A 57,671-nucleotide genomic window follows, 5' to 3' on the forward strand; every position below is an offset into this window, starting at 1 on the left:
TTTATAGACTAAAATAAAATGTTTGGAGTTTGTATTTTCTTTTGCAGGAAATTAATGTCAATTATTGTCCTTTTTTAATGATTTGGTTGATGATGTAGTCACTTTTTATGTGGATGTGTTATATTGATTTTTTAATTAAAAATGGAGATATTGTATGGATGAGAAAGATGATTTGATGCAAAAAGTAAATAATATCATGGTTAATAGTTCAGTGAGACCTGAGGATAAATTGGCTGTAATGATGATGTTCTGCTTTAAGTTATTATCAGTAACTCAAACTGAGATGATTAAAATGCGTGTTTCGAATGGTAGAGAGTTAATATTAAAATTTGAAGAAAGCAAAGTTAATCATTGATTGAGGTTATATATGGAATTCGATAGTAACAGCCATGAAAATGCTATACAAGAAGCTCAAAGAATTTTAAAAGAAGCTCAAACTGATTTTGCTTTAAGATTAGAAAAGGCGGTTGAAGGTGTAAGGGAAGTTGCACAGGAAACAATGCACACCATAGGAAAAGGAGGGCAGAGGGCTTTATGGAGAACTTCATATTTTTTTGACGGTTATGATGATGTAAACCAAAGAATAAATAGAGAAGATGCGAGGATTTTTCTCGCGGCGCGGTCGGTAGCCAAAGGAGGTTTATTTGAGAATAATGTTATAAAAAAGTTTGTTGATATTTACATAGATAAATTATTGGAGCCTCATGAGCATGATCAGGCTTTTCTAAATGAACTGCATGAAAAATTAGTTCGTTCGTCTGCCAATATGATGTATTTAGTAGCTAAATTTAAGACATCAGGGTTGGCAAAAAATGCTGTTGTTTCTGCTATAACAGAAGCTATTTATGTAGCAGTAATTAAAAAAGCATTTATTAGGGAAGGCTTTAAGAAGCTTGGAATGTCGATCACTTTAGCGTTTCAATTTTATGGTTATTTTGATAAGTCAGCTGTATCTGCGAATAAGTTAAAAAGAGAATGTCCTGTTTTATATTGGTCTTTTTATGCTAATGAGATAGAGATGTTGTATTTTATTTTTGAACCTTTATTTAAAGAAGGCATGACTGCAATACAAAAAGGAAAAGGGAGTAATATAGATGATGTTTATTTGGCTATAATGGAAATCGTTGGTTATAACTGAACTGTAGGTCATGTTAGTTAGGAGCTAAGATATGTTTAGTAAAGGATGGTTAAGAAGAGAAATAATGTCATGGCTAAAGGAGGTTTATTCTTATATAATATGGTCTTTTATTCCAACTTTATGTGTTTTTAGTTGGTCTCTTTTTGTGTTTATTGTTTTCCCAAATCATTGGGGCTTGTTAACTGTGGTAGGTATCATTGTTGTTTTATTATTTACTGCTTATTTTGCATTTAAATCTAACTAAGCATATTTTATATGCTTAGTTAATGTTTTTAATAAATTCGTTCATTCCATATGCTATAAGCTGATGTTCCGGCTGTTATATGATTCCATGTGATAGATTTATATTTTAGCTGTACTTTTTCATATGGCATTTTTTCATTATTGTTTATTGAATTTGGGTAAACACAAGATATATCAACAATTGTAGCTTCTATAATTTTTACTTCATAGAACAATTCCAATTGCCCTGCTTGACTTGTTCGGAGGAATATAAATTCGCCATTCAATAATTCGTTACAATCTATAGACATAGCCAATAATGGAGATGATTTATCTATTGGTTTTATGAATTGTATTGGGTGATGACTAACATTTTGATCTCTAGTTATCGAGTGGTCTAGACTCAATATCTGTATTTGGTCTTCGTGCCATTTTTGATACCGATTCCCTATAGAATCAAGTGTTGAACACCCTGCGGAGATTAAACCTTGCTTCTTGCCGTTTAAAGTTAAATAGATCATGTATGACATAAAGATTACCATCCTAGTTTTTTATTCAAATGATGTTAACTCAATAGATAGGGGTAGAATCAACAGTTACACTATGAACCGCCATTTGATGGAAAGCTAGTACTGGCGCAGGTTGACGCAAAACACTTGTTTTCCGGTGCCCACTCGCCAGAGCCTCATCTCGCACCGCCAAAAATACACGGTAAACCATGTCGGATACTTTTCTAACCGGAAACCTCATATTGGGAGTTTTCCGGTGGCAACATGGCGGCTGGTGACTCAACTGTTGGGTCTACCCTTAATATGAGGTTCGGTATTAATTCTTGTAAGCATAATTTAACATATTAAAAATAATATCTATAGTCGAATCCGCCCTTGATATCTTTCTCAGTTGGTATAGAGAAGCTGATCGCTATTTCTGACATTATTGGTTTCCAGAATTAACCTGCTTAACAACCATAAACAGTTGGCTTTCATATAAAATTGCCAATTTCCCCTCAAATTGATATTTATCCACCAGCATTTTTAATCTTTCAATAAATAACTCACCGTGGACAGCTAAAGCACGTTGCACTTGAGTCGATGAACGACTCATCCCGATAAATGCTTCGCCGGGAATAGGCATACTCCAGCAGGTATTGAGTGTAATATGGAGGACATTTTCATGCAGGAATGCAGTATTCAATTCCTGCACATAATCAAAATCCCGATAGTGACGGCTATAGTTAGGGCTTAATTCTTCCAGCAGATTTTCATACTCATTCAGAAATTCACTATGCCGGTAATCTCGGTTATTTTGCAGGATCGCTATGATGCCATTATCTGCCAGACTGTTTCTGACCAGATTTAATACCGTTGCTCGATCCATCCATTGAAAAGATTGTGCTGCTATGATCAGGTCAGGATTACCCACATTGGTTAGATGCTGTTCAGCACGGCCATGTAACCAACTGACCCATGGCAGTTTCTGTTTACCGGTGTCAATCATATCCTGCGAAATATCAATGGCAGTGCAGTGGTGTTGCTGACCAAGCAGATTTGCCAGCCCTTCGAGAGCAATGCCGGTTCCTGCACCAATATCGACAACAGACAGTGCCCTGTCTTTAGGCAGCCAGTGGCAAATTTCACGGAAAAGTGCCTGCGGGTAACGAGGGCGGTAGCGATCATAACTTTTAGCCAAACCATCAAATTTTTCTTTATGCTGTGTCATATTATCCTCTGCTCCTTCCCTTTGAGTGATGGGTTTTCGGGCAATTGATTAAGAATGTAATTGAGTCGTCCACCTGCGCGGACAACAACCAACATTTGTTCAGATGGTGGATAAAAATCCGCTAATGACGTTTCAGCGATAAAACGGCCTTCGTGAATTAAGCATTCAACAGCTAATCCTTCACGAAAACCTTTAATGTCGGCTTCAATCGCTAACAAGCCAAGATTCCATGCGTTGCGGAAAAAAATCCGCCCGAAAGCAGGAGCGATAACCATAGATATACCTACGGCTAACAAAGTGCTCACCGCCTGTTCCCTTGAACTGCCAATACCAAAAATATCATCACAGACAATGATATCTCCAGGTTGAAGTGTAGAGACAAACTCAGGAAACCGGTTTTCAAACAGATGAGTTTCGTTATCTGAATTTTATGACCATAAGATCACGATATTTATCCTATTAACATAAAAAAATGTGACATGCATCACAAAAATAGCCCATTAATCACTCCCCCTCGTATGGAATGAATAAACATCACCGGATGTTTTCGCCTAATTCGGGGGAAATTTGAAACGCCGAAAGCGTCAGGATATTAATCCGGTGTGTTAGAGCTGATGATATATAGCTTTGAGTGTTTCTATTTGAATTTGGTGACCGTTTTAACGATCACCTTTAATTGAATGGCAATGAGATAAAATGGTGTCGAGGTTAATTGGCAATTAACTGACTAATTACTCTTCCTTGACCGTGTTATCAGCAGATGGTGTATTTTTACCTTCAAGCTTTGCTTCAAGTTCACTTAAACGCTGTTCCATTGCTGTTAATTTCTCACGAGTACGGAGCAAAACTTGAGTTTGAATATCAAATTCTTCGCGGTTAACTAAATCAAGTTTGCCAAGCTGGGATTGCAAAATCATCCGTAATTTTTTCTCTATATCGTCACCAAACTCTTTAACTCCCTTTGGTAAGGAATCCTGGATCTGGCGGGCGATTTGTTCAATTTTTTTGGGATCGAGCATGATGCATCCTTCTTTATGACATAAATAATTCCCGATAGTGTAATACCAGATGGTAAAACCACAAACCATTGTGAGCCAGGTTTCACATCTGATTTTGTTGATTGCCCCCGGTAAATATTAGCGTTATAGTTTGCTGGCTTATCTCAGGGCGGGGTGAAAGTCCCCACCGGCGGTAAACATCAGGTCATCTTACGGGTGACTGGGTGAAGCCCGCGAGCGCTCCGTTTGTAGTTATCTTTATGATAAATCGGAGGTCAGCAGATCCAGTGTAATTCTGGAGCCGACGGTTATAGTCCGGATGGGAGAGAATAACGGCATCTGTCGGGCTTTTTGCCCGCCTGTTGTTCCGGCTATGGCATACGAACATTGTATTAATAACATTAATGTTGCGACCCAGTGTCATAGTGAGAACTCCTCAAGACTGCCCTGATTCTGGTAATCCATAAATTTTAATGAGGTTTTTTACCATGAATCAGACGCTACTTTCTGAATACGGCACATCATCAGAACGTGTTGAACGCGCGATTGACGCTTTACGTGATGGCGGCGGTGTGATGGTGCTGGATAATGAAGATCGTGAAAATGAAGGTGATATTATCTTTGCGGCCGAAACGATGACCGTAGAGCAAATGGCACTGACTATCCGTCATGGCAGCGGTATTGTCTGCTTGTGTCTGACCGAGGACAGCCGGCAGCAATTGCAATTGCCCATGATGGTGGAAAATAATTCCAGCTCGTTCCAGACGGCTTTTACTGTAACCATTGAGGCGGCTCAGGGGGTGACAACCGGCGTTTCTGCGGCTGATCGTATCACTACCATTCGTGCAGCAATTGCGGATCATGCGAAGCCCAGTGATTTGAACCGTCCGGGCCATGTTTTCCCACTGCGCGCTCAACCTGGCGGTGTTTTAGTCCGTCAAGGACATACTGAAGCAACGATTGATTTGGTCAGTTTGGCGGGTTTTAAGCCAGCAGGTGTATTGTGTGAATTGACCAATGATGACGGTTCAATGGCGCGTACTCCTGAAGTAGTGCAATTTGCGAAATTGCATCATATGCCGGTGGTAACCATTGAAGATTTGGTGGCTTATCGCCAGGCAGTAGATCTGAAAGCCAGTTGAAACGTAATTATCTGATAATTGGCTGAAATATCGGTTATAACGTACATGCATTTACCAAAACCACAGTTCGCACAAGCTGTGGTTTTCAGTTTTTTTGAATAACTCAATCACCTTTGGCACACTGTTTTACCGGTCTGAAAGGCGTAATCTCTCTACAAGTATTAAAATTATCTATATTTGGTATGGGAGATCATTATGAATATTTCCAGAATGCCAGCATTGTTTATTGGTCATGGTAGCCCAATGAATGTACTGGAAGAAAATCGTTATACCAACGCCTGGCGTGAGCTTGGCGAAAGACTGCCTGTCCCCAGAGCGATTTTGGTGATTTCTGCTCATTGGTACACCAATGGCACAGCGGTAACTGCCATGACTCAGCCGAAAACTATCCATGATTTTCGCGGTTTTCCACAGGAATTGCATGAAACTCAGTATCCGGCTAAGGGATTACCTGAGCTTGCCGCTTTAGTGCAGGAAATACTGGAACCTGTGGAGGTTTATGCCGATCACCATCAATGGGGATTAGATCACGGCACTTGGGGCATTCTGATTAAGATGTATCCTCAGGCCAATATTCCTGTGGTGCAGTTGAGTATTGATGATGCCAAACCCGCGACGTATCACTATGAATTGGGGAAAAAGCTGGCTGCTTTACGAAATGAAGGGGTGTTGATCCTGGGAAGCGGTAATGTGGTACACAATCTTCGTGCCATGAAGCGGCAAGAACTTAATGCTAAACCGTATCCTTGGGCAGAAACATTTAACCATTATGTACGTGATAACCTTACCAGTAATGAACAGCCTTATCCTTTGGTTCATGCATTGGACAGAGAAGATGGTCAGTTATCCAACCCATCTCCTGAACACTTTTTGCCATTGCTGTATGTCATGGGAACGTGGGATAGAAAAGAGGTGGTTTCTATTCCTGTAGATGGCATTGTATCCGGTTCACTGAGTATGTTGTCTGTGCAGGTTGGTTAAATAGTCAATTTTTGTGCTGTATTGTTAGCATGTGATTTACTGTATTGACAGGCAAAATGATAGATGCGCTCCAAATCATTTGGTGGCATAGTTATTGACCATTATAGCATCAATAACGGTCAGATTCTTTACTTTTTAAGGTTTAATAGCTGACCGATGAGACAGGGATTGTGTGAAAATGCATTGATGTTTCGTCACCAAAAATTTCATTGGTTTAATTATCTTTGTGTTATATAAAAAGGAATCGGTTTCGTGAGCAGCCTAATAGAATGAGGTGGTGGATTCACATGATAAGTGCAACGTTTTTTCATCGGATATTTAAGGGAGGAATTTTTGGCGTTTTTACTATCTTCCTCATTCCTCCCTTGTTTGGATATTAATCCAAAATAATGTGCGGATAGAAGCGGGATAGATCCTGGGTTATCAGTTCACGGTCTTCACGCAAACCAATACCACAAGGTTGATCATTGATCAGCCAGCTACCCATCAGCGTATAACTGTCACCGAATTTTGGCAGTGTATGGAATTGCTGAATGATCATGCCTTCTTTACCGTAAGGACCATCAGCACGGGCAATTTCCTGGCCATTCTCAATAATGCGAATATTTGCCCCTTCCCGTGAGAACAGCGGCTTAATAACATAGCTGTCCATTGCTGGATGGTTATCATCAGCAAAATAAGCGGGTAACAGGTTTGGGTGATTCGGAAACATTTTCCACAACATTGGCAGTAATGCTTTGTTAGAGATAATGCTTTTCCAGGCAGGTTCTAACCAGCGAACACCCGCATCTTCCAGTTTGGTGGCGAAAATCTCACGGAACATCATCTCCCAAGGGTAGAGTTTGAACAGATTGCTGATCACCTGGTCTTGCAGATCAGTAAACTGGCCTTTCTCACCCAGACCGATCTCTTCGATAAACAAGAATTCAGTCGGAACACCGGCTTCCTGCGCGCAATCCTGTAAGTACTGAATAGTACCGCGATCTTCTTGCGTATCTTGACAGCAGGTCATGTGCAGTAAGCCAAAACCCTGTTCATCACGCAACTGAGCAAAGCGTTCAATCAACTGCTCTTGCATGCTGTTGAATTGATCGGCATGGGCTGGCAGTAACCCAGCATTCATCTGATCTTCCAACCAGATCCATTGGAAAAAAGCAGATTCATACAGTGAAGTTGGCGTATCGGCATTATTTTCCAACAATTTTGCTGGGCTTTTACCATCGTAAGCCAAATCCAAACGGGAATAGAGTGACGGCTGGCTGGTAATCCAGGAACTGCGGACAAAATCCCAGCAATGTTTTGGGATCTGGAATTTAGTCAACAGCTCTTCACTATCGATGACTTTCTCTACTACCTGCAAACACATCTGATGCAGCTCGGCAGTGGTATTCTCGATTTCTTCAATTTGAGCAAGAGAAAACTGGTAATAAGCATCTTCACACCAGTATGGTTCACCATGCATGGTGTGAAAATTAAAGCCATATTCTGTCGCTTTCTCGCGCCAGTCCGGGCGCTCAGTAATCGCAATGCGTTTCATCCGTGATTAGCCCCCCATTGAACGTGAAGTAGAACTAGAAGAAGAACTACGTTGCATGGTTGACTGTTTTGCAACAGAGTTACCGAAGCCGCCACGGGTGATGGTTGTTGTCGTTGCCGGCTTTGGCGCCATAGCGGTTTTAGGCACTGTCATGGAACGGCCACCGGCAGTCGCAGGGCCATAGCTTTTGCCTGTCGCATCAACAAATTTACCGTTTGCCGGGCTGGTGGCTGATTTGGAGCTAAACAGCGGTTGTGAGGGTGCTGCACCGCCGCCCATCAGACGCCCCATCATAAAACCTGCCATCAGAGGCATCCAGATGCTGCCACTTTGCTGCGGTTGGGCTTGTGCATTGCTATTCGCTGTTGTGCTGGAGCCATCCGTGGTAGATGTGCTGCCAAGGCCCGCCTGTGCCGGAGCCTGAGTACATTGTGCTTCACCAAACTCAGCGATACAGTCTTCTTTGGTCGCATATTTAGGCGCTGTTTTTTCCGCTTCTTTCAACGCGTTGTTGTAAGTAAGGGTGCATTGTTCACTTTGTGATGGGTTTGTCTGAGAACAATCATCTGCATTCATGTAAAGAGAGACGGTTTCATCACTCTGTTCACAGGCAGATAACATAAAAACTGCACTGACAGCGATTGCCACAGGGGCAAGGCGATAGTGACGCCAAGCCTTACGGAATGCGTCGTGATTAATATTTTTGGTCCGTTTTATTGTCATAGTCGTATACCCAGATTTTAGGTGTCTGTGATTCTTTAATGAAATAGCTCTAAGGATAGGGGAAAGATGAACAAAATTAAAGCATAAACCTTCGAATTGATAACCTAATTTTTTGTCTGACAAAGCGGCTGCTGGATATTGATTATCTGGTATTCCGTTAAATCTGGTTTTAATGTTGTGAAATATTAAAAATCAGTGCTGTAATTGATATTTTGTGGTATTAATCCTGCCCGTATAAATTCCGGTAAATTAAGGATAATTAAACGAGTAACGTTATGGTGTAAGTGAATTTACTAATTACAGCATCTGCTGTTTTAGCGACAAAAAATAATCTCAGCAATATAATCTTAAATTAGTAACTAATCATTATTATATTATTGATGTTGTATTTTCTATTTTAATTAAGGAATTAAGTAGTATGGATAAAAGCCAATATTCGGAAAAATGGCAGGCGCGTTTTGCATTCTATGAACAATACGGTTCTCCTCAAGCACCTGAGCATAAAGCTGCCATGAAAGCAGAACCATTTAGGCGCCGTATCTTGTTGAACATGAATTTTATCGCCTTCTTTTTTGGTTTTATTTACTTCTTTGTTTTAGGGTTATGGCGGAAGAATCTGACCTTATTGGGCATCGCTGTTGTAGTGAGTACGCTATTAGTGATTATTGCAAGTGCTCTGAATCTTGAGATCTCTCAGGCTGTGAGTACGGGAGTTAACTGTGGTTTTGCGGCAATATGGGGAATGACGGCTAATTACGCTTATTATCTGAAAGAAACGGTGAATAGCCAGAGTTGGAATCCATTTGAAGGATTTTTCTGATTTATATATTTCCTGCATTAAGATAAATATCGCATTTTCTTTCAGAACAAGTTGTCGTTGGCAGGAAAAAACAGCCCGCTTTCTGGCGGGCTGTTATTAGTGAAGGTTGAAGAGCTGAATTAGTTACGGCCAGACGTTGCGGGTGCGTTTGTTTCCCGAACAATACTGCTGGCTGATGTTGAGATCTGTTTATCCAGCGTATTATTCAGAGCCGCTAAATCGTTCTCATTTAGCGTGCCAAGTGCGTGCTGAATGTTCAGTTGATTAATCAGATAATCATAGCGAGCGTTGGACAGTTTTTGTTTGGCATCGTACAACGTTGTCGTCGCATTCAGCACATCAACAATGGTACGTGTACCGACCTGATAACCCGCTTCCATTGCATCCAGTGAGCTTTGCGCGGAAACAACAACCTGCTTGTAGGCGTTGATACTGCTGATGGAGGCAGATATGTTGTTAAAAGAAGAACGGACAACCTGTACAACATTGCGATAGGTGCTTTCCAATTGTTCGCTGGCGCTGACAAAACCATATTGTGCCTGTTCAACACGGGAACTGGTCGCCCCACCGCTGTAAATGGGGAGGCTGAGTGTTAGACCAACACTGTTTTCGCCATTATAGGCATTGCCGGGTTTTCTATTTAGCTCATAGCCGGAGCCATGAGACTGGACGTTTGAAACGCCGGTAGAAGCGCTTAGATCAATTGTTGGCATATGACCAGTTTGTGCTGCTTTGATTTGCTCACGGGCCAGATCCTGACCTAAACGGGCAGATAACAGGCTTAGATTACGTTTCTCCGCCTCTTTCACCAGAATATCCACTGCTTCTGGTTTATGTGTTTTGAAGCGATCAATATTCAGCGAAGATAACAGAGGATAATAAGTACCGGTTACTTGACGCAGAGCTTCCAATGCATTATCCAGATCGTTGCGGCCGACCACTTCCTGAGCGAGTACGCTATCGTAGTTAGCCCGGGCGTTTTGCACATCAGTAATGGCGACCAGACCGACATTAAAGCGCTGAGTGATTTGATCCAACTGGCGGTAAACAGCCGCTTTTTGAGCTTCGATGTAGGAGAGTGAATCAATAGCACGCAGTACTTTGAAATAGGCCGTTGCACTATCCAAAATCAGTTTTTGTTCACTGCTCTGATAGCTAACGTCGGCAATACCCGCCGTTTTTTCTTGTAAGTTCAACTGACGCCATTTCGACATATCAAAAATGGTTTGAGTCAGCTTAAGCGACGCGCTCAAGGCATTGTTTTCTGTGTCACGCGTATCGCGGTAACCACTGTTATAGGTATATCCCGTATTTAATCCCAACTGAGGTAATAATGGACTACGGGATTCATTAATTTTTTCAAAAGCCGCATTACGCTCTGCCATTGATTTACGTAGTTCAGGATTACTTTCTTTTGCTTGCTTATAAACCTGCAAAAGATTTTCAGCCTGACTGACAGAGCTAAATCCCGCTAGGCTCATAGCGATAAAAAGGGAGAGCAGTTTCTTCATTTGCATTCCTTGTTGTGCAGCTATTTTGCTTGTTGCCTTGATGAAAAACGAAATATCACTGATTCTAGCAGAGTATGCTATCAGCTGAAGGTAGCCGTTTGTGCCATATTGCCTTAATTAAGCTTAACTTTACACCACCAAAGGATGAATTTTTTAACTCTGCTTGATTAATATCATTTGGTGACGAGTAAATTAAGAAAGTATTTAGGAGAATTTTGTGAATAAAAAACTGTCAATACCTGTCGTGCTGGATAAACAGGATGTGGAAATTATCGCGAAAAAGAGTTTGTATGAAGGATTCTTTAAACTGACAAATTATCGCTTCCGTCATCGTCTGTTTGCGGGTGGCTGGAGTGAAGAGGTCAGCCGTGAAGTTTTTGAACGGGGACATGCGGGAGCTCTGTTACCTTATGATCCGCGTCGGGATGAAGTTGTGCTGATAGAACAGATACGAATTCCGGCGATAGAAACTAAAGCAACGCCGTGGTTGCTGGAAATTATTGCCGGTATGATTGAAGAGGGCGAGGATGTGGAGCATGTGGTGCGCCGCGAAGCGGTGGAAGAGGCAGGAATTGAAGTTAAACGTTGTAAACCGGTATTGAGTTATCTCTCCAGCCCTGGAGGAACAACTGAACGCATCTCTGTCATGGTAGGTGAAGTGGATGCCACTACCGCCACCGGTATTCATGGATTGTCGGGTGAACATGAAGATATCCGAGTACATGTGGTCAGCCGTGAACAGGCTTATCAGTGGATGGAAGAGGGAATTATTGATAATGCCGCTTCAGTGATTGCGATACAATGGCTGGCATTGCACCATGAAAAGTTAAAAAAAGTGTGGAATTAAGATAATTCCTGATTTTTAACTGAGAAAAGGGAAGTGTGTGCCAGTCAGCAGATCTCTTGCGTTAAAACGGGTTATGATGCCCGCCAATGTTTATAGGACAAGGAAACCATTTGGAAAGCCAGTTTGAACTGCCTGTGGTAGAAGGAACCACAGCCAAAATATTGCAAATAACAGATACGCATCTTTTTGCCGGCAAAGAAGAGACTTTGTTGGGTATTAATACTTATCGCAGTTATCACGCGGTGCTGGATGCCATCCTCAAACAAAATGCTGATATTGATTTAATCGTTGCGACAGGTGATTTGGCACAGGATCAGTCGCTGGAAGCCTATTGGCATTTTGCAGCGGGTATTGCCCGTTTGCCTGCGCCTTGTGTCTGGTTGCCCGGTAATCATGATTACCAGCCTGCTATGGTGGATGCCTTGGCGGCTGCGGGCGTTTCTCCGTCGAAACAGATTTTGGTCGGTGAGCACTGGCAACTCCTGATGCTGGATAGTCAGGTACCGGGTGTTCCGCACGGAGAGCTGTCAGAATATCAGCTTGAATGGATGAAAAAGTGCCTGGATATGTATCCTGAACGTTACACGGTGATCCTGCTTCATCATCATCCATTACCATCGGGTTGCACCTGGCTGGATCAGCATAGTTTGCGTAATTCACACATCTTGGCTGAGTACCTGCAAGGTTATACCCGGGTTAAAGCGATGCTTTGTGGGCATATCCATCAGGAGATGGATATGGATTGGAATGGCATCCATATGATGGCGACACCATCAACAAGCGTGCAATTCAAGCCACACTGCACTAATTTTACGCTTGATACCGTCGCTCCGGGGTGGCGTTATCTCGAATTGTCTATTTCTGACCGTGGTGAATTTGGTTTGACAACTCAGGTCCACAGATTGGAGAGCAATGAATTCTGCCCTGATTTAGATTCGGATGGATACTAGGTTGTGGTTGTCTCCTTGTGCCGCTGTGTTACCCTCTGCTTATTGGGTCTGCCAAGCCTCACAATTTGTGGCTTATCGCACAGGAGCATAGCGGCCAGTGGTATTTACGCACAATTGAGGGATACAGCCTGATGTCAACATTACTTTATCTGCATGGTTTTAACAGTTCCCCGCAATCCGTAAAAGCAAATGCCCTGAAAAAGTGGCTGCATCAGCATCATCCTGAAATTGACATGCTGGTGCCTCAGTTACCGCCTTATCCTGAAGACGCAGCTGAATTGCTGGAAAATCTGGTGGTGGAACGTGCCGGTGATTTGGGTATTGTTGGCTCTTCTTTCGGCGGTTATCTGGCGATATGGCTTTCACAATGTTTCAGTTTGCCCGCAGTGGTTGTCAATCCGGCGGTTCGCCCGTTTGAGTTACTGCGCGATTATCTTGGGGAAAATATTAACCCCTATACCCATCAACGGTATATTTTGGAACAGCGACATATTCATGATCTCAAAATCATGCATATTGAACCGCTAGAGTCACCGGATCTTATCTGGTTGTTGCAGCAAACCGGGGATGAGGTGCTGGATTATCGTCAGGCTGTTGCCTATCTTGTATTATGTAAGCAAACTATTGAATCTGGTGGTAATCACACTTTTATCGGGTTTGAGCACTATTTCCCGCAAATCATCAACTTTCTTGGGTTTTCCAGTGATGGCGAGAAAAAACTTGCCAAAAATGTTTGAACGACTGGTATTATCAACAGTATACAAAACTGATTAGCCCTTTAATCAAGAAGCAACCGACAGAATTACAACATGACTCAATCTAGTTACAACGCAGATGCCATTGAAGTTCTCAGTGGTCTGGAGCCGGTTCGCCGTCGTCCGGGAATGTACACTGATACAACTCGTCCGAACCATTTGGCGCAAGAAGTGATCGATAACAGCGTGGATGAAGCTTTGGCGGGTCACGCTAAACATATTGAAGTGATCCTTCATAGCGATCAGTCACTGGCGGTCATTGATGATGGCCGTGGTATGCCGGTTGATATCCATCAGGAAGAAGGGGTTTCAGCGGTTGAACTGATCCTGAGCCGTTTACATGCCGGTGGTAAATTTTCTAATAAAAACTATCAGTTTTCCGGTGGTCTTCACGGTGTGGGGATCTCTGTGGTTAACGCGTTGTCCAAGCGGATTGAAGTCACCGTCCGCCGTGACAGCCAGGTTTATCAAATCGCTTTTGAGAATGGCGATAAAGTGCAGGAGCTGGTAGTGATCGGTAGTTGTGGTAAACGCAATACCGGTACCAGTGTTCACTTCTGGCCTGATGACAGTTTCTTTGACAGCCCGCGTTTCTCAGTTTCTCGTTTGACGCATCTGCTGAAAGCGAAAGCGGTTTTGTGTCCGGGGGTGGAAATTGTTTTTAAAGATAAAATCAACGATACCGAGCAAAAATGGTGTTATGCCGATGGTCTGACCGACTATCTGATGGCGGCGGTTAATGGCCTGATAACATTGCCGGAAACCCCTTTTGTCGGTACTTTCAGCGGTGAAACCGAAGCGGTTGACTGGGCGCTGCTCTGGTTGCCGGAAGGGGGAGAACTCCTGGCTGAAAGTTATGTGAACCTGATCCCGACGATGCAGGGGGGGACCCATGTAAACGGGTTGCGTCAGGGGTTACTGGATGCCATGCGTGAATTTTGTGAATTCCGCAATATCCTGCCACGTGGTGTGAAGCTTTCTGCTGATGATATTTGGGATCGCTGTGCTTACGTTCTGTCTGTAAAAATGCAGGACCCGCAATTTGCCGGTCAGACGAAAGAACGTCTCTCTTCCCGTAAATCCGCTGCCTTTGTTTCTGGTGTCGTCAAAGATGCTTTCAGCTTGTGGCTGAATCAGAATGTTCAGGAAGCCGAGCAATTGGCGGAATTGGCAATCGCCAGTGCACAGCGCAGAATGCGTGCCGCGAAAAAGGTTGTGCGTAAAAAACTGACCAGTGGCCCTGCGTTGCCGGGAAAATTAGCTGACTGTACATCACAGGATCTGAATCTCACTGAGTTATTTTTGGTGGAAGGGGATTCTGCGGGCGGCTCGGCGAAGCAGGCTCGTGATCGTGAATATCAGGCGATCATGCCGTTGAAAGGGAAAATTCTGAATACCTGGGAAGTCTCTTCGGATGAAGTGTTAGCGTCACAGGAAGTCCATGATATCTCAGTCGCTATTGGCATCGACCCGGATAGCAGTGATCTCAGCCAGTTACGCTATGGTAAAGTCTGTATTCTGGCGGATGCCGATTCGGATGGCTTGCATATTGCGACGCTGCTGTGTGCACTGTTTGTTCGCCACTTCCCAACATTGGTTAAGAATGGCCATGTTTATATGGCAATGCCGCCGTTATATCGTATCGATTTGGGTAAAGAAGTGTATTACGCACTGGATGAAGAGGAAAAGAGCGCGGTGCTGGATCGCCTGAGCCGCAAACGGGGTAAGCCTAACGTACAGCGCTTTAAAGGGTTGGGTGAGATGAACCCGCTGCAACTGCGTGAAACGACGTTAGACCCGAATACTCGCCGTCTGGTGCAATTGACTATCAATGATGAAAACTACCAGGAAACCTTCTCGGTGATGGATATGCTTCTGGCGAAGAAACGTTCAGAAGATCGCCGTAACTGGCTGCAAGATAAGGGTGACACTGTGGAAATTGAAGTGTAACGCCCACAGCGATAGTCAAAGAAGATTCTGAGGAAATTAACGAATGAGTGAGATAACTCACGATGGCGTGGAGCGTTTGCCGCTCCATTCATTTACTGAAAACGCTTATCTGAACTACTCCATGTACGTCATCATGGACAGGGCGCTGCCTTTTATCGGGGATGGTTTGAAACCGGTTCAGCGCCGTATTGTTTATGCCATGTCAGAGCTTGGGCTGAATAATACCGCTAAATTTAAGAAATCCGCCCGTACCGTAGGTGATGTATTGGGTAAATACCATCCACATGGTGATGGTGCTTGTTATGAAGCTATGGTGTTGATGGCGCAGCCATTTTCTTACCGTTATCCGCTGGTGGATGGACAAGGGAACTGGGGGGCACCGGATGATCCCAAATCTTTCGCCGCAATGCGTTATACCGAATCCCGTCTGTCCAAATACGCAGAGTTGCTGCTGACGGAATTGGGGCACGGCACCGTTGACTGGGTGCCAAACTTTGACGGCACGTTGCAAGAACCGAAAATGCTGCCAGCGCGTTTGCCTAATATTCTGCTGAATGGCACCACCGGTATTGCGGTTGGTATGGCGACAGACATTCCACCTCATAACGCTCGTGAAGTGGTCAATGCACTGGTAACGCTGCTGGATAAGCCACAAAGCTCCCTTGATGAGCTGATGGAACACGTTAAAGGGCCTGATTATCCGACCGAAGCGGAGATCATCACGTCGCCCGAAGATATTCGTAAAATTTATAAAAGTGGCCGCGGTTCGGTACGGATGCGTGCTGTTTGGTCAAAAGAAGATGGCAATGTGGTGATCACTGCGCTACCACATCAGGTTTCTGGCGCCAAAGTGCTAGAACAGATCGCCAACCAGATGCGGGCTAAAAAATTGCCTATGGTTGATGATTTACGTGATGAATCTGATCATGAAAACCCAACCCGCTTGGTGATTGTTCCGCGCACAAATCGGGTGGATTTGGAGCAGGTCATGAACCACCTGTTCGCGACAACCGATCTGGAAAAGAGTTATCGCGTCAACCTGAATATGATTGGATTGGATAACCGACCGAGGGTAAAAGGTTTGGTTGAAATCCTTTCCGAATGGCTAGTATTTCGCCGGGAAACGGTCCGTAAGCGTTTGAATCATCGTCTGGAAAAAGTCCTTAAACGCCTGCATGTGCTGGAAGGTTTACTGATCGCGTTTCTCAATATTGATGAAGTCATCCACATTATCCGTAGTGAAGATGAGCCAAAACCGGTGTTAATGGAACGTTTTGGTTTAAGTGAGACTCAGACAGAAGCCATTCTTGAGCTGAAATTACGCCACTTGGCAAAACTGGAAGAGGTGAAAATCCGTGGCGAACAGGATGCATTGGCAAAAGAGCGTGATAAGTTACAGGCAATTTTAGGTTCTGAGCGCAAGCTGAACACGTTATTGAAGAAAGAGATTATTGCTGATGCGGCGACTTATGGCGATGAACGTCGTTCCCCAATGAGAGAACGTGATGAAGCCAAGGCCATGAGTGAACACGACATCACACCTTGTGAGCCGGTGACCATCGTCTTGTCAGAGATGGGGTGGGTGCGCAGTGCAAAAGGTCATGATATCGATCCGGTTGGGTTGAATTACAAAGCAGGCGACAGCTTCCGTGGTGCGGCTCGTGGTAAGAGCAATCAGCCGGTGGTTTTTATTGATACAACCGGGCGTAGTTACTCTCTTGATCCACGGGATATGCCTTCTGCCAGAGGTCAAGGGGAGCCACTGACGGGTAAATTGATGCTGCCCGCAGGTGCAACCGTAGAACATGTACTGATGGCACCGGATGAACAGAAATTTTTGATGGCATCTGATGCCGGTTACGGTTTTATCTGTACCTTTAGTGATCTGGTAGCTAAAAACCGGGCCGGTAAAGCACTGATTACATTGCCGGAAAATGCGGGTGTCATGACGCCGCTGGAAATAAATAACGCGCAGGATGATATGCTACTGGCAATCACCAGCGCAGGTCGGATGTTAATGTTCCCGGTTGCGGATTTACCTCAGCTTTCCAAAGGGAAAGGAAATAAGATCATCTCTGTTCAGTCAGCGCCAGAAAATGATCTATTGAGTTGGTTATTGGTACTACCGCCACAATCGTCTATTACACTTTACTTTGGTAAACGTAAACTGACACTGCGTCCTGAAGATTTGCAGAAATTCCGTGCAGAGCGTGGGCGTAAAGGAACATCTCTACCTCGTGGGTTGCAACGTATTGAGCGGGTTCAGGTTGATACACCACCCTCTGCTATCGGTGTAACCAAATAGTAGGATTAAATGAAACTAACGGGCTTGAGTGAGGGCCCGTTAAACAAGAGGCGGCTATGTTAGCTATTATTCGTGGCATTATTGTTATTCTGTTTTCGATTGTAGTGTGTGTCTGTGGTGGTATTTACTGTTTATTTAAACCCCGTAATCCGGACCATGTCATGGTATTTGGTAATATGTTTGGTCGGTTGTCGAAAATATTTGGCATCAAAATAATTGAGCGTATTCCTGCTGACGCCAAAAATTATGGTCCGAGTATCTATATAGGCAATCATCAGAACAACTATGACATGATAACCATGTCCAATGCGGTTCAGCCGGGCACGGTGACGGTAGGTAAAAGAAGTCTGGTGTTGATCCCATTTTTTGGTCAGCTTTATTGGCTGACAGGTAATATCCTGATTGATAGAAATAACCGAGCTAAAGCACACGGCACTATTACTCAGGTTGTCGAGCAGATTCAAAAGCGCCGTATTTCTGTCTGGATGTTCCCGGAAGGAACGCGCAGCCGTGGCCGTGGCTTACTGCCGTTTAAAACGGGGGCTTTCCATGCTGCTATCTCTGCGGGAGTGCCGATTATCCCGGTCTGTGTCTCTTCCATCACGAATGGCAATATTAAGTTGAATCGCTGGAATAACAGCACCGTTATTGTGGAAATGTTGCCACCCATTGATACTTCTGGATATACCAAAGAACAAGTGCGTGAATTGGCAGAGTATTGTCATCAAATGATGAAAGACAAAATAGACGCGCTGGATGAGGAATTAGCTGCAATGAAAAAGCAGGGTAAATACTCATAATAAGTTATCTTGTTTGCCCTCTTTTTTGTAATAAAGAGCGGACCTGACAAAAACGAACGTACTTTAATCCTCACATATCTGGCATATGTGAGGATTTTTGTCTGTTGTCCGTGTCCACAATGTATTGTATAGAAATGATATGTACTGATCGCTTACAGAGATAGATTCGTGTAATGCATTCGGATAGTTTAATTCCCTGTCTATTCGCGTTATGATGAGCGCTTGATAAATAATACTTTTGTTAAATGCAATCAAAAGGATAATAAACTTTAATAACTTCAATAATGAGTTATTAGCTTCCAGGTGAATGATTGCAATATTTCAGGTATTTCTGAGACACATAATACCCGGAATTTCATTAGGTTTGTCGCGGAGAAAATATGTCATTTAGTCGGCGCCAATTTATTCAGGCATCAGGCTTGGCAATGTGTATCGGAGCCGCTCCTTTTGTAGTTGGGGCCAGCAAAAATCAGCAAACTGCCTTGCCGATTCCCCCTTTATTGGAATCCCGTGGGGGGCAGCCGCTATTTCTGACTTTACAAAAAGCGCACTGGACTTTTGATGGACAATATAAAACCAGTGTGTGGGGGATTAATGGTCAATATCTTGGCCCGACGGTACGGGTTCATAAAAACGATGATGTCAAACTGATATACAGTAATCGGTTGGCGGAGCCGGTTTCAATGACCGTCAGCGGATTGCAACTACCGGGAACGCTGACCGGCGGGGTTGCCCGTCAAATGGCTCCAGGGGCTGACTGGTCGCCGGTGTTGCCTATTCGTCAGCAGGCGGCGACGTGCTGGTATCATGCCAATACCCCTAACCGGATGGCACCCCATGTTTATAACGGTTTAGCTGGTATGTGGCTGGTGGAAGATGAAACCAGCCGTAATTTGCCATTGCCAAAACATTATGGTGTGAATGACTTCCCGGTTATTTTGCAGGATAAACGGCTGGATAATTTTGGTGTTCCTGAGTATCAGCCTGTCGCAGGTGGTGGGTTTATCGGTAATACACTGTTGGTGAATGGCGTACAGAATCCTTTTATTGAGGTATCTCGTGGTTGGATCCGTCTGCGTTTACTGAATGCATCCAATGCCCGCCGATATCAGCTACAGATCAGTGATGGCCGTCCTTTCTATATGATAGGCACCGATTTGGGGTTGTTACCTGCGCCGGTCGCTGTTCCGCAACTGTCCCTTGCGCCAGGTGAACGGCGTGAAGTATTGATTGATATGTCAGAGGGGGATGAAGTTTCTGTTACTGCGGGTGAATCAGCTGGCATACTTGACAGGCTGCGTGGGTTGTTTGAATCATCTACTATGCTGATTTCCAGCACTGTTCTGACCATTAAACCGACAGGTTTGTTATCTTTAGTGACAGATGCTTTGCCATCCCGTCTGGTCGATGATGTTATGCCGGTTTCTAACGTCATCCGTAACCGGGAAATTTATCTTGATGGTAATACGCCGGGAATTAACGGCATGTTGTGGGATATGAACCGGGTAGATATTACCAGCCAGCAGGGAACATGGGAGCGTTGGATCGTAAATGCAACCTTCCCACAGCCGTTCCATATTGGCGGTGTGCAGTTTAAAGTGATTAATCACAATGGTGAGACGCCTCAGCCACAGGATTATGGTTGGAAAGATACTGTCTGGGTTGATGGACGCGTGGAATTACTGGTTTATATGAACCAACCATCTTATAAACACTTCCCATTTCTGTATTACAGCCAGATCTTGGAAATGGCCGATCGCGGCTCTATTGGACAATTAGTGACCATACCTGCCAGTTAATAAGTGAAAACCGAGGTTGGTGATAATGGTTGGGTAAAACCGAAGCGCGGTATTGATACTGCGCATGTTCTCACCCTTTTACCCATTATCACCATATGAATTCAGTACTAATTATCAAAATCAATATAATCAAGCAAATGGCTGAACTCACTGAAATCAACGAATGTCTCAGGGCTTGGTCCCAGACGTTTACCGATATCCAGTGCGGTCATCGCGGTCAGATCTTCTTTGTCCAATTTAAAGTCGAACACGTCAAAATTCTCTTTGATTCTTGATAACGTGCTTGATTTTGGGATCACAATCATACCGTTATCAATATGCCAGCGGAGAACTATCTGAGCCGGTGTTTTGCTATACTTTTGTGCCAGATGTTGAACCAATTGATTATCGAATACACCTTCACCACCTTGTGCCAGCGGACTCCAGGATTCGGTAACGATATTGTGAGTGGCATTCCAGGCATGAAGCTGGCGTTGTTGCAGTAGTGGGTGTAATTCAATCTGATTAATCACGGGATGAACGCCAGTTTCATTGATCAGCCGTTGGAGGTGCTCGGTATGGAAGTTAGAAACCCCGATACTGCGGATAAGCCCTTCTTTCTGTAATTCAATAAATTGCTGCCAGGCTTCTACATATTGATCCTGTGGTGGAGCAGGCCAGTGCATGAGATAAAGATCAATATAATCCAGTTGCAACTTTTCCAGACTTTCTGTCAAAGCGGCGCGAACATCACGATGCCGGTCATTCCACAATTTGGTTGTGACAAAGATATCTTCACGCGGGATATCTGTTTCTTGTAGCGCTTTGCCTACTCCTTTCTCATTATTGTAAATCGCGGCGGTGTCAATTGCCCGATAACCGATATCCAGAGCAGTATGGATTGCTACCGCTATCTGTTGATTATCGGCGGCCCATGACCCAAGCCCCAATTGGGGCATATGGTTGCCGTCAGCAAGTTTGATGATTGGTTGATTGTCCATGACTACCTCCTAAAAGATAGATTTAAAATATCAGCTAAAATGAATAATGCAGCCTCATAACAGGGTGGTTGATATTAAATTGATGTTAAAGGTAATTGAAGAAAGTAATACGACGGGCGTGATCTAAGCCATGTATTTTGACTAAGATATGGCTCAATACATGAATTGATCGGTTTTATGGAGCAGCGACACCAGGAATATCACCCATTGACTGGGCCGCGGTTCACATAATATTGACGCATTAAGTTAAGAATAAAAATCCTGTTGCAGCTTGTAAACCACAATGACTTTTATTTACGTTTTACCGCAGTGATTTTCCTGTGGCGGCAGTACATCAACAGAGAGGCAATTAAACCACTTAACAGCAGCACAATGGGTAGAATGATCAAAATGTTTATCACCAGATCTTGGTGGTTTTTAACAAACGGGATCTGATTGAGGAGATAACCAAAACCGACCATGATGACCACCCATAGTAAGCCACTCAGCCAGTTAAAAATTTGGAAACGCTTACTGTTGAGCCCGGATATACCTGCCAGTGTTGGTAACAGAGTACGGACAAAAGCCAGAAAACGGCCAACTAGCAAAGCGGCCAGGCCATGCTTGAAAAACAGCATATTGGCCCGTTGGCGGTACTGAATAGGAAGGTGTGCCAGCCAACCTTTAACCCGCTTAGTATCACCGAGCCATCTTCCTTGAAGATAGCCGAGCCAGCAACCGATACTTGCTGCGGTTGTCAGAATGAAAACGGTTGGGATAAAACTCATTACCCCTTTGGCAATCAACGCACCGGCGAGGATTAATAGCGTATCACCTGGCAGAAAAGCGGCGGGTAATAAACCATTTTCCAGAACCAGTGTTACAAACAGAATGCCATAAATAATCCAGAGAACATCGGGGTTGGCAAGTTTGGAAAAATCATGCTGCCATAATGCTTGCATGATCTCGTTTAGCACTTCCATTGTTTATCCTGTGACTGTTATAAGTGAATTTATTGCAATTGCATTATAAAAGTCAGTTTACCGCAAAATCTTAAGCATGGCTTGATTTGATCCCTTACTGGGGAAAACTTATGGTTGGTGTTCATCAATAAAGGTAGATAAGTGTGGTGAATCGATCGATTCTTTTGAGAGTGAATTCCAGTCATCTGGTGGGCGTCCAGCGTTAAGCATTTCACCAAATACTTTGCAAGTGTCATGTTGATCACCATGTACTCTTTTTGTTCTCTCATCATTCACCCAACCGAAGATAATCATTTTACTTTCGGTGTGAAAACGGAAAAAGCGTCGATATTTTTGGATAAATTTTGCTCTGAATCAGTGTTTTCTTTTGCCACCTAATGTATGACTCAAACGAAAGGCTATATTAGTTGGGTCACTAGGAATAATTTCAGTAATGAGTTTTATGATTGCAGCCAAACGTTTTGTATCATTTTTTTTAGATAGTTATTTGGATATTTCTGTTGGAGTTGTTCGAATTTATCTATTATTTGTTTTAATTGTTCTATAAAACCCGGATGGGTAAAAAGAGCCCATCCGTTTATTACACATACTCGATCGTACATAATCATTTACTCATCGTCAGCAGATAGTGGGTTATTTAGAACTATGTCTATTCCTGCGGTAAGTGACTTTGCCTGGTTGATGAGCTGTTCACTTAATTGTTGTATTTGTTCAGGATTTTCCTTAATGTATTTATCAGCGACGTTATCCTTCGCTTATTTTACATTTACCTGTCCTGTCATAACCATTTAAAAGCACGAAAACAGATGTATTAAAGCTTTTATATAAAAGACGGATTTAACTATAAGTGCAATTTTTTAAATGACATTAACCATTAATAGAAAACTTAAAATAAATCAGCGAGAAAAAGAATATTATTCGAAAAAACATAACGGGGTATCTTTATACCACCAAGCTATTTACGGATTGATTTATGAAGATAAAAGACTTATAAAAACTGTTCATAATTGCCAGTAAAACAACGCCAGTAAAGATAAAAAACGAATATGATTAACATTGGTTAAACGTAAAACATGAATCATACCCGGTTTTTATTGTTATAAATCAGCCAGTAAATAGTCTGATGATATAAAAATATCTCTTTATGTTTTTTCGGATAATCTCGTTTTTTTCAGGGCTTAAATACGGAAAAATTAACCGTTTTATCTACTTTTTATGGCTTACTTTGTAAAATAACGGCAAGAAAACGCTTTAATACTCATTTATTGATTTAAATCTACTGGTTAAATAAAGTTTTTAATGATTTTTAATCTTTTTAAAATGTTTTCATGTTTTTTTACGGCTAATTTTTTAATGCGATTGATCCTGTTAAATTTTTTAATATAATATCATGTTTTTGTTATTGGATTAACGTTGTCATTTTTCGCCTTATTAATCAATTTAAAACCTGTTTTTCCTGATGTTTTTTCTTTCAATGCCAGCAGAACATCGGATCTTTTACCCGCTTTAAAAAAACTTAATCACTGCTTTTTACTTTTAATAATTAAAGTTTTCACCTGTTTTTTCATGATGTGCTTGTTCTTTTTTTCCAGATTTTAAAACCACATTGACAACCGAAAAACAGCTTTTCTTAACCGCTGTTTTATCACATTTAGATAAAGCGTGTGAAATACCGTTTAAATAAGGTTCAGTGACTTAAACATTATTTAAATCTCAGTCATTAACGGTAGTAATCCTAAATTCACTAACTGAATTTCAATATCATTGGCTTTATCAATATCGTCCTGATTTTCACCGTCAAAAATGCCTTTTTTAGTGATAATTAATGTACCCAATGGTTCTTTATCATTAGAAACAGGCAAGATTTCTTTTGCCATTGGTAACAATGAGGGTTCTATGACCGTGGGTAAATAAATCATCCACCCTACACTTAACCTGTCGGGGAAGACCTGGTTTCGCTTCAAGGTATAACCGTTAGTTTCTACTATAATATAAGGGGCATTACGGCTGAAAACCAAAAAGGTGATAAAATCAATCAACCGTGAAAATTGAAACTCTTTTTCGTCAATCTTAAGATTTATTGTTATCTCAGTTTGTCCTAACCTGTCACTACGATAGTTCTCATAAAATAGGGAACAGGCAAAATCATCATCTTCTCCATCCCAAATACTTTTTCCTATAAAAGGGAAATTTTCTTTGTAATTTTTTTCGAACACCTGAATTGCTTTTTTCGTCGGGTGTTTTCCTTCAAAAACAGGATGCTCCAATGCTTCCTTACGAGTATGGCCTGTCAGATACCAGGTTTTATGACAGCCAAAAAAGTGATCGATTTGTTGAGTAATTCGATACAAATCAGCCAGTACTACTTGTGGAGTCAAAGGTTTTTTCAGGTCAAAATACAGTTTTATTTTTGTTGATAAAATAGCCATAAATTGCCTCACACTATCCGAGTAAAGGGGTATGAAATACTTTAATATTGGAATACTTAGAAAACTCTTCCAAATAGTAACCAGCACTTACAGGTTCCATAAAATGCCAGTGTGAACGTGGGATACTGTTCAATGAAGTGCATACTTCTTGTTGCCGCCCTCCTTGGTTTTTCATTGAATCTTTTCCCGTCCACCATTCCATTGGTTTTCCCTTCCTAAAAAGCTGATCATATTTAGCCTTAGATTCCAGAAACAGGCAGGCTTTTGGTCGCCAGCCATCAAAACTGACACCCAGACGTTCCCATACTTGTATGAGTTTTGCGTCTGGTTTGTAAACGGTTTTGGCGATCTGGAGTTGATAATCAAGGGTAACCTGCGAATATGAGCGGGTACTTTCCCAGCCAGGATTCACTTTTTCAATATAAGCATCGTCCTCTGCATCAATAAATTTATTGAACTGTTCCTGAGTGAGTTTAATCATGACGTAGCTCTTTAACCATAAGCTGTTATTACTTATATTGGGTCTTTGCTCTGTATGCAATTTGTGCCAAACGATCACACGAGAAGCAATAATGCTGTTTTTTAATCAATTAAGGCAATAAAATCATTCGATATTGAGTAGAAACAATAAAGTTTGGCTTCAAGAAAGATGAAGTTTGTGCATGTACCTGTGTTTAAGCAGTGCTGAGGTTAATGAGAGAAGTTTTTTAGTTGAAGTGTGGGAGAAAATACCTTTATTGCGTGCAGATTATTTGTAGCGAATTTAAGGTTCGGGTATACTGCTTTCCCGTCCTGGTTGTATCCATCATCTTTAAACCTAAACTTTCAGGTTCAGCATGAAAACTAATTATATTTTTGTGACCGGCGGGGTCGTATCCTCTCTGGGTAAAGGCATTGCCGCAGCCTCTTTGGCCGCTATACTCGAAGCCCGTGGACTCAATGTCACTATTATGAAACTGGATCCGTACATCAACGTCGATCCGGGGACGATGAGCCCAATCCAGCATGGGGAAGTTTTCGTTACCGAAGACGGCGCTGAAACTGATCTCGATTTAGGTCACTATGAGCGTTTCATCCGTACTAAAATGACCCGCCGTAATAATTTCACCACTGGCCGGGTTTATTCCGAAGTTTTGCGTAAAGAGCGTCGTGGCGACTATCTAGGCGCGACCGTTCAGGTTATTCCTCACATCACCAATGAAATCAAAGATCGCATCATCAGCGGTGGTGAAGGTCATGATGTGGTGTTGGTAGAAGTCGGCGGTACCGTCGGCGATATTGAATCTCTGCCATTCCTTGAAGCGATTCGTCAAATGGCTGTAGAAGTTGGCCGTGAACACACTCTATATCTGCACCTGACGCTTGTTCCTTATCTGGCTGCGGCTGGGGAAGTCAAAACCAAGCCAACCCAACATTCTGTAAAAGAGTTGCTTTCTATTGGTATTCAGCCGGATATCCTGATTTGTCGTTCAGATCGCGTCATTCCTGCTAATGAACGGGCAAAAATTGCCCTTTTCTGTAATGTGCCGGAGAAAGCGGTTATCTCCCTGAAAGATGTTGATTCCATTTATAAAATCCCAGGGCTATTGAAATCTCAGGGTTTAGATGATTATATTTGTAAACGATTCAGCCTTGATTGCCCGGAAGCAAATTTGTCCGAATGGGAACAGGTCATTTACGAAGAAGCGAATCCTGCCGGTGAAGTGACTATCGGCATGGTAGGTAAGTATATTGAATTGCCTGACGCGTACAAATCTGTGATTGAAGCGTTGAAGCACGGTGGATTGAAAAATCGTCTGACGGTTAATATCAAGCTGATTGATTCTCAGGATGTTGAAACCCGTGGCGTTGAATTACTCAAGGGGCTGGATGCGATTCTGGTGCCTGGTGGTTTCGGTGGTCGTGGTGTGGAAGGCAAAATCATGACAGCCCGCTATGCCCGCGAGAATAAAATCCCTTATCTGGGGATCTGTCTCGGTATGCAAGTGGCATTGATTGAGTTCTCACGTCATGTTGCGGGTTTGGAAAAAGCCAGCTCAACAGAATTCGAACCTGATTGCCGGTTCCCGGTTGTCGGCCTGATCACCGAATGGCGTGATGAGGAAGGTAATTTAGAAGTGCGTAGCGAAGAGAGTGATCTCGGTGGAACGATGCGTGTAGGTGGTCAACCATGCCACCTGACAAAAGACAGTCTGGTTCATACTTTGTATGGGGCAGATACCATTGTTGAGCGCCATCGGCATCGTTATGAAGTTAATAATTTGCTGTTGAAACGTATTGAAAATGCCGGTCTGCGGGTAGCCGGTCGTTCAGTAGACAATAAATTAGTGGAAATTATTGAGATCCCAGACCATCCTTGGTTTGTAGCTTGTCAATTCCACCCAGAATTTACTTCCACTCCTCGTGATGGTCATCCGCTGTTTGCCGGTTTTGTTAAAGCAGCCGGTAAATACCAGAAAGGCCAGCTCAAATAAGATGTGCAGTAAGTGGCGGTATAGGTGTTCCGTCACTTACCTGAAATGTAACTTGTACTGAGGAAAACCTAATGTCCAAAATCGTTAAAGTGATCGGTCGTGAAATCATTGATTCTCGTGGTAACCCAACCGTAGAAGCAGAAGTGCATCTGGAAGGGGGCTTTGTTGGTTTAGCGGCTGCGCCATCTGGCGCATCTACCGGCTCCCGCGAAGCGTTGGAACTGCGTGACGGTGACAAATCCCGTTTTATGGGTAAAGGTGTACTGAAAGCTGTTGATGCAGTAAATGGATCCATTGCCCAGGCAGTTATCGGTCAGGATGCTAAAGATCAGGCTAACATCGACAGAATCATGATCACCCTGGATGGTACTGAAAACAAATCTAAATTCGGTGCTAACGCGATTCTGGCGGTTTCTTTGGCTAGTGCTAAAGCAGCGGCAGCGGCGAAAGGTATGCCGTTGTACGAGCACATTGCTGAACTAAATGGCACTCCAGGTAAATTCTCTATGCCGTTGCCAATGATGAACATCATCAATGGTGGTGAGCACGCGGATAACAATGTTGATATCCAGGAATTTATGATTCAGCCGATTGGCGCAAAAACGCTGAAAGAAGCAGTTCGTATCGGTTCTGAAGTGTTCCACAACCTGGCTAAAGTTCTGAAAGCGAAAGGGATGAGCACTGCCGTTGGTGACGAAGGGGGTTATGCACCTAACCTAGAATCTAACGCTGCCGCGCTGGCCGCGATCAAAGAAGCGGTAGAGCAGGCAGGTTATGTTTTGGGCAGAGATGTTACTTTGGCGATGGATTGCGCCGCTTCTGAATTCTACAACTCAGAAACAGGTAACTATGAACTGAAAGGTGAAGGTAAAACTTTCACTTCTCAGGAATTCACTCATTACCTGGAAGATTTGACCAGAAAATACCCAATCGTATCTATCGAAGATGGCTTGAATGAATCTGACTGGGACGGTTTTGCTTACCAAACTAAAGTGTTGGGTGAGAAAATTCAGTTGGTTGGTGACGATCTGTTCGTGACCAATACTAAAATCCTGAAAGAAGGTATTGAGAAAGGCATTGTTAACTCTATTCTGATTAAATTCAACCAGATTGGTTCTCTCACTGAAACGCTGGCCGCGATCAAAATGGCAAAAGAGGCGGGTTACACCGCCGTCATCTCTCATCGTTCCGGTGAAACTGAAGATGCGACCATTGCTGATCTGGCAGTAGGTACAGCAGCAGGTCAGATCAAAACGGGTTCTATGAGCCGTTCTGATCGGGTTGCTAAATATAACCAACTGATCCGTATCGAAGAAGCTTTGGGTAATCGCGCTCCTTTCTATGGTCTAAAAGAAGTAAAAGGCCAAGCTTAATCGGTAATCAAAGCTAAAAATGATTGATATTAACAGGAGGGGTAAAACTCTCCTGTTTTTTTATGTCTGCAAGCTTGCATAAAATGCAGTGACCGCCTATACCTAAAAAGACGTAATAGTGTGATGTAAAAACAAAAAATTGTATAAAATACCATCTGTTATGATTTTATTAGTCAATTCCAACGTTTTAGATCCCAAAATGCAAAGAACTGCGTTTTCTTCCTAGAAAAGACTCCTTATATTCACACGCCTTGTATTTTTTTAACAATTATAGCAATGGTGGATAAGATATCACCGGTGCTAATGGAGTCACCATGGATGCTTCTGAATCTTTAACCCCAGCCATTAGGTCAAATTTCTCAAATAAAAAAGGCTTAATCATTCTGGCTGCTGATATTGTATTGCTGTTTATTCTGCTCAATGTCTTGCCGTTTGATGAAAAAGCTAATGCGGGTTTGGCACTGATGGTATTTGTTGGCGTGCTATGGCTTACCGAAGCTATCCACGTCACTATTACTGCGTTATGTATTCCGCTTCTGGCGGTTGGCATGGGATTGATGAATACGGGAGACGCGTTGAAATCTTTTGCCAATCCTATCATCTTCCTGTTTTTTGGTGGTTTTGCACTGGCAACGGCACTGCACATACAAGGATTGGATCGACTGATTGCTAACCGTCTGCTGATGATTGCCCGTGGACGTTTGTCTGTCGCAGTGATGTTGCTGTTTGGTGTGACTGCCGGTCTTTCTATGTGGATCAGCAACACAGCGACCGCCGCGATGATGCTGCCATTAGTATTAGGTATTTTGTCTAATCTGGATGTACGCACTGAGCGTCACACTTTTGTCTTTGTATTGTTGGGTGTGGCTTACAGTGCAAGTATTGGTGGTTTAGGCACGCTGGTTGGTAGCCCGCCGAATGCGATTGCGGCAGCTCAACTGGGTATCGATTTTTTCAGTTGGATGAAGTTTGGTATTCCACTGGTTGTTATTTTGATGCCAATGATGATCGGCTTAATGTATCTGATGCTACGTCCGAATTTGAATCATAAATTCGACATGAAGCTGGAAGAACTGGATTTTACAGGTAAGCGACTGATTACCATGATAATTTTTCTGTTAGCTGTGTTCTGCTGGATCTTTAGCTCGGTGATCGGTTCTGCTCTGGGGGGCGTGAAAGATCTGGATACCATTATTGCAATCGGTGCGGCTATTTTGATTGGTATAACCGGTGTAGCGAGTTGGTCTCAAATTCAGAATAACACCGAATGGGGTGTATTGATGTTGTTCGGTGGGGGCCTGACGTTAAGTGCCATTCTGAAAAACTCAGGTGCCAGTAAGATCATGGCAAACGGTATGGCCGCTACTTTCGGTGCCAGCCACTGGTTTGTGATTATTGTTGCGGTGGCGGCGTTTATCATTTTCTTGACTGAATTCACCAGTAATACCGCAAGTGCCGCTTTGCTGGTACCGGTATTTGCAACGGTTGCGGAAGCGTTGGGTATGCCAGTAGTGACTTTGACACTGATTATCGGTTTCGGGGCATCCTGTGCCTTTATGCTACCGGTTGCAACACCACCTAATGCGATTGTTTTCGGCTCCGGTTATATCAAACAGGCTGAAATGGTAAGAGTGGGTATAGTGCTGAATATGGCCTGTGTCGCGATCATTTCGTTGTTTGCCTGGTTTTTCTGGCTGTAACTGAAAATTTGATCAACGCCCTCTGAGCCCTACAATGTATAACAACCCTGCCTGATGTTCCGGCAGGGGGATAAAGCCAGAGGGCGAAGTATTCATACCGAAGAACCTGCCGAATTTCCGCAACGAGTCAGCCAGAAATCTAATATTGTTAATGTAAGACCGATAACCAATCCTACCGATAATACAACCATTGCAGCGTGTGGGCCTGCTGTGGCTAGTCCTGTCATGGCTAATGGCACTAAACTCAAAATGCTCAGATTATTGAATGTTTCTGCAAAGGCCAGAACCATACCTTTATTAGCACTTGCTCTTGTCACCAAAACCACTGTACTTGAAGGTGCTCCAGCACCAAGTGCGATTCCCCAAAATATCAAACATCCCAATGAACCGAAGAGTGTAATTGGAACGAGCATGAAAACTGAGATCACACCAGTTAGTAGCAGACTGATAACGACTAAAGTCGCTTCTTCTCGACCACAAAGCTTGCGAAGCCCACCAACTGAGATATTCCCTATCCCCAGACCGACGCCAAAGGCTATCACGGTCAAGCCGATTTCGGTTGGACCAAATCCGTACCGTTGACGCAAAACTTCTCCCGACAGAAGAAAAGCCGAGACGCCAGCACCATTCCACGCCCCTTTTGCAATGAGTGGTCTGATGATTGACCATTGCCGAAACCAGACTAATTGCCGGCTTATAAGCTCTTTTGACGCCATTGGCGTCGGAAGACAGTAAAATCCTGCGATAAATGTGACGGTGCAGCCAAGCGAGCTAAATAAAAATGGTGCTTGCCAACTAATGAGGTCAGTAAGTATTCCCGCTAAAGCTGGACCAAATGCAATACCGAAAGTCATACCAATCATTACGCTGCCCATAGCGCCCGCTTGATGATTATAAGGAACGATATCGGCGATCAAGGCAAATACTGTCGGTATGATGACCGCTGATGCTATACCGCCAAAAATCCGCAGTGCGATTGCGATTTCAAGAGTAGGTGCCAGAATGATAGCGAGACCATCTACGGCGAAAAACAATAAGGAACTCAGAAGCAATCTGCTCCGATTAACACGATCTGAAAAATATCCGAGTACCGGGGCTGCCAGAGCATAGGAAAATGCATAACTAGACACTAGCCAGGATGCTCCGACGGTGGTCGTTCCGAAGGCTACTGATAAAGGGGTAAGCATGGACGATAACATGAATTCGGTCGCGCCAACGAAGAAAACGGTGACTGAAAGGATAAATAAAAACGTATAGTTTGTATTCTGTCTTAACGTTGGTGGATGTTGTGTTTTATTTTTCATAAATTCAATTTTACTCCGTATGGATATAAGGTTTATTTCATCTATTTCTTGCGATAAAGCCTGATGGACCGGTGACAGAGAAACGCTATTGTGAAATACGCAGAAGGGAGGAAATACCAAGCCAAATTAGAAAGGATAAAGGAGTGATAGTGAAAGTATTAGGTACTACAAGAGCGGTTGGGAAAAAGGAGGGTATAAGATTGTTAGCAATATACCGGGCAAAGAAAGCTTGCACTTATTAGTCGAATCCGCCATTTATTTCAATTAAAATCTATTTAAGAATAGTGATTTCAAAGGATTGTAAATTCAGACTCGATCTTCTAAGGTTAAAAGTGTAGGTAAATAACCTGACTGTCATTTTCAATAAAAATATTATTATACAACTGTGTTGTGAATTTTGACTAATTGAATCCTTCTCAATTAGATAATGTTTTCTTTGAATTATATTTTCCTATAGTGATGACTATTTTTTCTTTCACTTTTTTATGAATTAATTTGTTGTTGAAATTATTATCTCCTAATTATATCGTTAAAAAACAACAAAGCTTCCAGAGGTTTTATTATAAAGTTGCTGCAAAAGCTGAGTAATGGAATTATTTATATGAGCCGGATATTTCCTGGTTTTATTTTTATAATGTCCAATCTTCAAGGGGCAAATCCGGTATCATTGAAAACGCTTTATCGTTCGTTACCATAGTGATCCTTCGGCTAAGTGCGTGAGCGGCGATAAGTTGATCGAGTGCCCCCATAACTTTCCCTTTCTTTTCCATAGCAGCTTTTAGAGTGCCGTAGCTTGCCGCAGCTTCACTATCCCAATCATAAACTTTAATGGAATCTAAAAAGACATGTACCGTGGCTTTCAGCACTCTATTTTGATGTTTAGCAATACCGTAAAGTAATTCAGCTTCAGTAATACTGGAAATGCATATTTCTGACAGTGGCGTACATTTCATTTTTGCTATAACTTGTGGATGTTTCCGGTATAGATAACTAACTGTATTTGTATCCAACATATACATTATTATTTCACTCCAGCAAACGGATCACGATCTGCTATTCCTTGCTGCCGTTCATCAGCATCTAGAAATGTTGAAGGTACAGTTGTCTTTTCAAGTAAATTGAAAAAATGCTCTAAATTATCTGGTTTGGCTGGTTGTTTTGACAGGATAATATTACCGTTATCGTCTCGACGAATATATACACGGTCTGTATCAAACTCAAATTCGACGGGTAATCTTACCGCTTGATTCCGGCCATTTTTAAATAGTTTCGCGATTCTTTCCATCGTAATCTCCTTCTCTAATCATATGCTAAAGCATAGGCCACAAGTAGGCATATGTCAAAGCATATGTTTTAGTCTGCTGGGTCGTGCCTCTTACGGTTGAAATTTATGAAGAAATGGCCCTGAGGGAGGGCCATCTATTATATTTCTTTAACAACAAACACTTGTCGGAAAAGGCTTTATGCTTCATCATAATATTCATAGATATAAAGCGTTAGTTCAATTCCTGGTTTTATATCTGTTGTTTTTATGCCATCGTTCCAGTTCATTAAATCCTTAATGTTGATACCGTGACGTTTAGCAATACTGGCAATTGAATCACCTTGACGGACACGGTAAATAATAGCGTTGTTATTATTTACCCTTAATATTTGTCCAATTTTCAATAACCTGGCCGTTTTTAGGTTATTCATGCGTTGTAATTCACGGGGGGAGACATTAAACCGTTTTGCAATAGCGGATAATGTATCTCCTGAACGAACTTTGTATTGGCTTCGTTTATTCAGTCGTCGGTTGTTCTTCGCAACTTCCTGACGCATATTGCCCAGAATAGTTTCATTTGCCAGCGAATTTTTAAACTGATCAACTTTTGCCTTTGGCAGCATGATGTAATGTGGACCGTTAGGTGATGTGACTCCCCGTTTATATCCAGGGTTATATGCCTTAATGGATGTCAGGGACATGCCCGCCATTTCTGCGGCTTGAGACAGTGTGATTTGCTGACCAACATCAATCTGATCAAGTGCTCGTTGATCATTGGATTTTGGCAGTGTAATACCATATTTATCACTGTGACGGATGACATCACTGAGCGCTAGAACTTTAGGGACATAGCGCGCAGTTTCTCTTGGCAGCGATAAGGACCAAAAATCGGTTGGTCTACCTTTTGCCGCATTTTCTTTCATTGCGCGCATAACACGGCCTTCGCCGCTGTTGTAAGCCGCAATAGTCAATAACCAGTCACCATTGAACATTTTATTCAGGCGTTGTAACAGATTCAGGGCGGCAGTTGTTGATGCGGCAACGTCTCGGCGTGCGTCGTACCATTTATCCTGAGTGAGACCGTAATTGCGACCCGTATCCGGGACAATCTGCCACAGACCTGCCGCTTTAGCGCGTGAGGTAGCATGCGGGTTAAAAGCACTCTCCACTATGGGTACCAGTACCAGTTCCATGGGCATATCGCGCTGCTTGATTTGCCTGACTATCCAGTACATATACGGTTCAGCCCGTAAAGTGACATCGTGGAGATAGCTCTTGTTTTTCAGGTAATAATTTCGTTGTTCACGAACCCTGTAATTATCAGGGATCTGCATCCTCAACTCATCACGGATGTATCTCCACAGCTCCTGTTGAGCGCTGGGATCGCCATCCTTCCAGGCAGCAAACTGATTGGTGCCATCAGTTGCTGCTATCTTGCCTGTTTTTAGATTCGTTGAAGACGAATTCTGTACCCGTTGCTTGGCTGTCGTCGACCAATCAGGTCCGGATTGACAGCCAACCAGCAAGACAGATGCGAACAGAATCGCTTTTGTCTTCATAATTAATTTTTATAGTTGCTTAAAAGACGAGCAATAATACTTATCTTGGCTTGATATAGCAACTATCTAAATCAGAATTGATCTTTTTGTATTCTTAGCTGACGGAAAACGCTGGAAAGCGGTTGAGAGTGCGGTGTGATCCCAATATTTCTTTGTAAATCAATATCATCACATTTTAAGAAAATATTGATTTTTTTCTCAGTTTGTAACGTGGTTGGTACTGTTGGTTGATTATTTTCCCTCATTTTAGTTACTTTTTGCTGGTATTCGCTGATAGTCTGATTGGGCAAAACAGCATGAGCGAACTTCATATTAGAAATGGTATATTCATGGGCGCAACAGATCAGTGTGTCATCAGGCAATTCAGCTATTTTTCCTATAGAGGCGTACATCTGTTCTGCGGTGCCTTCAAAGAGACGTCCGCAGCCACCAGAGAACAATGTATCCCCACAAAAGAGATAAGGGGCTTGATAAAAAGCAATGTGTCCCAGAGTATGGCCTGGAACATCAATAACCAGAAAAGAAAAACAACCAAAATTGATGCTATTACCGCCACGTACTATTATTGTGGCACCTTTGTTCTGGGTTTCTTCTGGGCCGTATACTGGCAGATCAGGGAATTGATCAATAATCCCAGGGACGCCACCAACATGATCGTGATGATGATGGGTAAGTAAAATTGCATCGGGTATCCAGCCACGGGATTTCAAGGTATCAAGAACCGGTTGTGATTCTGCCGGATCAATAATTACAGTGTGTCTATCTTCATCACAAAGTAACCAAATGTAATTATCCGAAAGGGCCGGAATGCTGATAAGCTCCATTGTATACCTCTTATTAACAGCGGTTTATTAAGGAAAAGAAGCCATGCAATCTGCACAGACAACACAGAACATGAATCCCCCGGCTTCTTGGTCTGATTTACCTTGGGGGGAGTATTACCGTGCTGCGTTGGAACGTCAATTACAACCCTGGTGGCAGAAAATATTTGGTTTCCATTTGTTGAAAATCGGTCATTTGAGTGCTGAAATTGACAGCAAGGCGTGTCCGATTTTTAATCAGATTAATGTGGGTAAGGAAGGAAAGAATATGCAGGTGATTACTGATCCTTATCATCTGCCGTTTGAAGGAAAGTCTGTTGATGCTTGTTTGCTGAGTCATGTGTTGGCTTACAGCGCTGATCCTCATCGTCTTTTGCGGGAAGTTGACCGGGTGATGATTGATGATGGCTGGCTTATCATCAGTGGTTTCAATTCATTGAGTCTGCTAGGTTTAGGGAAATTAGTACCAGGATTATGGCGACAGCAGCCCTATTGTAGCCGTATGTTTTCCCTGATGCGTCAACTTGATTGGTTGAGTCTGCTTAATTATGAAGTGATGTATCGTGGGAGTTTTCAAGTACTACCCTGGCGAAATGAAGCCGGCTTTTTTAACCGGCATTCGCCTGTATTTGGTTGTGTAAGCCTGATTATTGCCCGTAAGCGGACACTGCCATTAACGCTAAACCAGATAAAAATGACGCTATTAAGGCCCAAACTGGGGGGGGCCGTTGGTGCAATAAAATGTTACCGAAAGCGCGATTAATCTGTATTTTCGACATACCCGGTATCGGTTTTGGTTGGTGAGTTTGCGGCGGTTCGAGCCAATTCATCACAACGTTCATTTTCATCATGCCCGGCATGGCCTTTAACCCATTGCCAGTCAATATCGTGGCGGGTAATTGCCTGATCGAGGCGTTGCCATAAATCGACGTTACTGACAGGCGATTTATCTGCTTTACGCCAGCCGCGCTTTTTCCAATTATGGATCCATTGGGTAATGCCCTGGCGTACGTATTGGCTATCGGTGGTTAAGACAATTTTACAAGGACGGGTTAGGGTTTCCAGGCCAATAATTGCGGCCATCAGCTCCATTCTGTTGTTGGTTGTGCGATAAAAACCGTCACTGAGGGTTTTTTCGTGTTGTTGATAACGTAATAAAACACCATATCCACCTGGCCCTGGGTTTCCAAGACAAGATCCATCGGTGAAAATTTCTACCTGCTTGCTCATATCTGGTAGACTCTTCTTATTCAATCTAAAACCTTAAGTCTGACATAAAAAAGCGTTATGAGCACTGCGATTACACGACAAGTTGTCCTCGATACCGAAACCACCGGTATGAATAAGTTAGGTGTTCACTATGAAGGACACAATATTATTGAAATTGGCGCTGTAGAGGTTATTAACCGCCGTCTGACAGGCCGCCATTTTCATATCTATGTTAAACCGGACAGATTGGTCGATCCTGAGGCGTTTGAAGTTCATGGAATCAGTGATGAATTTTTGCAGGATAAGCCGATATTTGCTGATATTGCAGATGAATTCATTGAGTTCATTCGTGGCGCTGAGTTAATTATCCATAACGCTCCCTTCGATATCGGTTTTATGGATTATGAATTTGGGAAACTGGGCCGTGATATCCCACCAACAGCTGATTTCTGCAAGATTACCGATAGTTTACAATTAGCAAGAGCGTTGTTTCCGGGAAAAAGAAACAACCTTGATGCGTTGTGTGATCGTTATGATATAGACAACTCTAAACGCACCTTACACGGAGCGTTACTTGATGCTGAAATATTGTCTGATGTCTATTTGATCATGACCGGCGGGCAGACTTCTCTTACATTCTCAATGGAAGGGGACGTTTCTGGCAATGCGGGGGGTTCTGAAGTGCAGCGTATTATCCGGCCTCAAACTGCGTTAAACGTTATTTATGCAGCGGATGAAGAACTTGCCGCTCATGAATCCAGATTGGATTTAGTTGAGAAGAAAGGCGGGAGTTGTTTATGGCGTACAAGTTCTGGACAGAGTTAAAATAAAATTGCAGATAAATCACCTTTAAGGGTGAAAAGTTGATCAGGCGCGCCACTTTGTAATAAAAAATATTGACGGGATGATCCTGGGTTCGTAATATCTACCTCGTTCTCAACCAGAACGCTGCGCGGTGCGGTAGTTCAGTCGGTTAGAATACCGGCCTGTCACGCCGGGGGTCGCGGGTTCGAGTCCCGTCCGCACCGCCAAAGATTTCGAAGCCCTGGGTAATCGCCCGGGGCTTTCCCGTTTATGTCATGCAGCAGTCTCTTTATTGGCAATGATGAAATTGCATTAAAATAAGACATAGGGAAGCTACCAGCTTTCTATATTTCTTGTTTCTGCAACCTTTATCAGGAACTTATTTTCTTTACCAGGTCTATAGCGTGATGGCCAAATAGCCGATGGATGTAAACCCAATTCGGTGGCGATTAACGCTTCTCCCTTTGGCCATGGACGATGCAATGCATTACTCAGTGTCGATGATGCCAAACCTGCTTTGCGGGAAACCGCTGAAAGGTTTGTTCCTTGTTTTCTTAAGGCTGCAATAATATCCGCTGGATGCCAATCTTGAATATTCATCATAATCTCCTAGTTTTAATTATTAGAAAACACTGATAATAGATAAATTATCAATGTTTTTACCACTTGGTGGTAATTAGGGGACAGATTATTAATGAGGATTAATTAAAGAGGCTATCGAAACGATTACGTAATAATGGTAACGGTTATTTTTTAACAAAACGAGATCTATATATTGAAGGTGTTTCTGCCGGATGTAAAGGTCATAATTATTATATGTTGAAAATATTCTTGGTTTAATAGCTCGATTGGCTAATAGTTTCTTATTGGTACTTTTAACGTATTTTTCTACAGTATGATATGAAATTTTCACTCCATTATCGGTACATTTTTCTAATATCACAGTATAATGGGAAAATAATTACCCATTATTCCTATGTAGGTATGTTTTTCACGGAAATAGAATGTGGGGTTTTTAGGATTATTGCTGATATATAATAATTTGAATTTAAAGGTAATGTTTATAAGTAAGGAAATAAGAATCTTTCTGGTATATAAGAATTGAAATTATTTATCCGGCAATATTCCTCCAGTTGATAATAAGAATTTACTTTTAGTTTTTGATATGTTTTTTCTATATTATTTTCAATAGATTGATAAGGAATGTTAAGTATTTGACTGATTTCCCTTTTGCTATGTTTTGCCAGAAAAAGAAAAATAATCTCCCATTCTTGTTGGGATAATTGCTCTGAGGGAGAACAGAACATAATAGAAGATGGAAGTTTTCCATTGAAAAATTGCTTTAAAGAAAGTGCTTCTGCTTTCCGTCCATGAAAAATTATGCCAATACATTCATTGCCTTCACTATAAAATGGGAATTTCTCGAAAAAATATGAAGAAAGATGTTTTTCTTTACCAAATATATGTGTTTCTAATGAATATATACTTTTCTCTAAATGCATTACTGTTCTATCATGTCGTTGAAATTGTTTTTCAAAGACTGCTCCCGCCCAAGGTAACTCGCAATCAAAACGCCCCTCAACGTTCAAATCAAGGGGAATATCTTGTAGCATAGCCATTGCTTTATTTTCATAAATGAAACAAGTGCTTTTGTCTTTAATGCCCCAAGGATCGGAGCTATTTTTCATGGTATTTATTATCTGTGATGATATATTATGTATGGTTTTCATATGTTTTATTTGTATTTATCATATTATATAAACATTTTACTTCCTGGCTTTAAAAATCTCTTAGGAACATAGAGGTCAAAATCATTAAGGCGGCAATATTCATCCAGTTGCTGACCAGAGTTAATACCAATTTTTTTGTATATTCGTAACATATGGGTTTCTACAGTGCGATAAGAGATATTGAGTTTTAGCCCGATTTGTTTACTGGTGTATTTCTGTAAAAATAAGAAAATGACATCCCATTCCCGTTGAGTAAATAACTCAGAAGGCGGCTGAAACATGATAGAAGCAGGGAGTTTACCGTAAAAAAAGCGTGTCAGAGAAAAAGCTTCGGCTTTCCATGCATGGAAAATAACGCCAACACATTGATTATCTTCATTATAAAATGGAAACTTTTCAAAGAAATAGGAGGAAAGTAATTTTTCTTTACCGTATAAATGTGTTTCTAATGAACATATTCTTTGTTCTGATTGCATGACGGCTCTGTCATGTATTTGAAATTGTTCTGCAAAAGCTGCGCCATTCCAAGGCAAATCATTGTCGAGACGCCCTTCGACATTAAAACCAACAGGAAGATCCCGCAACATAGCCATTGCTTTATTTTCATAAACAAAGCGAGAGTTTTTATCTTTTATACCCCACGGTTCATGACTGGTTTCCATAAGGTTGATAATTTGAGGCGATACTGTTAAATTTTTGTAATTCATAACAAAATTCCTGTTTTGTTAGAAAGATGTTTGAGTTTTTGTTTCTGGGAAAAAATTTATAACTCTCTGCTGCCAGTAGCGATAAATCTTGACTGGCAATCTTTAGCGCCCAAAGGTTCATGACTTCTTTCCCACATACAAATTAATTTCGGAGTGATATTATTTTGCTTGTTTTTTATATTTAACACGGGGTCGCCCTAATTGTTAATTAAATGATTATCTGAATGGCTATTTTTATTATAATATTTAAAATAACCTGATTATATAATGGATTGCAATAGTTAATTCGTAAAAAAATAATGTTTTTCTGTTTTATCTATATTGGTTAATTAAGTTTCTTATTATTTCATGTAAAATATCGTTATGTGGGAAAATATAACCACAATTATTATTTTATTTTAAATAATTTGTTGACATGACAATGATAGGGATGTTTGAAAAGCATTTTTTCTGGGTGTGAATTTTTTATAAATTAAATAACTGATGGGTCATGGGTACGTAATATATATTTAATATGAACAATCGATGTGGTAGTGGGAAATTGCCACCAATTAAAAGTGTGTTTCCGTTTAATTGGGTATTTTATCTATCACTTTGCGCCTAATCGTTATGTTTAATTCAATGATCTCTCTATAGCGTAATGAGTTTGTTTATTACTCTGATAATGATGAAGTTCATGCAAACCAGTAACGTAAATCAAAGAATTGTTGTTCAGGTGAGATTAAGATAGTTTCCTTAATATCTGGCTTTAAAGATTGCGGTTTGTACGCTGGGCTGAGAAAATTATCCCCCTAAACGTTTTTATCCCACTTGGAGTAGAAAATGACCACTCGTAAAACCCTTGCTAATGCTATTCGCTTCCTTAGCATGGATGCTGTGCAGAAAGCAAAATCAGGGCACCCTGGTGCGCCTATGGGAATGGCTGATATCGCTGAAGTTTTATGGCGTGATTATTTAAATCATAACCCAACTGATCCACATTGGGTCGATCGTGATCGTTTTGTATTGTCTAACGGCCATGGCTCTATGCTGATTTATAGCCTGTTGCATCTCACCGGTTATGACGTTTCTATTGATGATCTGAAAAATTTCCGTCAGTTACATTCCAAAACTCCAGGCCATCCTGAGTATGGTTATGCGCCAGGCATAGAGACAACGACCGGTCCTTTGGGGCAGGGGATTGCCAATGCGGTAGGTTTTGCGATTGCTGAACGTACTCTGGCTACGCAATTTAACCGTCCTGGTCATGATATTGTTGACCATAACACTTATGTGTTTATGGGGGATGGTTGCATGATGGAAGGCATTTCTCATGAAGTTTGCTCGCTGGCGGGAACGTTAAAACTGGGCAAACTGATTGCTTTCTATGATGACAATGGTATTTCTATTGATGGTCATGTTGAAGGCTGGTTTACCGATGATACCGCAGGTCGTTTTGAGGCTTATGGCTGGCATGTGGTTCGCGGCGTTGATGGTCATAATGCAGATGCAGTCAAAGCAGCGATTGAAGAAGCGCGTAAAGTTTCTGATAAACCTTCATTGCTGATGTGTAAAACAGTGATCGGTTTTGGCGCGCCAACCAAAGCGGGTACGCATGATTCTCACGGTGCCCCACTGGGTGACGCAGAAATTGCTGCAACGCGTGAAGTGCTGGGTTGGAATCATCCCCCCTTTGAAATTCCAGCGGAAATCTATTCTGCGTGGGATGCAAAAGAGATGGGTAACGCGAAGCAAGCAACCTGGAATGAGAAGTTCGCTGCTTATGAAAAAGCGTATCCTGAATTAGCCGCTGAATTCAAACGCCGTACCGGTGGCGAATTACCGGCAAACTGGGAAACCGAATCAAAAGCATTTATCGAACAATTGCAACAAAATCCTGCCAATATTGCCAGCCGTAAAGCCTCTCAGAATGCTCTGGAAGCTTTCGGTAAAGTGCTGCCTGAATTTATGGGGGGGTCTGCTGACCTGGCGCCAAGTAATTTGACGATGTGGTCTGGTTCTAAGCCATTGAACGAAGATCAGGCAGGTAACTACATCCATTATGGCGTTCGTGAATTTGGCATGTCCGCCATTATGAACGGTATTGCTCTGCATGGTGGTTTTGTACCTTATGGCGCAACTTTCCTGATGTTCGTTGAATATGCCCGTAACGCCGTGCGTATGGCGGCACTGATGAAAATTCGCAGCATCTTTGTTTATACCCATGACTCAATCGGTTTGGGTGAAGATGGTCCGACTCACCAACCGGTAGAACAGATTGCCAGTTTGCGTGTGACGCCAAATCTAAGCACATGGCGTCCATGTGATCAGGTTGAATCCGCAGTGGCGTGGAAATACGCTATCGAACGTAAAACCGGTCCATCAGCACTTATTTTCTCTCGCCAGAATCTGGCACAGCAAGAGCGTACTGCTGAGCAGTTGGCGAATATTGAAAAGGGTGCTTACATCCTGAAAGATTGTGAAGGTCAGCCAGAGTTGATTCTGATCGCAACAGGTTCAGAAGTTGAATTGGCGGTAGGGGCTTATCATCAATTGACTCAGGAAGGCCGTAAAGTACGTATCGTTTCTATGCCGTCTACTTATGCTTTTGATAAGCAGGATGCAGCGTACCGTGAAGCGGTATTACCCACTGCGGTTTCTGCGCGTGTTGCAGTTGAAGCGGGTATTGCTGATTACTGGTTTAAATATGTCGGTATGCATGGCGCTATCGTGGGCATGGAGACATTTGGTGAATCGGCTCCTGCTGATCAGCTGTTTAAAGAGTTCGGTTTCACGGTAGAGAATGTCGTCGCTAAGGCTAAAGCTCTGCTGAAATAATGAATTAGTCTAGAAGTGAGCGCATCCGGGGTAAATGTTGATCGGGTGCGCTCTTTTACTTATGCCTCGCAGATTCCGGGAACGGCTAGTTTTTGAAATATGTGCGGTGACCCGGTTATCCCATCGGGATACTTGGCGAGCTTCGCCTGAAATTCTGGATTAGTGAATGCAGCGCGAAAACACTCCAAATTTTCCCAAACAGCATAGTTCATGAACGTACCACTGCCAGCGATCCCGCGATGTAATTGTGCGGAAATCAGGCCGGTTTGTGCCAGCATATACTCCGCATCTTCCTTCCAGGCCGCCTCCAGGATGTCTGCCTGTGCGGGATCAACATGAAATATGTTCATCAGTACTATGGAACCATCGGTGTTCGAAAATAATTGTTCCCGCATGGTCACGTGGGTGTCCATTTCTTCTAGCTTTAGCATCTTTATCTCCTGAAAGTGACTTGTTTGTATTTATGTTTGTTTTACTATTCTGCCGGAGTGAGCCGTGCGATTCATGCGGTTCACAACGGCGACATGCCAACATAGGTATGAAGGTTGTGCAGCGATCCGTTGGTGCGTAGTACTGTTAGTCGAATTCTTTGTCGTGATTGATAAACCAATCCTCAGTACTGTCTGGCATCGATGGATCTTCCAGTCTGGCCTCCAGGCTGAGTAATGTGTCCAACGTCACTTTCAGCTCGTTGAGTTCAGTGTCTTTCACGAGCGATTCCATCCATTCGGTTTCAAGCGACGTCGCCATATCAAAGGTACGCTGACCAAGCTCAGTGAGTCGATAGAGCGGTGAGCGTTCGTGTCGGGGATTAATGATAGCTTTCACCATTCCTGCCTTCAATCCAAGATTCAGTTGTTTCTGCGCACCTTGGCGTGTGATGCGCATCGTTGCGGCAATCTGCGGCGCTGAGAGTGGATGCGGTGCGAGTGCAATCGCACTGAGCACCTGCCATATCGCGCTCGTGATACCCAACGGGGCAACGAGCTTATCCCCTTTAGAGAGCAGTCGGGCATTGAGCCGGAATACCGCCAATGTGATTTCGTTGAATATCTCAGACGCCGGAGTTTTCCTGATCGACACGATTTACTTCCTTTCCTAGACTTCAATAAACGACAACCAGTTTCCATATATTGAAGCTGGTTGTCAATATTTGAGCGAATGGTATTGATAGATCAATGTATTGGGTTTGATTTATATCAAATACTGTCACAAAAAAGTGACAGTTGATTGTCGTATTCATCATTTGTGGATTAAGGTCGTTGTTTAATCTATGCAGGCTCTTATGGCACGTTTTCCATTTCGTGAGTTTACTATTGCCATCAATCTACTTTTCCCTTAATCTCATTGTCAGTAGCTGAATCGTTTCATTTTGTTGTCTGGAGAGGTTTTTTGTGCCACAGTTTTAGCAATTTTGTGATAAACAATCAGTACATTAGTGATTGAGTCAGTTATCCTAAACGGTTGCGTGGTAATAACTATATTCAGGGAGTAACATGACAATCAAGGTAGCAATAAACGGTTTTGGCAGGATAGGGCGCAGTATTTTACGTGCTCTTTATGAGTCTGGGCGTCGGGCTGAAATTGCTATTATTGCTGTTAATGAGTTGGCCAATGCCGAAGGGATTGCTCACTTGCTGAAGTATGACTCCAGTCACGGTCGTTTTGCCTGGGATGTGCGGTTGAATAATGATTTGTTGCAGGTTGGTGACGATAATATTCGTCTGTTTCATCAACCCGATATATCGGCATTGCCCTGGCAAGAATTGGGGATTGATATTGTTCTTGATTGCAGTGGGATATATGGCAGCAGAGCTGATGGGGAAGCGCATCTTGCCAGTGGCGCAAAAAAGGTGCTGTTTTCTCATCCGGGTGGTAATGACTTAGACGCGACGGTGGTTTATGGTGTGAATCAAGACTTACTGACAGCGGAGGATCGCATTGTATCCAATGCCTCTTGCACCACCAACTGCATTATTCCCATCATTAAATTATTGGATGATGCATTTGAGATTGAATCTGGCACAGTGACAACAATACATGCCTCAATGAATGACCAGCCTGTGATTGATGCCTATCATCAAGATTTACGGCGTACCCGGGCTGCCAGCCAGTCTATCATTCCGGTGGATACTAAACTGGCCGCAGGGATAACCCGGATTTTTCCAAAATTCTGTGACCGTTTTGAAGCCATCTCAGTACGCGTACCAACGATTAATGTTACTGCTATTGATTTGAGCGTGACAGTAAAATTTCCAGTGAATGTCAGAAAAATCAATGAATTAATGCAAAAATCAGCTGCAACTTCATTTCGTGGTATAGTTGACTATACCGAATTGCCGTTAGTCTCAACGGATTTTAACCACGATCCCCATAGCGCGATTGTTGATGGCACACAAACGCGGGTCAGTGGGCAACATCTGATTAAGACATTAGTCTGGTGTGATAATGAGTGGGGTTTTGCTAACCGAATGTTGGATACAACGTTAGCAATGGCTGCTACGGGTTTCAAATGATCTGTTGCTGACAGACGGTGCATAATAATAGATCTGCACACGGCACAAGATTAAACAATTTAGAGAATCAACGAGAGGATTCACCATGTCTGTAATTAAGATGACCGATTTAGATCTGGCGGGTAAGCGGGTTTTGATCCGCGTTGACCTGAACGTTCCGGTAAAAGATGGCAAAGTCACCTCTGATGCGCGTATCCGGGCTTCTTTGCCGACCATCGAAGCAGCATTAAAACAGGGCGCTAAGGTTATGATCACTTCTCACCTCGGCCGTCCTACTGAAGGCGAATATAATGAAGAATTCTCGCTGAAACCAGTAGTCGATTACCTGAAAGAGAAATTATCTTCCCCGGTTCGTCTGGAAAAAGCGTATCTGGAAGGTGTGGACATAGCGGAAGGTGAGCTGGTTGTTCTGGAAAATGTTCGCTTTAATAAAGGTGAGAAGAAAGACGACGAAACTCTGGCTAAAAAATACGCTTCTCTGTGTGATATTTATGTCATGGATGCATTCGGTACGGCGCATCGTGCTCAGGCTTCTACCCACGGTGTGGCTAAGTTTGCTCCTATTGCCTGTGCAGGCCCTCTGCTGTCCGCAGAACTGGAAGCATTGGGTAAAGCGCTGGATAAGCCGGCCCGTCCAATGGTTGCTATCGTGGGTGGTTCTAAAGTTTCAACCAAGCTGACTGTATTGGACACCCTGTCCAAAATCGCGGATCAACTGATTGTGGGCGGAGGTATCGCGAATACTTTTGTTGCTGCGGAAGGCCACAATGTGGGTCGTTCACTGTATGAAGATGACCTGATCCCAGAAGCGAAAAAACTGCTGATAAGCTGTGATATTCCAGTGCCAACTGATGTTCGGGTGGCAACAGAATTCTCTGAAACTGCGGAAGCCACCTTGAAATCGACCGGCGATATTAAAGATGATGAGCAAATCCTCGATCTGGGAGAGGAATCCGCTCAACGTCTGGCAGATATCCTGAAAAACGCTAAAACTATTCTGTGGAATGGCCCGGTTGGTGTATTCGAATTCCCTAATTTCCGTCAAGGAACTGAAATTGTCGCCCGCGCAATTGCTGATAGTGACGCATTCTCTATTGCAGGTGGTGGCGATACGCTGGCAGCGATCGACCTGTTCGGTATTGCTGACAAAATTTCTTACATCTCTACTGGTGGTGGTGCTTTCCTTGAATTTGTCGAAGGAAAGAAACTGCCTGCGGTTGTGATGCTGGAAGAACGTGCAAAACAGTAATTAAGTCATGACGGGCAGTTTTATCTGCCCGCTCTAAACAGGACCCACGTAACATGTCTAAAATTTTTGATTTCGTAAAACCGGGTGTCATCACTGGTGATGATGTTCAAAAAGTGTTCGCAATAGCCAAAGAAAACCACTTTGCGTTGCCGGCGGTAAACTGTGTAGGTACTGATTCAATCAACGCAGTGTTGGAAACGGCCGCCAAAGTTCGTTCTCCTGCCATTATTCAGTTCTCTAACGGTGGTGCTGCTTTTATTGCCGGTAAGGGTGTGAAAGCTGAAGGTCAGCAAGCGGCTATTCTGGGTTCAATTTCGGGTGCTCACCATGTTCATCAGATGGCTGAACATTATGGTGTGCCTGTGATCCTGCATACTGACCACTGTGCGCGTAAACTGCTGCCGTGGATTGACGGCTTGTTAGATGCAGGTGAAAAGCATTACGCGGCGACGGGTAAACCGTTGTTCTCTTCCCATATGATCGATCTATCAGAAGAATCGCTGGAAGAAAATATTGAAATTTGCAGCAAGTATCTGGCTCGTATGGCAAAAATCGATATGACGTTGGAAATCGAGTTAGGTTGTACTGGTGGTGAAGAAGATGGTGTTGATAACAGCCATATGGATAGTTCCGCTTTATACACTCAACCGGAAGACGTGGCTTATGCTTATGAGAAGCTGAATGCTATCAGCCCACGTTTTACTATTGCGGCTTCTTTCGGTAACGTTCATGGTGTTTATAAGCCTGGCAACGTTAAACTGACACCAAAAATTCTGCGTAACTCGCAGGACTATGTTGCTGAGAAATTCAATTTGCCACACAACAGCCTGGACTTTGTTTTCCACGGCGGTTCCGGTTCGACAGCGGAAGAGATCAAGGAAGCGGTCAGCTACGGCGTTGTTAAAATGAATATTGATACCGACACCCAATGGGCGACTTGGGAAGGTATTCTGAACTATTACAAAAAGAATGAAGGCTATCTGCAAGGCCAGCTGGGTAATCCGGAAGGCGCAGATAAACCCAATAAGAAATTCTACGATCCACGGGTATGGTTGCGTGCCGGTCAGGTTTCTATGATTGCCCGTCTGGAACAAGCGTTCAAAGAATTGAACGCGATTGATGTGTTGTAATTAGAATTATTGTCGTAAATAAACAACCCCTGGAAGAAATTTCAGGGGGATTAATATTTATAGCTAATTTGATTATTTATTTTGATCTAAATAATCTAGCACTCTTTTGGTGACATGATTTAGAAAATCTAACGCGGTAGTCTCCCATAACTCTGGATCAAAGTCATATTGATACCGATCTTTGAACTCTTTCTCTAAATCTTTAGCATTATGAATAAAATCTTCAATCTCCTCTAATAATTCTCTTTTCATCCCCTCAGTTGTCGTCTCAAGATAGTCATTTATTGTGTCATCAATTTCTGGGCCAAATATAAATTCGCAATCTTGATTAAAGTAAGCGCCGATCAAACGATTGAGTTCCATTTTTCTTTCCTATGTTTTAGTTTCTGATAATTTAACATATTTAGCTAAAGTATGATTTCCTGATTTTAATCCTGCGGTTGATTCATGCAATTAATTGAAGAAAATGAGAACAGTACCGCGATATCAATGGTGAGCTCTATAAATTAAACGTCCTTGTTTAGCCTAATTGAATTATTTATTTTGATCTAAATAATCTAGCACTCTTTTGGTGACATGATTTAGAAAATCTAACGCGGTAGTCTCCCATAACTCTGGATCAAAGTCATATTGATACCGATCTTTAAATTCTTTTTCTAAATCTTTAGCATTATGAATAAAATCTTCAATCTCCTCTAATAATTCTCTTTTCATCCCCTCAGTTGTCGTCTCAAGATAGTCATTTATTGTGTCATCAATTTCTGGGCCGGATATAAATTCACAATCTTGATTAAAATAAGCGCCGATTAAACGATTGAGTTCCATTTTTCTTTCCTATATTTCAATTAAATTTTGGAAACGCTGTCAATATATAGTATGGTTGACCATTATACTCAGAATGAACTAAAACAACTCTGATTTTATATAATTTTTCCGCATTTTGTGAGCCTTTAATCACACCAATGCCGACAGGCGTATGTGAGATGTAATCTATCTCTAGCCTTAATTCTTTTGGAGCATATTTTAGCATGGAGGTTATTCTAAATTGATTCGATTTTAAGGCTTTTGAAATTGCTGTCTCTGCTGTTTTTATATCATAGAAAGAACTTGATGCTCTCATTGATTTAGATGCTAAAAGTCGAGCTTTTAGTTCCTGCTCTGATAATCCAACATGCTTAAGCAAAGTATGGCCTCCTGGCTTTAACCCAGTCTCTGATTCATGTTCAATTAATTTAATTCTGCCTACCCGTACAGAAGCAACTCTAACCGCACCTACCATTGAAGCAAATGAGAGCGGTACAGCGATATCAACGGTGAGCCCTATTTCAGACGCGGTGTAGTCATCAGCACCAAACTCTTTCGCTAATTCTACCGCCTCTCGATAAGTTTCGGTCATTGTTTCTCTACCGGTTATCATTTGATTGGCAGAAGCATTCATTACATCAAGACTGTGTGCCCCGATAATAACGCAACCAACTTTGGTTAATGTTGTTGGATCAGGTGCAATGCAAAGCCCTCCGGCACCAATGAGCTCAACCACTCCAGCGGCTAAACCCGCTCCGCCTAATATTCTATTACTCCAAGTTTCCTCTTCTGTAATGGTATTATCCGACAGAATTGCCGCTAGCTGAACTGGCGATAAAACAATGCGTAACCCATTTTCAAATTCTGAGTCAACAGCGTCATCAGTTAAGTAATTGGTATTATTCACGTTAATAAATCCTGTCATCTCAGCGGCGGTAAGAATCTATTGAGCGGCGATATAGCTAATTCTCAGGCCTTTTGTTGGTATCGAATGTATCAAGGATCGTCACCAGTGTAGATCAAACCTTGTTTTTCACCTTTTCAGTGTTGAATAAAACATATTTTTCATACTGGTTGCTCCTTATACTGGATTTGTCTGATTTTGCTTCGCTTCTGTGGGAAAATCAATCAAAAATTTATAAATTTAAAATAATTTACATTAGTGAGTAAGGGGAGTTAAGAAAGAAACAGGGTCAAGAATGCGATTGATACTATTCAATATCATGTGAATCCACCAAATCATTTTCTGCAATTATGTTTATCTCTATATTAATTGATAGCTATTTTGTATAACTTAATTTTACCTCATAAATAATTCTGTATAACAGCCCCTCTGAGCCAAAAATGAGCCATTGGTTTATCCACGTATAGCGTTTAATCAGACTCGGGGAGCAGGTATACGGTGTTCATTTATTTATTGCTATAAATTGGACATTAATTCATTGGATATATTAATTTTTTTATCAAGTTTAGATGATATGTTCTCGACCTTAATCCTGTGGAATCAGGTTCACCTGCTTATTGGGTGTTTTTATCTATTTAATAAATATGGATATTTTTAAGAAATTTTAGTCATTAACATCGGGCTAATTCATATTCATGTTGCTTTATTTATCAAATAATAATAATTTTTATTATCATTTGTAATCGTATTCTTGTTGTAGCTGATAATCTAAACTTTATGGAAACTAAATGAGAGAGCTAACGACCATGCAGGCCGCTTATTGGATTGGCCGGCAATATGAACAGACGTTGGGTGGTGTTACCGCCCATTTGTATGCAGAGTTTGATGGTACTGAACTTGATCTTGAGCGGCTGAAAGCTGCCGTACAGTATCTCTTTGATATCCATCCGATGTTGCGACTACGCGTTACACCGGATGGCATGCAAACCATAGAAAGTCTGTCTTCCAACGATAAATTGCACATCGATGATGTCAGTATCTATGATAAAAAAGCCATTGCTGATTTTCTGGAAAGTAAACGAAAAAGTAAAACCCACCAGAAACTGGATCTTGAACAGGGTCAGTCTATCGATTTGAGTGTCAGCCTTTTAAAGGATGGAGATTTTCGCTTGCATATCGACCTGGATATGATTGCAGGTGATGCGCAAAGCTTTCGTATTCTCATGGAGGATTTGGCCCGATTTTATCATCAGCCTGACCATCAACCGAAAAGTGGAGGAAGCACTTATTTTCACTATTTGGAGCGAATGAAAGCTGATAAGTCTTTATTAACTTTACGTGAACGCGATAAAAAATGGTGGAGTACGCGTATTGCGCAAATTCCACCAGCCCCTAAACTTCCTCATATTCATCGCCCTCTCCCACAGGGAGAATACTTTAGTGATCGATTCGCGGTTCAACTGACTAAAGAAGACAAATTGTCGTTAAAGACAACCGCCAAAAAATATCAGATTACGCTGTCAACATTATTTCTGTCTCTTTTCGCGTGTACGGTAGGGATTTGCACGCAGTCTGATAAATTCAGATTAAATGTACCGACATTCCAGCGAGAAAGTTACCTCCGTGATGTGGACAAAATTGTGGGTGATTTTTCAGATTTATCTATTTTAAGTGTTGAATTACAGCGTCATGAGCCGGTGATTGCGTTATGCCATCGTTTTGCTGATCAAATCGCTTTACTCCTCTCTCACCGGACTTACCCGGGCGTCAGTGTTATGCGGGATCTCTCCAGATACCACGGTAACATGCAAATCTCGCCTATCGTTTTTACCTCCGGTTTTGGTATCAGTGACGATAATTTATTGTCCGAAAATGTAACCCGTGCTTTCGGTGAAATGGTCTTTGTTATTTCTCAAGGGCCACAGGTTGCCTTGGATGTTCAGGTTGCGCCAGCTTATGAAGGGATTTTGGTTAACTGGGATGTTCGTCTGGATGTTTTCCCTGAACCGTATATCCGTAGAATGTTTGATATCTATCGCTCTTTAATTCGGATGATCATTCATTCGCCTGAGTTGATAAACCAGTCTTTGGACTATTTTTTCTCATCTCATTTTTCTGCTTCACATCAAGATGTGGGGACTGAAAAGGTGACATTCTCTTGTGTTGAGCAAATGCTGATTCTTCTGCTGTCCCGGCTGACGAACGAAGAAAATATCAACGCCCATACTTCTCTTTCAGCATTGGATATTGATGCTGATGTCGCAGAAGAATTAACGGGATTTATTAACAAATATATCCCACAGGCAGGACTGATAATTGAAGATATTAAGGCTCATCAAACAGTAAATGCACTGGCACAGACGATGACATTAAGATCGCGGGGAGCGGCTGAAAAGACGGCTGAGGCACTAGTGAAAATCCTTAATCGACAGAAGTAATCTTTCTTTTTGAAAGATGCTAAATGTTTAGCTTGTTAATTAATTAGATTCTGTTCTTTCTCACAATCGAAAATTGAGGAAATATCATGGATACCGCACTGACACCATTACAACGCGCGTACCTGCTAGGACGAAGTGAATTGTTACCACTGGGTGGTGTTGCCATGCATGATTTCAGGGAATTCAGAGGTCATATCGAGTTTTCTGTTATTCAGTCCCGGCTCACCAGATTAGTACAGCAATATGATGCGTTACGTACCCATATAGATGAAAGTTCATTGGTTCAACATGTCTCCGATGCCATTATCCTGAATCTTGATGAAATTGATTTCACGGCTATCCCGCGTTCAGCGGCTTATCAAAAGATAGATGAGATGAGGCAGGCGTATTCTCATAAGATCCACGATCTTTCTCGTTCTCCCTGGCATATTTGGGCTATTAAATTGGCAGAGTCAGAAGATGAGGATAATGACCTTTTTACGACCGTGGTGTTCGTGAGCTTTGATGCACTGATTTTGGATGGCAGCGCTATCTCTCTCATCTTGTTTAAATTGTTTGAAGAGGATGAGAATCAGCAGAAAAGAGCCAGGCCAACGGGAAATATCGCTCATTTGCTTCAACCGCCTTCGGTCTCGAAAAAGCAAAGTGATACTGAATATTGGTCAGAAAAGCTAAAAGAATATCCCGGCCCACCGGCATTGCCTTGGAAGAGACCACCAGAATCGATTAAATCCTCTCGCTACAGAAGAGAGAAGGTCACCGTTCCCAGCGCGACGTTGAATCATTTGTCTAAAATCGCTTCATCTTATGGCCTGTTTCAAAATACGATTTTATCCACCATTATTCTGGAGATAATGTCATTTTGGACCCAAGATAGTCGGTTATGTATCGGTATTCCGGTTGCTATGCCCACCCAGAAAATGCAGTTTAGTAATGAATCTTCATTTGTCGCTGTTTGTTTTAAAAGAGACCAGACGCCATTTTTAGAAAGAGCAACCGCTTTTCAAAATGATATTTTTGCCTCTTTGGAACATCTGGATTTTTCCGGCGTTGATATTAACCGGCTGATATTCAATCAACATCAGACAGGTTTAGCGCTACCTGTTGTGTTAACGAATGGTTTGTCATGGAAAACATTGCCTGCATCTGGTGATGTCTCTTTTTATGATGGATTAACGCAGACACCGCAAGTTGCAATGGATATTCGTTTGTCCCTGGATCAGGACAAAAATCTGGTGTTATCCATTGATTATGCAGAAAAAGCGCTGGAAAAAAATATCGTGCAGGATATTTTACAAACCATCACCCAGGCAATCGCGCTGATCTGTTGTCAGGAAAAACTCGCTGTGGATTTTTCTGAGGTGATTGATTATCACCATTACAAAGATAACGGTAATGACAGTGATTTTATCTGTTCAAATTTCCTGGCTCGTATTGCGGATAACCTATTGACGGGAAAATTAAAAAAATCCGCTATTATCTGTGGGGAGCAGCAGATTACATATTCTGAGTTGGGGGCGTGTGTTCAAAATATAGTGAATAACCTGAATCGCTGTGGGATGCGTAAAGGCAGTGTAGTCGCGATTTGTTTGCCCCGTAGTCCTGAGCATGTGATGGTGACAATCACCTGTGCGCTTTTGGGGATTATTTGGGTGCCTATTGATGTGAATTCTCCCTCTGAACGTCTGGATTATCTGCTAACCAATTGCGATTCTGATCTCATTGTGAATACCGGACAGTTTAATCGTGATAAAGCCATCACATTGGAAACACTGCTCACCTCAGTTTCTGAAAACGTTTTACTCCCTTTAGAGACTTTATCATCACTGAGTCATAGCATTGAACCGGCTTATTATCTGTATACTTCCGGAACAACGGGTAAACCCAAATGTGTGGTGCTCAATAACAAAGCAACATCTAATGTTATTGGGCAAACCCTGAATAAATGGGAAGTTAAACAGGATGATGTGTTTATTTCCGTTACGCCATTACACCATGATATGTCGGTTTTTGACCTCTTTGCATCACTGACTGTTGGCGCAACACTGGTTATCCCTGAACCCCATGCAGAGAAAGATGCTATCCATTGGAATTGGCTGGTTTCGAAGCACAAAGTTTCTATTTGGTGCTCAGTGCCTGCGATTTTAGAAATGTTAATTGCGTGCCAAAAGGGGGATTCTCTCTCTTCCCTCAGACTAATAGCGCAGGGCGGTGATTATATTAAGCCTGCTCTCATCAAGGAAATTAGAACAACTTATCCTGATACCCGATTGTTTTCTTTGGGAGGGCCGACTGAAACGACGATTTGGAGTATATGGCATGAAATTACGTCGGCGGATGTCAGCCTTATTCCGTATGGTAAACCCCTGCCTGCGACTCAATATTTTATCTGTAATGATATCAATGAACATTGCCCGGCATTTGTGACTGGCCGGATTTATACTACAGGAGTCAATCTTGCCTTAGGTTATCTGGAAGAGGGTCTTGTTGTGCAAAAAGATTTTGTCACGATCACCTCGCCTACAGGTGAACAATTAAGAGCATTCAGAACAGGGGATCAGGGCTATTACCGAAAAGATGGCACCATCATTTTTGCCAGCAGAGTAAATGGTTATATCAAAATTCGGGGGATTAGGGTCTCTCTGCCTGATATTGAAAGTGAATTATGTAAGCACCCACAAATCAATAATATTGTCGTCGTTGATTATCCAAATGAGCAGAATGGCGATGCAACATTAGGCGCTATGTATACGACGCTAAATGGTCAGGAAATTCCCGCCTCAGAATTGCGGGATTATTCTCACGGGCTTTTACCCGTTTCTCATATACCAACGCGTTTTGCTCATATTCAGGTGTTTCCTTTGTCTGCAAACGGTAAAACGGATCGACATCAAATCAGGGCGTTTTTTACGCAACCGAAGTTGGATAATTTGGCTGATAAGAAGTCTGTTATACCGGAGAGCCAAAGAGTCAATAACAGCGCAGAGGATGAACATTACCAATCGATCCTCGGCATTTATTTGCATACCATTGGTGCGCAGCCGTTAACTGGTTTGAATGAAGATTCTGAATTTTTAGCGCTGGGATTAAGGCCCTCTCATCTTAAAGAAATCGCTCGGCGTCTCACTGAAAGGTTTGATGTTATTCTGACGCCTCAGCTTTTAGTTAAATGCAGAAATGCCCGGCAGGTTTCCTCTTTGCTTTCACAAAGCATTTAACCTGTTTTTGTTAAAGAACCGGGGTCAAACTCCGGTTCAGATTACTGACTTTTCAAATTATGATTTATTAACCTCAGCTCTGCTTAAGAACAGAGATTTCAGAAGCACGTAGATTCAGACTCGATCTTATCGCTTGGAATGTAAATGTGCCGCTTCTATGCGTTTCGTGCATTGACTCAAGCATTTTTATGCCGATAACGTATCAATAGTAAGTTTGTCAGACATTTATTCAAGCTCAGTCCGGGGATTTTCATCACCGTTTCACGGTCGATACTTATACTTCGGTGACTGTTCTGACAGTCACCGTAAGATCCTCTTTTAACATGAACCATTGAATACTGATTAAGAACTCTCAGCACGAGTTAGTGGCGTATTTGCTCAAGTTCGTTCTGGCTCAACCCAGTTGTTTTCATTATCGTTTCACGGTCGATACCCATGTCGATCATCGCCCACGCGACTTTCAGGATCCCCTGCTTTTCGCCTTTATGCAATCCTTCTTGGAGTCCTTCCTGACGCCCTTCCTGCCGCCCTTCAATAAACCCTTTCTGGCGCCCCTTCTGCTCCAGTTTCTGCGCTATTGTCATCAGTACCTCCTCATACCTCGGGGACTGTTCTGCCAGTCGCCGGATAAAACCCTCTGGATCGGCGGTATCTCCCGCCTGTAATAAGTAGTTTAGCACGCTTTTTAGCTGTTCATCCGTATAGTAATCATACGCCAGTAGTATGACCAACTCTTGCAACAGCTCCGCCATATCTCGCTGCCGGATATGCTTTTGCACCATTTCCAGTAGCGCGACCCGTTTATGCGTCAGGATTTCATCATCCGAAATTACCGTCACATCTACCAGCGGGAATGGACCGGAATAGATTTCCTCCGCCAGAGCCGGATCATCGAAGCAGTCGAGCCAATGGGTACTCCAGGGATACGGCTGGATTTTCCCGTGATAAAACAACACCGGAATGACCAGCGGCAATTTTTCATGTCCCTGCTCCAGATGCCGTTGCATGGCTGAAATACTGTAGCGCATTAATCGAAATGCCATCATCTTATCCGGGGAACTCTGGTGTTCGATCACGCAATACACGTAACCGTCGCCCCGCGTTGTTTTCAATGAATACAGAATGTCGGAATAATGCGCCCGCAGATTGTCTTCAATAAACGACCCGGATTCCAACCGCAGTGTATCCAGATCACAAACGGCCCGTAATGTCGCGGGCAAATGTATCTCCAGAAAGTCTCTGGCCGTATCAATATGACCTAAAAACTGTTTAAAAACAGCGTCATGTAGCATTGGTGTATTTTTTTTCTTCATCGGCGAATGGTAGCATATTTTCTTTTATATTGAAGGAATATTAAGCAAAAAACCAAGCGGACTGAGATGTCTTGCATTTTCTTTGACAAAAACGTTGATCGCATCTCAGAGACTTTAATTTCCTTCTTAAGCGAAGTTCAGGTTTATTATGATTATGTATCCAACTCTGGATGAATGCTATTTTAATTATCGGCGTTCAGCGGTGTTTTATAACACCTACCGTTGGCTTAAATTGGTCGGCGTCTCTGGGGCATAAGTATAAAACGGAATAAATCAGAAAATGAATCATCGTATCCATTATCAATAATCGCATTTTCCTGTACTTCGGCTCCCTATTTAAGAAATACCCTATTCAATAACTTTCATACCATCAAAAAAAGCAAAAAAATATGCCAGCTTTATCACGCAGGATAAGGCCTTTTAGATTTCATCCTTATTATCCTATAAAAGATATAACTAACCGGTGTGTTATTCCATAATATAACCGATATGACATGGCTTAATTGAATGTATTCTCATTCGCATAGATTTATTGATAATCATTCTCTTTTTCACCCATCAAATTAAGCATGGTTTATTTATTATTTAGTTAATTGAAAAATAGTATAAATTTAAAAAATATAACCGATCTGTATCGAGCTGAATTACCCGGATAATAACAAAATAGATAAGTCGTTATCATTTTATAAAAATAAATACAATCTTTTTTTGAATAAATGCTAATTCGTTTAGGTTGGGTTTATATTTTATGTTTTTTTTATGCTGTAGGTTGGTTTTTATGACCAATTGATCTTGCACAAAAAATGCTATAGGGTAAAAAATGTCTTGATTTTAGATAAAACTGTTTAGAAAATCGACCTGGTTAGGAAATGATCTGCTCGGTAAGTGTGTTTATTTATTGCGGCAGATCTTGTCGGTGTTCTCTTATTTACTGCTCGGTTAACGGCCTGCTATGAAATATCTGAATCCGTTTTTTGTTCCTGAAACTTATCGGGCATGACTCTCATGTCGGGCGTTATTTTTTATTGCTGAGGAGCCGATTATGGCCCAGAGTTTTCAAAACGAAGTTCCCAAATCGCGTATTAATATCAAGTTAGATTTACACACCGGTGGTGCGCAGAAAAAAGTTGAGTTGCCGCTGAAATTATTGGTGATGGGCGATTACAGTAATGGGCAAGAACAGCGTCCACTCTCGGAAAGAGAGAAAGTTTCTATTAACAAAAACAATTTTGACAGCGTGATGGCTGAATTCAGCCCCGCGCTTAACCTGACGGTTCAAAATACCCTGGCTGAAAATGGCAGCGAAGAAAATATCGCACTCACTTTCCAGCAAATAAAGGATTTCGATCCTGAGCAAGTGGCCCGCCAAATTCCCCAACTGCGGGCGTTACTTTCTATGCGTAATTTATTGCGCGATTTGAGATCCAACCTGCTTGACAACGCCACCTTTCGCCGGGAGCTGGAGCACATTCTCCAGGATGACACGTTGAACGATCAATTGCGGGCTGAACTGGCTGCGTTGGCACCGAAAGCCATCTGATGATGACGGTATTTTAGTCAGGAGAAATGTTATGACTGTACAAGAACAAGCCGCTTCTGCTGCGGCAACCACAACCTACGCCGAAGGCGGTGTTTATCAATCATTGTTTGAAAAAATCCATTTACAGCCGGTAGAACGACTGAGTGATATCGAACGCTTTCAGTGCAGCGATGCGCTGGCTGATGTCACGGTGGATGAACGGGTGACCGCAGCGGTCAGCGTTTTTCTC

The 57,671-nt window shown here is 42.4% G+C and carries 52 protein-coding genes, 1 tRNA gene, 1 pseudogene and 1 riboswitch (1 of these 55 only partly in view); of the genes and pseudogenes, 27 read left to right on the forward strand and 27 right to left on the reverse strand.

Annotated elements, in window-relative coordinates; translation table 11 throughout:
* The first annotated feature begins 154 nt into the window (after positions 1-154).
* From C5471_RS07035 to C5471_RS07045, 3 genes are read left to right on the forward strand one after another with little or no spacing between them, the layout of a single operon-like run.
* Complete coding sequence (locus tag C5471_RS07035; RefSeq protein ID WP_133815517.1) at positions 155-355, forward strand: hypothetical protein; 201 nt, start codon at positions 155-157, stop codon at positions 353-355.
* A 12-nt stretch (positions 356-367) separates the two neighbouring features.
* The gene (locus tag C5471_RS07040) at positions 368-1,138 is read left to right on the forward strand and encodes a hypothetical protein (RefSeq protein ID WP_133815516.1); all 771 of its coding nucleotides are present in this window, start codon (positions 368-370) and stop codon (positions 1,136-1,138) included.
* Between the two features lie 31 nt (positions 1,139-1,169).
* The gene (locus tag C5471_RS07045) at positions 1,170-1,382 is read left to right on the forward strand and encodes a hypothetical protein (protein WP_133815515.1); all 213 of its coding nucleotides are present in this window, start codon (positions 1,170-1,172) and stop codon (positions 1,380-1,382) included.
* Positions 1,383-1,410: 28 nt separating this feature from the next.
* Here C5471_RS07045 and C5471_RS07050 read toward each other — a convergent pair whose 3' ends face one another.
* The 4 genes from C5471_RS07050 to ubiK form a co-directional block, all read right to left on the reverse strand.
* The gene (locus tag C5471_RS07050) at positions 1,411-1,890 is read right to left on the reverse strand and encodes an Hcp family type VI secretion system effector (protein ID WP_133815514.1); all 480 of its coding nucleotides are present in this window, start codon (positions 1,888-1,890) and stop codon (positions 1,411-1,413) included.
* Between the two features lie 403 nt (positions 1,891-2,293).
* Positions 2,294-3,079 (reverse strand): class I SAM-dependent methyltransferase, encoded by a 786-nt coding sequence (locus C5471_RS07055; protein WP_133815513.1) that lies wholly within the window; start codon positions 3,077-3,079, stop codon positions 2,294-2,296.
* Positions 3,076-3,486: a 3-isopropylmalate dehydratase small subunit gene (locus C5471_RS07060; RefSeq protein ID WP_242688611.1), complete on the reverse strand. Its 411-nt coding sequence runs from the start codon at positions 3,484-3,486 to the stop codon at positions 3,076-3,078. Before C5471_RS07060 ends, C5471_RS07055 begins: the two co-directional genes overlap by 4 nt.
* 324 nt (positions 3,487-3,810) lie before the next feature.
* A complete protein-coding gene (gene ubiK, locus C5471_RS07065; RefSeq protein ID WP_133815512.1) occupies positions 3,811-4,098 on the reverse strand; it encodes a ubiquinone biosynthesis accessory factor UbiK in 288 nt (95 codons plus the stop codon).
* A 136-nt stretch (positions 4,099-4,234) separates the two neighbouring features.
* A riboswitch (FMN riboswitch) is annotated at positions 4,235-4,412 on the forward strand.
* Positions 4,413-4,565: 153 nt separating this feature from the next.
* Here ubiK and ribB point away from each other — a divergent pair.
* Together ribB and ygiD are read left to right on the forward strand one after the other, a co-directional pair.
* Complete coding sequence (gene ribB, locus C5471_RS07070; protein ID WP_133815511.1) at positions 4,566-5,219, forward strand: 3,4-dihydroxy-2-butanone-4-phosphate synthase; 654 nt, start codon at positions 4,566-4,568, stop codon at positions 5,217-5,219.
* A gap of 195 nt (positions 5,220-5,414) precedes the next feature.
* A complete protein-coding gene (ygiD, locus tag C5471_RS07075) occupies positions 5,415-6,200 on the forward strand; it encodes a 4,5-DOPA-extradiol-dioxygenase (RefSeq protein WP_133815510.1) in 786 nt (261 codons plus the stop codon).
* 376 nt (positions 6,201-6,576) lie between these two features.
* Here the strand turns inward: ygiD and C5471_RS07080 are convergent, their stop codons facing one another.
* Complete coding sequence (locus C5471_RS07080; protein ID WP_133815509.1) at positions 6,577-7,737, reverse strand: glutathionylspermidine synthase family protein; 1,161 nt, start codon at positions 7,735-7,737, stop codon at positions 6,577-6,579.
* 6 nt (positions 7,738-7,743) lie between these two features.
* Positions 7,744-8,460: a DUF1190 family protein gene (locus tag C5471_RS07085; protein WP_133815508.1), complete on the reverse strand. Its 717-nt coding sequence runs from the start codon at positions 8,458-8,460 to the stop codon at positions 7,744-7,746.
* Between the two features lie 418 nt (positions 8,461-8,878).
* Here C5471_RS07085 and C5471_RS07090 point away from each other — a divergent pair, with 418 nt between their 5' ends.
* Complete coding sequence (locus tag C5471_RS07090) at positions 8,879-9,280, forward strand: DUF2628 domain-containing protein (protein WP_133815507.1); 402 nt, start codon at positions 8,879-8,881, stop codon at positions 9,278-9,280.
* Between the two features lie 119 nt (positions 9,281-9,399).
* Here C5471_RS07090 and tolC read toward each other — a convergent pair whose 3' ends face one another.
* Positions 9,400-10,791: an outer membrane channel protein TolC gene (gene tolC / locus C5471_RS07095; protein ID WP_166295743.1), complete on the reverse strand. Its 1,392-nt coding sequence runs from the start codon at positions 10,789-10,791 to the stop codon at positions 9,400-9,402.
* Positions 10,792-11,008: 217 nt separating this feature from the next.
* On the opposite strand from tolC, the gene nudF reads away from it, so the two are divergent.
* The 7 genes from nudF (at position 11,009) to ftsP (ending at position 20,197) form a co-directional block, all read left to right on the forward strand.
* Complete coding sequence (gene nudF, locus C5471_RS07100; RefSeq protein ID WP_133815506.1) at positions 11,009-11,638, forward strand: ADP-ribose diphosphatase; 630 nt, start codon at positions 11,009-11,011, stop codon at positions 11,636-11,638.
* Positions 11,639-11,748: 110 nt separating this feature from the next.
* Positions 11,749-12,588: a 3',5'-cyclic-AMP phosphodiesterase gene (gene cpdA / locus C5471_RS07105; RefSeq protein WP_133815697.1), complete on the forward strand. Its 840-nt coding sequence runs from the start codon at positions 11,749-11,751 to the stop codon at positions 12,586-12,588.
* A gap of 131 nt (positions 12,589-12,719) precedes the next feature.
* Positions 12,720-13,325, forward strand: coding sequence for an esterase YqiA (gene yqiA / locus C5471_RS07110; protein ID WP_133815505.1), 606 nt, complete (start codon positions 12,720-12,722; stop codon positions 13,323-13,325).
* Between the two features lie 72 nt (positions 13,326-13,397).
* Complete coding sequence (gene parE, locus C5471_RS07115; RefSeq protein WP_133815504.1) at positions 13,398-15,293, forward strand: DNA topoisomerase IV subunit B; 1,896 nt, start codon at positions 13,398-13,400, stop codon at positions 15,291-15,293.
* Between the two features lie 43 nt (positions 15,294-15,336).
* On the forward strand, positions 15,337-17,598 hold the full coding sequence (gene parC, locus C5471_RS07120; RefSeq protein WP_133815503.1) for a DNA topoisomerase IV subunit A: 2,262 nt from the start codon (positions 15,337-15,339) through the stop codon (positions 17,596-17,598).
* A 56-nt stretch (positions 17,599-17,654) separates the two neighbouring features.
* Positions 17,655-18,398, forward strand: coding sequence for a 1-acylglycerol-3-phosphate O-acyltransferase (locus tag C5471_RS07125; protein ID WP_133815502.1), 744 nt, complete (start codon positions 17,655-17,657; stop codon positions 18,396-18,398).
* A gap of 380 nt (positions 18,399-18,778) precedes the next feature.
* Positions 18,779-20,197, forward strand: a complete 1,419-nt coding sequence (ftsP, locus tag C5471_RS07130; protein ID WP_133815501.1) for a cell division protein FtsP — start codon at positions 18,779-18,781, stop codon at positions 20,195-20,197.
* A 107-nt stretch (positions 20,198-20,304) separates the two neighbouring features.
* On the opposite strand, the gene dkgA is transcribed toward ftsP, so the two are convergent.
* The 5 genes and pseudogenes from dkgA to C5471_RS07155 form a co-directional block, all read right to left on the reverse strand.
* Positions 20,305-21,177 (reverse strand): 2,5-didehydrogluconate reductase DkgA, encoded by an 873-nt coding sequence (gene dkgA / locus C5471_RS07135; RefSeq protein WP_133815500.1) that lies wholly within the window; start codon positions 21,175-21,177, stop codon positions 20,305-20,307.
* Positions 21,178-21,467: 290 nt separating this feature from the next.
* Positions 21,468-22,139: a DedA family protein gene (locus C5471_RS07140; protein WP_133815499.1), complete on the reverse strand. Its 672-nt coding sequence runs from the start codon at positions 22,137-22,139 to the stop codon at positions 21,468-21,470.
* Between the two features lie 108 nt (positions 22,140-22,247).
* Positions 22,248-22,595: pseudogene (locus C5471_RS07145) on the reverse strand (type II toxin-antitoxin system YhaV family toxin).
* A gap of 1,250 nt (positions 22,596-23,845) precedes the next feature.
* A complete protein-coding gene (locus tag C5471_RS07150) occupies positions 23,846-24,568 on the reverse strand; it encodes an Imm52 family immunity protein (RefSeq protein ID WP_133815498.1) in 723 nt (240 codons plus the stop codon).
* 13 nt (positions 24,569-24,581) lie between these two features.
* Positions 24,582-25,049 carry a restriction endonuclease fold toxin 5 domain-containing protein gene (locus C5471_RS07155; protein WP_242688609.1) on the reverse strand — a complete coding sequence of 156 codons (468 nt, stop codon included), beginning with the start codon at positions 25,047-25,049 and terminating at the stop codon, positions 24,582-24,584.
* A gap of 355 nt (positions 25,050-25,404) precedes the next feature.
* Between C5471_RS07155 and pyrG the strand changes: the two genes are divergently transcribed.
* The 3 genes from pyrG (at position 25,405) to C5471_RS07170 (ending at position 30,115) form a co-directional block, all read left to right on the forward strand.
* Positions 25,405-27,042, forward strand: coding sequence for a glutamine hydrolyzing CTP synthase (gene pyrG, locus C5471_RS07160; RefSeq protein WP_133815497.1), 1,638 nt, complete (start codon positions 25,405-25,407; stop codon positions 27,040-27,042).
* Between the two features lie 71 nt (positions 27,043-27,113).
* Positions 27,114-28,415 (forward strand): phosphopyruvate hydratase, encoded by a 1,302-nt coding sequence (eno, locus tag C5471_RS07165; protein ID WP_133815496.1) that lies wholly within the window; start codon positions 27,114-27,116, stop codon positions 28,413-28,415.
* Positions 28,416-28,729: 314 nt separating this feature from the next.
* Positions 28,730-30,115 (forward strand): SLC13 family permease, encoded by a 1,386-nt coding sequence (locus C5471_RS07170; protein ID WP_133815495.1) that lies wholly within the window; start codon positions 28,730-28,732, stop codon positions 30,113-30,115.
* A 92-nt stretch (positions 30,116-30,207) separates the two neighbouring features.
* Here the strand turns inward: C5471_RS07170 and C5471_RS07175 are convergent, their stop codons facing one another.
* From C5471_RS07175 to gloB, 5 genes are all read right to left on the reverse strand, one after another.
* Entirely contained in the window at positions 30,208-31,419 is a 1,212-nt protein-coding gene (locus C5471_RS07175; protein ID WP_133815494.1) for an MFS transporter, read from the reverse strand.
* Positions 31,420-32,048: 629 nt separating this feature from the next.
* Complete coding sequence (locus C5471_RS07180; protein WP_133815493.1) at positions 32,049-32,438, reverse strand: type II toxin-antitoxin system VapC family toxin; 390 nt, start codon at positions 32,436-32,438, stop codon at positions 32,049-32,051.
* Positions 32,439-32,440: 2 nt separating this feature from the next.
* The gene (locus C5471_RS07185) at positions 32,441-32,704 is read right to left on the reverse strand and encodes an antitoxin (RefSeq protein WP_133815492.1); all 264 of its coding nucleotides are present in this window, start codon (positions 32,702-32,704) and stop codon (positions 32,441-32,443) included.
* A 176-nt stretch (positions 32,705-32,880) separates the two neighbouring features.
* Positions 32,881-34,242: a murein transglycosylase D gene (gene mltD, locus C5471_RS07190; RefSeq protein WP_133815491.1), complete on the reverse strand. Its 1,362-nt coding sequence runs from the start codon at positions 34,240-34,242 to the stop codon at positions 32,881-32,883.
* Between the two features lie 71 nt (positions 34,243-34,313).
* Positions 34,314-35,066 carry a hydroxyacylglutathione hydrolase gene (gene gloB / locus C5471_RS07195; protein ID WP_133815490.1) on the reverse strand — a complete coding sequence of 251 codons (753 nt, stop codon included), beginning with the start codon at positions 35,064-35,066 and terminating at the stop codon, positions 34,314-34,316.
* 43 nt (positions 35,067-35,109) lie between these two features.
* Here gloB and C5471_RS07200 point away from each other — a divergent pair, with 43 nt between their 5' ends.
* Positions 35,110-35,826 carry a class I SAM-dependent methyltransferase gene (locus C5471_RS07200; protein ID WP_133815489.1) on the forward strand — a complete coding sequence of 239 codons (717 nt, stop codon included), beginning with the start codon at positions 35,110-35,112 and terminating at the stop codon, positions 35,824-35,826.
* Here the strand turns inward: C5471_RS07200 and rnhA are convergent.
* Positions 35,823-36,293, reverse strand: coding sequence for a ribonuclease HI (rnhA, locus tag C5471_RS07205; RefSeq protein WP_133815488.1), 471 nt, complete (start codon positions 36,291-36,293; stop codon positions 35,823-35,825). The two genes, C5471_RS07200 and rnhA, sit on opposite strands and share 4 nt — an antisense overlap.
* Positions 36,294-36,350: 57 nt before the next feature.
* Here rnhA and dnaQ point away from each other — a divergent pair, with 57 nt between their 5' ends.
* A complete protein-coding gene (gene dnaQ / locus C5471_RS07210) occupies positions 36,351-37,097 on the forward strand; it encodes a DNA polymerase III subunit epsilon (RefSeq protein WP_133815487.1) in 747 nt (248 codons plus the stop codon).
* A 129-nt stretch (positions 37,098-37,226) separates the two neighbouring features.
* Positions 37,227-37,303, forward strand: a tRNA-Asp gene (locus C5471_RS07215).
* 106 nt (positions 37,304-37,409) lie between these two features.
* Here C5471_RS07215 and C5471_RS07220 read toward each other — a convergent pair.
* The 3 genes from C5471_RS07220 to C5471_RS07230 form a co-directional block, all read right to left on the reverse strand.
* Complete coding sequence (locus C5471_RS07220) at positions 37,410-37,676, reverse strand: helix-turn-helix domain-containing protein (RefSeq protein ID WP_133815696.1); 267 nt, start codon at positions 37,674-37,676, stop codon at positions 37,410-37,412.
* A gap of 461 nt (positions 37,677-38,137) precedes the next feature.
* A complete protein-coding gene (locus C5471_RS07225) occupies positions 38,138-38,764 on the reverse strand; it encodes a helix-turn-helix transcriptional regulator (protein ID WP_242688610.1) in 627 nt (208 codons plus the stop codon).
* 65 nt (positions 38,765-38,829) lie between these two features.
* Positions 38,830-39,513 carry a helix-turn-helix transcriptional regulator gene (locus tag C5471_RS07230; protein ID WP_133815485.1) on the reverse strand — a complete coding sequence of 228 codons (684 nt, stop codon included), beginning with the start codon at positions 39,511-39,513 and terminating at the stop codon, positions 38,830-38,832.
* 822 nt (positions 39,514-40,335) lie between these two features.
* On the opposite strand from C5471_RS07230, the gene tkt reads away from it, so the two are divergent.
* A complete protein-coding gene (gene tkt / locus C5471_RS07235) occupies positions 40,336-42,330 on the forward strand; it encodes a transketolase (protein WP_133815484.1) in 1,995 nt (664 codons plus the stop codon).
* 59 nt (positions 42,331-42,389) lie between these two features.
* Here the strand turns inward: tkt and C5471_RS07240 are convergent, their stop codons facing one another.
* Both C5471_RS07240 and C5471_RS07245 read right to left on the reverse strand, forming a co-directional pair.
* On the reverse strand, positions 42,390-42,761 hold the full coding sequence (locus C5471_RS07240) for an antibiotic biosynthesis monooxygenase family protein (RefSeq protein ID WP_023044239.1): 372 nt from the start codon (positions 42,759-42,761) through the stop codon (positions 42,390-42,392).
* A gap of 145 nt (positions 42,762-42,906) precedes the next feature.
* Positions 42,907-43,413 carry a MarR family transcriptional regulator gene (locus C5471_RS07245; protein ID WP_133815483.1) on the reverse strand — a complete coding sequence of 169 codons (507 nt, stop codon included), beginning with the start codon at positions 43,411-43,413 and terminating at the stop codon, positions 42,907-42,909.
* A gap of 413 nt (positions 43,414-43,826) precedes the next feature.
* Here C5471_RS07245 and epd point away from each other — a divergent pair, with 413 nt between their 5' ends.
* The 3 genes from epd to fbaA all read left to right on the forward strand — a co-directional run bounded on the left by epd (position 43,827) and on the right by fbaA (position 47,225).
* The gene (epd, locus tag C5471_RS07250; protein ID WP_133815482.1) at positions 43,827-44,846 is read left to right on the forward strand and encodes an erythrose-4-phosphate dehydrogenase; all 1,020 of its coding nucleotides are present in this window, start codon (positions 43,827-43,829) and stop codon (positions 44,844-44,846) included.
* Positions 44,847-44,931: 85 nt separating this feature from the next.
* Positions 44,932-46,095 carry a phosphoglycerate kinase gene (gene pgk, locus C5471_RS07255; RefSeq protein WP_133815481.1) on the forward strand — a complete coding sequence of 388 codons (1,164 nt, stop codon included), beginning with the start codon at positions 44,932-44,934 and terminating at the stop codon, positions 46,093-46,095.
* Positions 46,096-46,148: 53 nt separating this feature from the next.
* Entirely contained in the window at positions 46,149-47,225 is a 1,077-nt protein-coding gene (gene fbaA / locus C5471_RS07260; RefSeq protein ID WP_133815480.1) for a class II fructose-bisphosphate aldolase, read from the forward strand.
* A 72-nt stretch (positions 47,226-47,297) separates the two neighbouring features.
* Here fbaA and C5471_RS07265 read toward each other — a convergent pair whose 3' ends face one another.
* From C5471_RS07265 to C5471_RS07275, 3 genes are all read right to left on the reverse strand, one after another.
* Positions 47,298-47,588 (reverse strand): contact-dependent growth inhibition system immunity protein, encoded by a 291-nt coding sequence (locus C5471_RS07265; RefSeq protein ID WP_133815479.1) that lies wholly within the window; start codon positions 47,586-47,588, stop codon positions 47,298-47,300.
* 171 nt (positions 47,589-47,759) lie between these two features.
* Positions 47,760-48,050 carry a contact-dependent growth inhibition system immunity protein gene (locus C5471_RS07270; protein WP_133815478.1) on the reverse strand — a complete coding sequence of 97 codons (291 nt, stop codon included), beginning with the start codon at positions 48,048-48,050 and terminating at the stop codon, positions 47,760-47,762.
* 16 nt (positions 48,051-48,066) lie between these two features.
* Complete coding sequence (locus C5471_RS07275) at positions 48,067-48,936, reverse strand: RNase A-like domain-containing protein (protein ID WP_133815477.1); 870 nt, start codon at positions 48,934-48,936, stop codon at positions 48,067-48,069.
* A gap of 785 nt (positions 48,937-49,721) precedes the next feature.
* On the opposite strand from C5471_RS07275, the gene C5471_RS07280 reads away from it, so the two are divergent.
* Complete coding sequence (locus C5471_RS07280; RefSeq protein ID WP_133815476.1) at positions 49,722-51,371, forward strand: condensation domain-containing protein; 1,650 nt, start codon at positions 49,722-49,724, stop codon at positions 51,369-51,371.
* Between the two features lie 86 nt (positions 51,372-51,457).
* Positions 51,458-54,589: an amino acid adenylation domain-containing protein gene (locus tag C5471_RS07285; RefSeq protein ID WP_133815475.1), complete on the forward strand. Its 3,132-nt coding sequence runs from the start codon at positions 51,458-51,460 to the stop codon at positions 54,587-54,589.
* A 362-nt stretch (positions 54,590-54,951) separates the two neighbouring features.
* Here C5471_RS07285 and C5471_RS07290 read toward each other — a convergent pair whose 3' ends face one another.
* Positions 54,952-55,902: an Rpn family recombination-promoting nuclease/putative transposase gene (locus C5471_RS07290; protein ID WP_133815474.1), complete on the reverse strand. Its 951-nt coding sequence runs from the start codon at positions 55,900-55,902 to the stop codon at positions 54,952-54,954.
* Positions 55,903-56,944: 1,042 nt separating this feature from the next.
* Between C5471_RS07290 and tssB the strand changes: the two genes are divergently transcribed.
* Both tssB and tssC read left to right on the forward strand, forming a co-directional pair.
* A complete protein-coding gene (gene tssB / locus C5471_RS07295) occupies positions 56,945-57,442 on the forward strand; it encodes a type VI secretion system contractile sheath small subunit (RefSeq protein WP_166295749.1) in 498 nt (165 codons plus the stop codon).
* A 31-nt stretch (positions 57,443-57,473) separates the two neighbouring features.
* Positions 57,474-57,671 carry the beginning of a type VI secretion system contractile sheath large subunit gene (tssC, locus tag C5471_RS07300; RefSeq protein WP_133815472.1) on the forward strand. 1,335 nt of this gene lie beyond the right edge of the window, so 198 of the gene's 1,533 nt are visible here — the first part of the coding sequence; its start codon is at positions 57,474-57,476; its stop codon lies beyond the right edge, outside the window.

Source organism: Photorhabdus tasmaniensis, assembly GCF_011189505.1.
Classification (GTDB): Bacteria; Pseudomonadota; Gammaproteobacteria; order Enterobacterales; family Enterobacteriaceae; genus Photorhabdus; species Photorhabdus tasmaniensis.

Excerpts from the sequence above, each read along its gene's own strand:
- C5471_RS07035 (WP_133815517.1), top strand. The coding sequence starts at position 155 with ATGGATGAGAAAGATGATTTGATGCAAAAAGTAAATAATATCATGGTT.
- C5471_RS07040 (WP_133815516.1), top strand. The coding sequence starts at position 368 with ATGGAATTCGATAGTAACAGCCATGAAAATGCTATACAAGAAGCTCAA.
- C5471_RS07045 (WP_133815515.1), top strand. The coding sequence starts at position 1,170 with ATGTTTAGTAAAGGATGGTTAAGAAGAGAAATAATGTCATGGCTAAAG.
- C5471_RS07050 (WP_133815514.1), bottom strand. The coding sequence starts at position 1,890 with ATGTCATACATGATCTATTTAACTTTAAACGGCAAGAAGCAAGGTTTA.
- C5471_RS07055 (WP_133815513.1), bottom strand. The coding sequence starts at position 3,079 with ATGACACAGCATAAAGAAAAATTTGATGGTTTGGCTAAAAGTTATGAT.
- ubiK (WP_133815512.1), bottom strand. The coding sequence starts at position 4,098 with ATGCTCGATCCCAAAAAAATTGAACAAATCGCCCGCCAGATCCAGGAT.
- ribB (WP_133815511.1), top strand. The coding sequence starts at position 4,566 with ATGAATCAGACGCTACTTTCTGAATACGGCACATCATCAGAACGTGTT.
- ygiD (WP_133815510.1), top strand. The coding sequence starts at position 5,415 with ATGAATATTTCCAGAATGCCAGCATTGTTTATTGGTCATGGTAGCCCA.
- C5471_RS07080 (WP_133815509.1), bottom strand. The coding sequence starts at position 7,737 with ATGAAACGCATTGCGATTACTGAGCGCCCGGACTGGCGCGAGAAAGCG.
- C5471_RS07085 (WP_133815508.1), bottom strand. The coding sequence starts at position 8,460 with ATGACAATAAAACGGACCAAAAATATTAATCACGACGCATTCCGTAAG.
- C5471_RS07090 (WP_133815507.1), top strand. The coding sequence starts at position 8,879 with ATGGATAAAAGCCAATATTCGGAAAAATGGCAGGCGCGTTTTGCATTC.
- tolC (WP_166295743.1), bottom strand. The coding sequence starts at position 10,791 with ATGAAGAAACTGCTCTCCCTTTTTATCGCTATGAGCCTAGCGGGATTT.
- yqiA (WP_133815505.1), top strand. The coding sequence starts at position 12,720 with ATGTCAACATTACTTTATCTGCATGGTTTTAACAGTTCCCCGCAATCC.
- parE (WP_133815504.1), top strand. The coding sequence starts at position 13,398 with ATGACTCAATCTAGTTACAACGCAGATGCCATTGAAGTTCTCAGTGGT.
- parC (WP_133815503.1), top strand. The coding sequence starts at position 15,337 with ATGAGTGAGATAACTCACGATGGCGTGGAGCGTTTGCCGCTCCATTCA.
- C5471_RS07125 (WP_133815502.1), top strand. The coding sequence starts at position 17,655 with ATGTTAGCTATTATTCGTGGCATTATTGTTATTCTGTTTTCGATTGTA.
- ftsP (WP_133815501.1), top strand. The coding sequence starts at position 18,779 with ATGTCATTTAGTCGGCGCCAATTTATTCAGGCATCAGGCTTGGCAATG.
- dkgA (WP_133815500.1), bottom strand. The coding sequence starts at position 21,177 with ATGGACAATCAACCAATCATCAAACTTGCTGACGGCAACCATATGCCC.
- C5471_RS07140 (WP_133815499.1), bottom strand. The coding sequence starts at position 22,139 with ATGGAAGTGCTAAACGAGATCATGCAAGCATTATGGCAGCATGATTTT.
- C5471_RS07150 (WP_133815498.1), bottom strand. The coding sequence starts at position 24,568 with ATGGCTATTTTATCAACAAAAATAAAACTGTATTTTGACCTGAAAAAA.
- C5471_RS07155 (WP_242688609.1), bottom strand. The coding sequence starts at position 25,049 with ATGATTAAACTCACTCAGGAACAGTTCAATAAATTTATTGATGCAGAG.
- pyrG (WP_133815497.1), top strand. The coding sequence starts at position 25,405 with ATGAAAACTAATTATATTTTTGTGACCGGCGGGGTCGTATCCTCTCTG.
- eno (WP_133815496.1), top strand. The coding sequence starts at position 27,114 with ATGTCCAAAATCGTTAAAGTGATCGGTCGTGAAATCATTGATTCTCGT.
- C5471_RS07170 (WP_133815495.1), top strand. The coding sequence starts at position 28,730 with ATGGATGCTTCTGAATCTTTAACCCCAGCCATTAGGTCAAATTTCTCA.
- C5471_RS07175 (WP_133815494.1), bottom strand. The coding sequence starts at position 31,419 with ATGAAAAATAAAACACAACATCCACCAACGTTAAGACAGAATACAAAC.
- C5471_RS07180 (WP_133815493.1), bottom strand. The coding sequence starts at position 32,438 with ATGTATATGTTGGATACAAATACAGTTAGTTATCTATACCGGAAACAT.
- C5471_RS07185 (WP_133815492.1), bottom strand. The coding sequence starts at position 32,704 with ATGGAAAGAATCGCGAAACTATTTAAAAATGGCCGGAATCAAGCGGTA.
- mltD (WP_133815491.1), bottom strand. The coding sequence starts at position 34,242 with ATGAAGACAAAAGCGATTCTGTTCGCATCTGTCTTGCTGGTTGGCTGT.
- gloB (WP_133815490.1), bottom strand. The coding sequence starts at position 35,066 with ATGGAGCTTATCAGCATTCCGGCCCTTTCGGATAATTACATTTGGTTA.
- C5471_RS07200 (WP_133815489.1), top strand. The coding sequence starts at position 35,110 with ATGCAATCTGCACAGACAACACAGAACATGAATCCCCCGGCTTCTTGG.
- rnhA (WP_133815488.1), bottom strand. The coding sequence starts at position 36,293 with ATGAGCAAGCAGGTAGAAATTTTCACCGATGGATCTTGTCTTGGAAAC.
- dnaQ (WP_133815487.1), top strand. The coding sequence starts at position 36,351 with ATGAGCACTGCGATTACACGACAAGTTGTCCTCGATACCGAAACCACC.
- C5471_RS07220 (WP_133815696.1), bottom strand. The coding sequence starts at position 37,676 with ATGAATATTCAAGATTGGCATCCAGCGGATATTATTGCAGCCTTAAGA.
- C5471_RS07225 (WP_242688610.1), bottom strand. The coding sequence starts at position 38,764 with ATGAAAAATAGCTCCGATCCTTGGGGCATTAAAGACAAAAGCACTTGT.
- C5471_RS07230 (WP_133815485.1), bottom strand. The coding sequence starts at position 39,513 with ATGAATTACAAAAATTTAACAGTATCGCCTCAAATTATCAACCTTATG.
- tkt (WP_133815484.1), top strand. The coding sequence starts at position 40,336 with ATGACCACTCGTAAAACCCTTGCTAATGCTATTCGCTTCCTTAGCATG.
- C5471_RS07240 (WP_023044239.1), bottom strand. The coding sequence starts at position 42,761 with ATGCTAAAGCTAGAAGAAATGGACACCCACGTGACCATGCGGGAACAA.
- epd (WP_133815482.1), top strand. The coding sequence starts at position 43,827 with ATGACAATCAAGGTAGCAATAAACGGTTTTGGCAGGATAGGGCGCAGT.
- pgk (WP_133815481.1), top strand. The coding sequence starts at position 44,932 with ATGTCTGTAATTAAGATGACCGATTTAGATCTGGCGGGTAAGCGGGTT.
- fbaA (WP_133815480.1), top strand. The coding sequence starts at position 46,149 with ATGTCTAAAATTTTTGATTTCGTAAAACCGGGTGTCATCACTGGTGAT.
- C5471_RS07265 (WP_133815479.1), bottom strand. The coding sequence starts at position 47,588 with ATGGAACTCAATCGTTTGATCGGCGCTTACTTTAATCAAGATTGCGAA.
- C5471_RS07270 (WP_133815478.1), bottom strand. The coding sequence starts at position 48,050 with ATGGAACTCAATCGTTTAATCGGCGCTTATTTTAATCAAGATTGTGAA.
- C5471_RS07280 (WP_133815476.1), top strand. The coding sequence starts at position 49,722 with ATGAGAGAGCTAACGACCATGCAGGCCGCTTATTGGATTGGCCGGCAA.
- C5471_RS07285 (WP_133815475.1), top strand. The coding sequence starts at position 51,458 with ATGGATACCGCACTGACACCATTACAACGCGCGTACCTGCTAGGACGA.
- C5471_RS07290 (WP_133815474.1), bottom strand. The coding sequence starts at position 55,902 with ATGAAGAAAAAAAATACACCAATGCTACATGACGCTGTTTTTAAACAG.
- tssB (WP_166295749.1), top strand. The coding sequence starts at position 56,945 with ATGGCCCAGAGTTTTCAAAACGAAGTTCCCAAATCGCGTATTAATATC.